The 56775-nt window shown below is 70.0% G+C and carries 51 protein-coding genes and 1 pseudogene (2 of these 52 running past the window's edge); 30 read left to right on the plus strand and 22 right to left on the minus strand.

Annotation, left to right across the window (positions count from 1 at the left end; genetic code table 11):
• Positions 1-554, minus strand: partial view of a class I adenylate-forming enzyme family protein gene (locus ABD340_RS05335; RefSeq protein WP_344587345.1) — the 5' portion only. It extends 967 nt beyond the left edge of the window; 554 of the gene's 1521 nt are visible here — the first part of the coding sequence; its start codon is at positions 552-554; its stop codon lies beyond the left edge, outside the window.
• 278 nt (positions 555-832) lie between these two features.
• On the opposite strand from ABD340_RS05335, the gene ABD340_RS05340 reads away from it, so the two are divergent.
• The 5 genes from ABD340_RS05340 to ABD340_RS05360 all read left to right on the plus strand — a co-directional run bounded on the left by ABD340_RS05340 (position 833) and on the right by ABD340_RS05360 (position 4868).
• Positions 833-1996, plus strand: a complete 1164-nt coding sequence (locus ABD340_RS05340) for a thiolase family protein (RefSeq protein ID WP_344587346.1) — start codon at positions 833-835, stop codon at positions 1994-1996.
• A complete protein-coding gene (locus tag ABD340_RS05345) occupies positions 1993-2412 on the plus strand; it encodes a Zn-ribbon domain-containing OB-fold protein (RefSeq protein ID WP_344587347.1) in 420 nt (139 codons plus the stop codon). The genes ABD340_RS05340 and ABD340_RS05345 overlap by 4 nt, the downstream gene beginning before the upstream one ends.
• A gap of 12 nt (positions 2413-2424) precedes the next feature.
• Positions 2425-3768, plus strand: coding sequence for an amidohydrolase family protein (locus ABD340_RS05350; protein ID WP_344587348.1), 1344 nt, complete (start codon positions 2425-2427; stop codon positions 3766-3768).
• Between the two features lie 5 nt (positions 3769-3773).
• The gene (locus ABD340_RS05355) at positions 3774-4091 is read left to right on the plus strand and encodes a hypothetical protein (RefSeq protein WP_344587350.1); all 318 of its coding nucleotides are present in this window, start codon (positions 3774-3776) and stop codon (positions 4089-4091) included.
• 198 nt (positions 4092-4289) lie between these two features.
• A complete protein-coding gene (locus ABD340_RS05360; protein ID WP_344587351.1) occupies positions 4290-4868 on the plus strand; it encodes a YciI family protein in 579 nt (192 codons plus the stop codon).
• 49 nt (positions 4869-4917) lie between these two features.
• Here the strand turns inward: ABD340_RS05360 and ABD340_RS05365 are convergent, their stop codons facing one another.
• From ABD340_RS05365 to ABD340_RS05380, 4 genes are read right to left on the minus strand one after another with little or no spacing between them, the layout of a single operon-like run.
• The gene (locus ABD340_RS05365; protein WP_344587352.1) at positions 4918-5163 is read right to left on the minus strand and encodes a hypothetical protein; all 246 of its coding nucleotides are present in this window, start codon (positions 5161-5163) and stop codon (positions 4918-4920) included.
• A gap of 16 nt (positions 5164-5179) precedes the next feature.
• On the minus strand, positions 5180-7261 hold the full coding sequence (locus tag ABD340_RS05370; RefSeq protein WP_344587353.1) for a hypothetical protein: 2082 nt from the start codon (positions 7259-7261) through the stop codon (positions 5180-5182).
• The gene (locus ABD340_RS05375; protein WP_344587354.1) at positions 7258-8850 is read right to left on the minus strand and encodes a peroxidase family protein; all 1593 of its coding nucleotides are present in this window, start codon (positions 8848-8850) and stop codon (positions 7258-7260) included. Before ABD340_RS05375 ends, ABD340_RS05370 begins: the two co-directional genes overlap by 4 nt.
• On the minus strand, positions 8847-10142 hold the full coding sequence (locus tag ABD340_RS05380) for a cytochrome P450 (RefSeq protein ID WP_344587355.1): 1296 nt from the start codon (positions 10140-10142) through the stop codon (positions 8847-8849). Before ABD340_RS05380 ends, ABD340_RS05375 begins: the two co-directional genes overlap by 4 nt.
• Before the next feature lie 230 nt (positions 10143-10372).
• Between ABD340_RS05380 and ABD340_RS05385 the strand changes: the two genes are divergently transcribed.
• The gene (locus tag ABD340_RS05385) at positions 10373-11344 is read left to right on the plus strand and encodes an acyl-CoA desaturase (RefSeq protein WP_344587356.1); all 972 of its coding nucleotides are present in this window, start codon (positions 10373-10375) and stop codon (positions 11342-11344) included.
• Positions 11345-11445: 101 nt separating this feature from the next.
• On the opposite strand, the gene ABD340_RS05390 is transcribed toward ABD340_RS05385, so the two are convergent.
• Together ABD340_RS05390 and ABD340_RS05395 are read right to left on the minus strand one after the other, a co-directional pair.
• A complete protein-coding gene (locus tag ABD340_RS05390; RefSeq protein ID WP_344587358.1) occupies positions 11446-11982 on the minus strand; it encodes a substrate-binding domain-containing protein in 537 nt (178 codons plus the stop codon).
• Positions 11983-12209: 227 nt separating this feature from the next.
• Positions 12210-12335: pseudogene (locus ABD340_RS05395) on the minus strand (LysR family transcriptional regulator); the annotation flags it as partial.
• 182 nt (positions 12336-12517) lie between these two features.
• Between ABD340_RS05395 and ABD340_RS05400 the strand changes: the two are divergent.
• The 3 genes from ABD340_RS05400 to ABD340_RS05410 all read left to right on the plus strand — a co-directional run bounded on the left by ABD340_RS05400 (position 12518) and on the right by ABD340_RS05410 (position 16026).
• Positions 12518-12901, plus strand: a complete 384-nt coding sequence (locus ABD340_RS05400) for a VOC family protein (protein ID WP_344587359.1) — start codon at positions 12518-12520, stop codon at positions 12899-12901.
• A gap of 94 nt (positions 12902-12995) precedes the next feature.
• Entirely contained in the window at positions 12996-14528 is a 1533-nt protein-coding gene (locus ABD340_RS05405; RefSeq protein ID WP_344587360.1) for an MFS transporter, read from the plus strand.
• Between the two features lie 40 nt (positions 14529-14568).
• A complete protein-coding gene (locus ABD340_RS05410; RefSeq protein WP_344587361.1) occupies positions 14569-16026 on the plus strand; it encodes a serine hydrolase domain-containing protein in 1458 nt (485 codons plus the stop codon).
• A 183-nt stretch (positions 16027-16209) separates the two neighbouring features.
• Here ABD340_RS05410 and ABD340_RS05415 read toward each other — a convergent pair whose 3' ends face one another.
• The 3 genes from ABD340_RS05415 to ABD340_RS05425 form a co-directional block, all read right to left on the minus strand.
• A complete protein-coding gene (locus ABD340_RS05415; protein WP_344587457.1) occupies positions 16210-16632 on the minus strand; it encodes a VOC family protein in 423 nt (140 codons plus the stop codon).
• A 69-nt stretch (positions 16633-16701) separates the two neighbouring features.
• Complete coding sequence (locus ABD340_RS05420) at positions 16702-17199, minus strand: pyridoxamine 5'-phosphate oxidase family protein (RefSeq protein WP_344587362.1); 498 nt, start codon at positions 17197-17199, stop codon at positions 16702-16704.
• 12 nt (positions 17200-17211) lie between these two features.
• A complete protein-coding gene (locus tag ABD340_RS05425) occupies positions 17212-17712 on the minus strand; it encodes a cysteine dioxygenase family protein (protein ID WP_344587363.1) in 501 nt (166 codons plus the stop codon).
• Between the two features lie 107 nt (positions 17713-17819).
• Here ABD340_RS05425 and ABD340_RS05430 point away from each other — a divergent pair, with 107 nt between their 5' ends.
• Positions 17820-18704, plus strand: a complete 885-nt coding sequence (locus ABD340_RS05430; protein ID WP_344587364.1) for a LysR family transcriptional regulator — start codon at positions 17820-17822, stop codon at positions 18702-18704.
• A gap of 45 nt (positions 18705-18749) precedes the next feature.
• Here the strand turns inward: ABD340_RS05430 and ABD340_RS05435 are convergent, their stop codons facing one another.
• The 3 genes from ABD340_RS05435 to ABD340_RS05445 form a co-directional block, all read right to left on the minus strand.
• Complete coding sequence (locus ABD340_RS05435) at positions 18750-21191, minus strand: PEP/pyruvate-binding domain-containing protein (RefSeq protein WP_344587365.1); 2442 nt, start codon at positions 21189-21191, stop codon at positions 18750-18752.
• Positions 21192-21578: 387 nt separating this feature from the next.
• Positions 21579-22331 carry a class I SAM-dependent methyltransferase gene (locus tag ABD340_RS05440; protein ID WP_344587366.1) on the minus strand — a complete coding sequence of 251 codons (753 nt, stop codon included), beginning with the start codon at positions 22329-22331 and terminating at the stop codon, positions 21579-21581.
• A 188-nt stretch (positions 22332-22519) separates the two neighbouring features.
• The gene (locus tag ABD340_RS05445) at positions 22520-22939 is read right to left on the minus strand and encodes a GtrA family protein (RefSeq protein ID WP_344587367.1); all 420 of its coding nucleotides are present in this window, start codon (positions 22937-22939) and stop codon (positions 22520-22522) included.
• 289 nt (positions 22940-23228) lie between these two features.
• On the opposite strand from ABD340_RS05445, the gene ABD340_RS05450 reads away from it, so the two are divergent.
• From ABD340_RS05450 to ABD340_RS05510, 13 genes are all read left to right on the plus strand, one after another.
• Complete coding sequence (locus ABD340_RS05450; RefSeq protein ID WP_344587369.1) at positions 23229-23375, plus strand: hypothetical protein; 147 nt, start codon at positions 23229-23231, stop codon at positions 23373-23375.
• 197 nt (positions 23376-23572) lie between these two features.
• On the plus strand, positions 23573-23719 hold the full coding sequence (locus tag ABD340_RS05455; RefSeq protein ID WP_344587370.1) for a hypothetical protein: 147 nt from the start codon (positions 23573-23575) through the stop codon (positions 23717-23719).
• Between the two features lie 57 nt (positions 23720-23776).
• On the plus strand, positions 23777-23980 hold the full coding sequence (locus ABD340_RS05460) for a DUF397 domain-containing protein (RefSeq protein ID WP_344587371.1): 204 nt from the start codon (positions 23777-23779) through the stop codon (positions 23978-23980).
• A 73-nt stretch (positions 23981-24053) separates the two neighbouring features.
• On the plus strand, positions 24054-24233 hold the full coding sequence (locus tag ABD340_RS05465) for a hypothetical protein (protein WP_344587373.1): 180 nt from the start codon (positions 24054-24056) through the stop codon (positions 24231-24233).
• A 107-nt stretch (positions 24234-24340) separates the two neighbouring features.
• Positions 24341-25462, plus strand: a complete 1122-nt coding sequence (locus ABD340_RS05470) for a hypothetical protein (protein ID WP_344587375.1) — start codon at positions 24341-24343, stop codon at positions 25460-25462.
• A 16-nt stretch (positions 25463-25478) separates the two neighbouring features.
• The gene (locus ABD340_RS05475; RefSeq protein WP_344587376.1) at positions 25479-26204 is read left to right on the plus strand and encodes a hypothetical protein; all 726 of its coding nucleotides are present in this window, start codon (positions 25479-25481) and stop codon (positions 26202-26204) included.
• Positions 26205-26288: 84 nt separating this feature from the next.
• Complete coding sequence (locus tag ABD340_RS05480) at positions 26289-29726, plus strand: DUF4132 domain-containing protein (protein WP_344587378.1); 3438 nt, start codon at positions 26289-26291, stop codon at positions 29724-29726.
• Positions 29727-30157: 431 nt separating this feature from the next.
• Positions 30158-31186, plus strand: a complete 1029-nt coding sequence (locus ABD340_RS05485; protein ID WP_344587379.1) for an ABC transporter permease — start codon at positions 30158-30160, stop codon at positions 31184-31186.
• A 14-nt stretch (positions 31187-31200) separates the two neighbouring features.
• The gene (locus ABD340_RS05490) at positions 31201-32076 is read left to right on the plus strand and encodes an ABC transporter permease (protein WP_344587380.1); all 876 of its coding nucleotides are present in this window, start codon (positions 31201-31203) and stop codon (positions 32074-32076) included.
• Between the two features lie 22 nt (positions 32077-32098).
• Positions 32099-33682 (plus strand): ABC transporter substrate-binding protein, encoded by a 1584-nt coding sequence (locus ABD340_RS05495; protein ID WP_344587381.1) that lies wholly within the window; start codon positions 32099-32101, stop codon positions 33680-33682.
• Positions 33683-33726: 44 nt separating this feature from the next.
• Positions 33727-35523, plus strand: a complete 1797-nt coding sequence (locus ABD340_RS05500; protein ID WP_344587382.1) for a dipeptide ABC transporter ATP-binding protein — start codon at positions 33727-33729, stop codon at positions 35521-35523.
• The gene (locus ABD340_RS05505) at positions 35520-36932 is read left to right on the plus strand and encodes an amidase (RefSeq protein WP_344587383.1); all 1413 of its coding nucleotides are present in this window, start codon (positions 35520-35522) and stop codon (positions 36930-36932) included. The genes ABD340_RS05500 and ABD340_RS05505 overlap by 4 nt, the downstream gene beginning before the upstream one ends.
• Before the next feature lie 29 nt (positions 36933-36961).
• Complete coding sequence (locus ABD340_RS05510; RefSeq protein ID WP_344587384.1) at positions 36962-38197, plus strand: amidohydrolase family protein; 1236 nt, start codon at positions 36962-36964, stop codon at positions 38195-38197.
• Between the two features lies 1 nt (position 38198).
• Here ABD340_RS05510 and ABD340_RS05515 read toward each other — a convergent pair whose 3' ends face one another.
• Positions 38199-39614 carry an MFS transporter gene (locus tag ABD340_RS05515; protein WP_344587385.1) on the minus strand — a complete coding sequence of 472 codons (1416 nt, stop codon included), beginning with the start codon at positions 39612-39614 and terminating at the stop codon, positions 38199-38201.
• 106 nt (positions 39615-39720) lie between these two features.
• Between ABD340_RS05515 and ABD340_RS05520 the strand changes: the two genes are divergently transcribed.
• Positions 39721-40431 (plus strand): TetR/AcrR family transcriptional regulator, encoded by a 711-nt coding sequence (locus ABD340_RS05520; RefSeq protein ID WP_344587386.1) that lies wholly within the window; start codon positions 39721-39723, stop codon positions 40429-40431.
• Positions 40432-40528: 97 nt separating this feature from the next.
• The gene (locus ABD340_RS05525) at positions 40529-41068 is read left to right on the plus strand and encodes a DUF4232 domain-containing protein (protein ID WP_344587387.1); all 540 of its coding nucleotides are present in this window, start codon (positions 40529-40531) and stop codon (positions 41066-41068) included.
• Between the two features lie 105 nt (positions 41069-41173).
• On the opposite strand, the gene ABD340_RS05530 is transcribed toward ABD340_RS05525, so the two are convergent.
• The 5 genes from ABD340_RS05530 to ABD340_RS05550 form a co-directional block, all read right to left on the minus strand.
• The gene (locus tag ABD340_RS05530; protein WP_344587388.1) at positions 41174-41611 is read right to left on the minus strand and encodes a nuclear transport factor 2 family protein; all 438 of its coding nucleotides are present in this window, start codon (positions 41609-41611) and stop codon (positions 41174-41176) included.
• A gap of 39 nt (positions 41612-41650) precedes the next feature.
• The gene (locus tag ABD340_RS05535) at positions 41651-42838 is read right to left on the minus strand and encodes an LLM class flavin-dependent oxidoreductase (RefSeq protein ID WP_344587389.1); all 1188 of its coding nucleotides are present in this window, start codon (positions 42836-42838) and stop codon (positions 41651-41653) included.
• A 94-nt stretch (positions 42839-42932) separates the two neighbouring features.
• On the minus strand, positions 42933-43433 hold the full coding sequence (locus ABD340_RS05540) for a cupin domain-containing protein (RefSeq protein ID WP_344587390.1): 501 nt from the start codon (positions 43431-43433) through the stop codon (positions 42933-42935).
• A 157-nt stretch (positions 43434-43590) separates the two neighbouring features.
• Positions 43591-44733 carry a FadR/GntR family transcriptional regulator gene (locus ABD340_RS05545; RefSeq protein WP_344587391.1) on the minus strand — a complete coding sequence of 381 codons (1143 nt, stop codon included), beginning with the start codon at positions 44731-44733 and terminating at the stop codon, positions 43591-43593.
• 33 nt (positions 44734-44766) lie between these two features.
• Positions 44767-46917 carry a transglycosylase domain-containing protein gene (locus ABD340_RS05550; RefSeq protein WP_344587392.1) on the minus strand — a complete coding sequence of 717 codons (2151 nt, stop codon included), beginning with the start codon at positions 46915-46917 and terminating at the stop codon, positions 44767-44769.
• 606 nt (positions 46918-47523) lie between these two features.
• Between ABD340_RS05550 and ABD340_RS05555 the strand changes: the two genes are divergently transcribed.
• The gene (locus tag ABD340_RS05555; protein WP_344587394.1) at positions 47524-48342 is read left to right on the plus strand and encodes an SAM-dependent methyltransferase; all 819 of its coding nucleotides are present in this window, start codon (positions 47524-47526) and stop codon (positions 48340-48342) included.
• Between the two features lie 171 nt (positions 48343-48513).
• On the opposite strand, the gene ABD340_RS05560 is transcribed toward ABD340_RS05555, so the two are convergent.
• Positions 48514-49284 carry an AfsR/SARP family transcriptional regulator gene (locus ABD340_RS05560; protein ID WP_344587395.1) on the minus strand — a complete coding sequence of 257 codons (771 nt, stop codon included), beginning with the start codon at positions 49282-49284 and terminating at the stop codon, positions 48514-48516.
• Between the two features lie 964 nt (positions 49285-50248).
• Here ABD340_RS05560 and ABD340_RS05565 point away from each other — a divergent pair.
• From ABD340_RS05565 to ABD340_RS05575, 3 genes are read left to right on the plus strand one after another with little or no spacing between them, the layout of a single operon-like run.
• Positions 50249-51247, plus strand: a complete 999-nt coding sequence (locus ABD340_RS05565) for a bacterial transcriptional activator domain-containing protein (protein WP_344587396.1) — start codon at positions 50249-50251, stop codon at positions 51245-51247.
• A gap of 36 nt (positions 51248-51283) precedes the next feature.
• The gene (locus tag ABD340_RS05570; protein ID WP_344587397.1) at positions 51284-53203 is read left to right on the plus strand and encodes a type IV secretory system conjugative DNA transfer family protein; all 1920 of its coding nucleotides are present in this window, start codon (positions 51284-51286) and stop codon (positions 53201-53203) included.
• A gap of 14 nt (positions 53204-53217) precedes the next feature.
• Positions 53218-53706 (plus strand): hypothetical protein, encoded by a 489-nt coding sequence (locus tag ABD340_RS05575; protein ID WP_344587398.1) that lies wholly within the window; start codon positions 53218-53220, stop codon positions 53704-53706.
• A 9-nt stretch (positions 53707-53715) separates the two neighbouring features.
• Here the strand turns inward: ABD340_RS05575 and ABD340_RS05580 are convergent, their stop codons facing one another.
• Positions 53716-54435: a hypothetical protein gene (locus ABD340_RS05580; protein ID WP_344587399.1), complete on the minus strand. Its 720-nt coding sequence runs from the start codon at positions 54433-54435 to the stop codon at positions 53716-53718.
• 198 nt (positions 54436-54633) lie between these two features.
• Between ABD340_RS05580 and ABD340_RS05585 the strand changes: the two genes are divergently transcribed.
• Entirely contained in the window at positions 54634-55611 is a 978-nt protein-coding gene (locus tag ABD340_RS05585; RefSeq protein WP_344587400.1) for a dimethylarginine dimethylaminohydrolase family protein, read from the plus strand.
• Positions 55612-55673: 62 nt separating this feature from the next.
• Here the strand turns inward: ABD340_RS05585 and ABD340_RS05590 are convergent, their stop codons facing one another.
• Positions 55674-56775, minus strand: partial view of a sulfatase gene (locus tag ABD340_RS05590; RefSeq protein ID WP_344587401.1) — the 3' portion only. It continues 77 nt past the right edge of the window; the window shows 1102 of its 1179 coding nt (coding positions 78-1179); the start codon falls outside the window, past its right edge — the gene reads right to left on this strand; its stop codon occupies positions 55674-55676.

Raw genomic sequence — 56775 nt, forward strand, 5'->3', positions numbered from 1 at the left:
GCGGCCGCGGCGAACTCGACCGTCCCCAGGACGTAGGAGAGCAGGTGCGAGTGGCGCAGGACGGCGCACTTGGGGGCCGCCGTCGTGCCGCTGGTGAACAGCAGGACGGCGGGGTCGTCCTCCGACACCTCCACACCGTCAGCGCCGGAGTCGTCGACGCGGGGAGCGGCCGGCAGATCCGACCACTCGGTGGTGGTCATCGACCTGACCACGTTGCCGGGCGCCTCGATCCGGTAGGCCGGGTCGGTGACCAGCACGGGGTCGTCCAGGCGGGCGATCAGATCGCGCAGTGCGGGGGCCGACAGCCGGTAGTTCAGCGGTGCGAACGGGATCCCCGCCCCGGCCGCGGCGAACAGCAGCGTGGGCACGGCCTCGGAGTTGACGCCGACGAAGGCCAGCGTCCGGCCGTGGCAGCGCCTCAGCGCCGAGCTCCCCGCCTCGGCCAGCCTCGACAGGGCGCCGAAGGTGATCGGCGCCCCGCCGTCGGCCGGCACCAGGGCCACGCGATCGGGACCGGCTTGCGCGGCCATGTCCAGGAGGAGACGGATGGTCATGGGAGACCTCCCTACTCAGTCACCCTTGTATAGAACTAATAGTCATACACGAAGACCGGGCGAAGAAGCCATCGGCGCTGCGCCGAGAACCCCTTCAGATCGCTCACCACAGGCCGATAATCCCACTAAATAGAGTGTTCGAGAGGTGGCGGCCCGCACTCCCGGCGGAGGATCGAGCGCGGCGTGCGGACCCTTGACACTCGACAGCAAGGTAAGTCTAATAGTACATATCTTCTGGTGATCCACGACACAGTGTTCCGCGAGATCGGGAGTGCAGGGTGAGAGCGACGAACCGCCGGGCCGTGATCGCGGGGGTGTACAACACCCGGCAGGCGCGCCGGCTGGAGGGGGAGACCTCGCGAAGCCTCATGGTCGAGGCGGTCCAGGGCGCGCTGGACGACGCCGGGCTGGAGCTGCCCGAGGTGGACGGGATCAGCTCGGGCGCCGACGGCACCTCGCTGATCTACGATCTGCGGGTCGGCCCCGCCTGGCAGGGCAGCGACTTCGGCATCGGCATGTTCGCCGAGGCCGCAGCGGCCGTCGAGCGCGGCATGGCCGAGGTCATCGTGCTGGTGGCCGGGCAGGCCGGGGCGTACACCGACCATGGGGCGACCGCGCCGTGGACCCGTCCGGAGAACGAGTTCGTCGCGCCCTGGGGCATGTTCACCGCGGCGGAGTTCGCGCTCATCGCCCGCAGGCACATGGAGGTCTTCGGGACGACCCGCGAGCAGCTGTCACGGGTGGCGGCCACCATCCGCAACAACGGGGACCGCAACCCCCAGGCCGTCTATTACGGCCGCGGCCCCTTCAAACCCGAGGACATCACCGCCTCCCGCCCGATCGCCGAGCCGTTCCACCTCCTGGACTGCTCGATGACCTCCGAGGGGGGCTGCGCGGCCGTCGTCACCACCGCCGAACGCGCCGCCGCCCTGCGCCGCAAGCCCGTCCACGTGCTCGGCGCGGGGGTCGACTTCTTCGGGCCCTCCTACCAGTTCCCGCCCTCCTGGGACCTGCGCGGCCGGCGCGACTCGACGTCCAACGGCCAGGTCGGCGCGCGCGCCGCCGACCTGGCCTTCCGCCAGGCCGGACTGCACCGCGACGACGTGGACGTCCTCGAGCTGTACGACCCGTTCTCCTTCGAGATCATCCGTCAGCTCGAGGCCCTCGGATTCTGCCCGGAAGGGGAGGGCGGCCCGTTCGTCGAGGACGGCCGCATCGAGCCGACCGGCAGCCATCCGGTCACCACCGACGGCGGCCTGATGTCGTTCAGCCATGCCGGCGCGAACCCGCAGATGATGCAGCGCGTGATCCGCGGCGTCCAGCAGATCCGCGGCGACGCGGGGCCCTCGCAGGTCCCGGACGCGCGGGTGGCGCTGTGCACGGCCGGGGGCGCGGGCGCCCTGTTCAGCGGTGTGATCCTGTTGGGAGACGAGGCCTCATGACATCCGTGCTCCGGCCGCAGGCCGGTGACGTCCCGCACGCCGTCCCGGGCCCGGTGACCCGGCCCTTCTGGGACGGCTGCGCCGAAGGGCGGCTGCTGTTCCAGCGCTGCGGGCGCTGCGGCGCCGTCACCTTCCCGCCCACCGAGCACTGCCGCGAGTGCCTGGCCCGCGAGCAGCGGTGGGAGGCCGGCAGCGGGCGCGGGACGCTCTACAGCTGGAGCATCGTCCACCGGCCCGCCACCCCGGCCTTCACGCCGCCCTACGCCGCCGCCGTGGTGACGCTGGAAGAGGGCTACCAGATGGTGACCAACATCATCGACGCCACCGCCGACCGGTTGCGCGTCGACCTGCCCGTGCGAGTGGCGTTCCGCCGCGTCTCCGACGAGCTGTGCCTGCCGTACTTCGTCCCCGCCTGAGAGAAAGGGCTCATGATGCACAAGGACGATCTGATCCTGATCAGCGTCGACGACCACATCGCCGAGCCGGCCGACATGTTCGAGGCCCACGTCCCGCAGCGGTACAAGGACCGGGCGCCGCGGGTCATCCTGGAGCCCGACGGCGTGCAGCAGTGGTACTACGGCGACCTCCGGGGCCGGAACATGGGCCTGAACGCGGTCGCGGGCAAGCCGCGCGAGATGTACAACATCGACGCCTCCAGCTACGACGAGATGCGCCCCGGCTGCTTCAACGTCGACGACCGGGTGCGGGACATGAACGCCGGCGGCCAGCTGGCGGGCCTGAACTTCCCCAACTGGACGGGCTTCTCCGGGCAGGTGCTCAACCAGGGCCCGGACCGCGACCTCAACCTCATCATGATCAAGGCCTACAACGACTGGCACGTCGACGAGTGGTGCGGCGCCTACCCGGGGCGGTTCATCCCCTGCGGGATCCTGCCGCTGTTCGACGTCGAGGAGGCCGCCAAGGAGATCCGGCGGCTGGCCGGCAAGGGCTGCCACGCGGTGACGTTCTCGGAGAACCCCGAGGCGCTGAACATGCCCAGCATCCACACCGACCACTGGTACCCGCTGTTCAAGGCGGCGTCGGAGAACAACACCGTCCTGTGCACGCACATCGGCTCGTCCTCGCGAGCACCGATGTTCTCCGCCGACGCACCCCCGAGCGTCAACATGACCGGGTCCTCGCTGATGAGCGCCTACACCGTGCTGGAGCTGATGTGGGCGCGGTTCTGGGCGGACTTCCCCGACCTGAGGTTCTCCCTCACCGAAGGCGACATAGGCTGGATCCCCTACTTCCTCTGGCGGGCCGAGCACGTCCAGAACCGCCACTCCGGCTGGACCAAGGCGACCTTCCCCGAGGGCTACAGCGGGCCGTCGGACGTGTTCAACAAGCACGTCTACACCTGCTTCATCAGCGACAAGGTCGGCCCGCACGTGCTCGACTGGCTCAACACCGACATGGTCTGCTGGGAGTCGGACTACCCGCATTCCGACAGCAACTGGCCGTTCGCGCCCGAGGACGTCCTGGAGACCCTCGGCCACCTCGACGACGACCTCATCAACAAGCTCACGCACGAGAACGCCATGCGGGCCTACTCGTTCGACCCGTTCCAGCACATCCCCAGGGAGCAGGCCACGGCCGGGCACCTGCGTGCGCAGGCGACCGACGTCGACGTCGTCACCCACGTGGGACGCGAGGCCAGCCAGCGCGACCTGGACGCCTGGGCCCGGATGACGCAGTTCGCCGCCAACCAGAGCGCCACCGCCGACGCCGACATCTCCGGCCGGGCCGACAAGCTCGGCGAGACGGTCTGAGGGCGATGCTGAGCCTGTGCGTGCCGCCCCGGGCAGGCGAGCTGTGCGCCCCCGTCCGCCTGCGGTTGCCGGGCGACCACTCCACCCAGCAGCTGACCTCCCGTCATCGGGTGACCGGTGTCGAGATCGGCGACGGCGGCGTCATCGTGCACGTGGAGATCACCGACCCGCAGACGTCCCGGCCGATCGACGTGCGCTTCGACGTCGTCCCGCCCGGCCCCCCGCCGACCGCGCGGTCGGTCCTGCTGGGAACGGTGAAACGGGACGGCGAGCCGCTGGAGGTCTACGGCACCTACCTGGGCGTGGTAGCCGACGAGAACTAGGCACTATTTATTGCAGTCCCGGCCCAGGGAGCTCGCCTGGCGGCTCGCACCCTGACCGGGCCTGGGCGAGCGCGACATCGCTTCGCGATCTGGCCGGTGAGGCTCGGTAGCGCGCTCGCGCGGGGCCTGGGCCACTTCGAGGCAGGCCCTGGGGATGCTGCATAGGCCTCGTCGGGCCGTGGTGGTAGAGACTGCGGCATGGAGTTCTTCTGCTACCACCGCGATAGGCCCGGCTCTGTGGCGCTGCGCAACGATCTGGGGGAAGAGCACTGGTCCTACATGGACAGGTACGCGAAGGAGATGATCGCCCGCGGCCCGACCTTCGCCGGTGACACGCCCACCGGCAGCGTGCACATCGTCGACCTGCCGGACCCCGAGGCCGCCCGCGCGTTCGCCTTCGACGAGCCCAACTACCAGGCCGGCGCGTACCGGGACGTGCTGCTGCGCCGCTGGCGCAACACGCTGGGACGCACAATGTGGGATTTCCCTGGTGGCCGGACCGGTGGCAACCGGTATCTGGTGCTCGGCCTCGGCTCAGGGGAACCCGCCGACCTCGTCGTACCATCCGATCGGGACGAGCTGATCGCGTACGGCCCCCTGCTGTCCGACAACGGCGCCACCTGGCTGGGTACAGCGGCACTTGTCCGCGCGCCGGACCCGGACACGGCACGCGCCGTCCTGACCCCGGACCGGTACGCCGACATCGAGGTCCATGACTGGCGGTTCGGCGGACGTCCGTCAGCGGCTCGGCCCGGCGACCTACCACCCGGTCCTTGACCGGCAGCGACCTGCGGGGAAAGGGAAGCACAACGGGCTCGGCAGGTGATCAGGTGGTGGCCTGGTCTACCGCCTCGGCGTATTCGTGCAGGCGCTCGGACGCGTCGGCCAGGTCGGCCGAGGCCACCACGCAGGCGGTGATGTGGTCGTTCAGCGTGCGGTACAGCCAGGGCGGGGCGGCGTCATGCGTTCGCAGCCGGGTCGCGAGCAGGCGCAGCCGTGCGGCGCACTCGGCGAGCGCGTCGGCGTCGGCGCCGAGGATTCGCGCGTGGGCGGTGACGGCGTCGGCGGGCATGGGCTGGCTCCGTGGGTCAGCGGGCGGGCAGGGGGACGGCCGGCGTCCGCAGGCTGCTGCGGGCGGGGGCGACCAGGCACAGCACCGGGCGGGCGCCGTCGAGGCCGAGCGCGTCAAGCCGCCGCGCCAGGGGGTGGCCGGTGGAGGCGACGGTGAGCCGCATGGCCGGAGACGGGTGGGCTCGCCGGCGCCCGCGTTCCCGGATGTGCGAACGCAGCGGGGTGCCGTCCCGCCGGGAGTAGACGACGAGGTCCCGGCTCACGAACGGCAGCCCGCGGCCGAGCGGACCGGCCAGCGTCAGGATCGCGCCGTCGGTGTCGGCGACCGTCACGGACGCGGAACGGTCGTCGCCCGCCACGCGCACCGCGCCCACCGAGGCGGAATGGCCCCAGACCTCGGCCGCGACCGCGTGGGCGACTTCGTTGGTGAGCACCGAGTGCAGGAAGCAGGTGCCCAGGCCGCGGTGTTCGCCGGACGGCAGCAGTTCCCGCCACATCCGGGACGGGCGCGGCCCGTCCGGGTCGGCGACGACGACCCCGAGGTGCGCCTCGCCGTAGTCGCCGAGAGGGGTCCCCCGGTTCTCGAACGCGTGGAGTGCGATGAGCGCGCGGCCGCCCACCCGCACCGCGCGGCCATGCTCACCGAGCAGCTTCGCGGCCGCGGCCGGGGCGGCTGTGAAGTAGGCGGTGAACGCGCGGCCCTCCGGGCTCTGAAGCGGAAGTTGGACGGTGCCGCCGGCGGTGGTGACCGTGGCGGTCCCGGGGTCGCGGTCGTAGAGCCGGTAGAGCTGCGACCGGACGACCGGGCCGTGGAAGGGCTCAAGTTGCTCGTCCAGGCGGGCGCGGACCTCCGGGAGGTCTTCGGTGATGTTGGCCGTGTAGTGCTCGATGCTGTGGCACGCCGGGAACACGTGGGTCGGGTCGGTGTAGTCGACCACGTACCAGTCCGGGTGCAGGTCGAAGCAGGAGCCGGCGCCCTGCCCGTCAAGGCTGGGGATGAGATCGTGCTGGTTGGTGATGCTGGCGACCCAGGTGTGCGGGGAGGCGGGCCGCTTGAAGTCGATCGGCGACCCGACGGCCACCACGTGGGTGACGGTGTGGCGGGCGCAGAACCGCGGGTCCTGCGCCAGGTTCATGACGGCGGCGCCGCCGGCGCTGTGGCCGATCAGGGCGACGTCGTCGCCGGACGGAATCCCGTAGTCCTCGATGGCCCTGGCCAGGGCACGGCTGAAGGGGGCGCTGTCCATCAGGGTGCTGCTGAACGCGCCGAGCAGGTCGGCGGGCGAGTCCAGGTCGGGGTTGCCGATCCGCATGCCCGGCACCTGCACGACGTGCCGCCGCGCGCCGTCCGGGCCGGTCACGGTCTGCACCAGGGCCCGGCCGGTGGGGCCGACGACGCAGATGTTGGTGAGGAAGTCCAGCAGCGATCCGTGCTCCGCGAGCCGGGCGGTCTCGCCGGGGGCGGCGGCGGTGCGGCGGGCGGCGCCCTCGCCCACGTCCAGAACCGCGATCGCCCGGTTGCTCATGCCGGTGATGGGGTCGGCGGTGGCGGCGGCCTCGCCGCCGGCGATGAGCCAGGCGGTGTGATCGTTGAGCGGATTGCGGTCCAGAAGCGCGCGCAGCGCCAGGAACTCGCCGAAGATCGGGGCGATCGCGGTGAGGGCGCGGGCCGTGCCGCGGTCCCTGATCAGGGCGCACAGGGCCCGCACCGCGTCCATCTCGCGGTCGGCCGCCACCGCCTCCTGCAGCCGCGCCAGCACCGGGTCGGTGACCAGCTCGGGGTTGTCCAGGCAGACGGCGGCGATGCGCAGCCGCAGCGAGGCCGTCATCACCCGGACGGCCAGGCTCCGCGTCCCGGCCATGCCGCCGAGTCTGGCGCCAAGGGTGCCGACCGGGCCGCCCGAGAGGGCGGTGACCGCGCGCAGCACCGCACGTTGCGCCCGCGCCCCCGCGGCGGGCGCCCGATGCAACGAGCCGTAGACGGCCCCGTCCGTGGCGGCGGCGGTGGTGTGCCGGGACGCCTCGCGCAGCGTGGCGGCGACCTCGGCCAGCTCCCGCGCGGTCTCGCGCAGCACCCGGGCGCCGTCCTCGCCGGTCACCGGGCACCCCGCCAGGTCATGCTGACGAACCGGGGCTGCGGGTCCTCCGGGACGTTGCGGTGCAGCACGTCCGAGACCGTCCGGGTAGTCCCGATGATCCGCATCCCGACCGGAGAGAACGTCTCGGCGTTGCCCACCCGGGGCGCCAGCAGCGGGTTGGTCAGGGCCTGCGAGAACGCGTCGATCGCGATGATCTTGGTGAGCAGCGGCGGGAGGATGGCCTTGGCCGACCCCGGCTCCTCCGCGAACAGGCCCACGTACAGGTCGACGTCGTCCACACTGGCGTAAAGCTCGCGCAGGGCCCCGTGGACGCGGGGATCGCTGGAGATCTGCTCGAAGTGGCGGACGCGCGGGAAGCGGCAGTGCGCGCGGTAGTCGTTGTAGGGGGCCAGGTTCACCTTCCGCGAGCCGGCGACGCTCGCGACGTCCACCTCGCGCAGGACCGGGTCGGTGTTGAACAGCCCGATGCGCCCGGCCCGCTGCTCCGAGGCGTCCTCGAACAGCCGTCCCAGCCCCGCCTCGGGCAGCAGCGCGCTGCCGAACAGCGTGGCCGCCAGCGGCAGCTCCCTACCGCCGACGACCAGTTCGGACGGGACCAGGCTGTGCCAGCGGTAGACCAGGTTGAACTCGATGGACGCCCAGTTCTGCCGGTGCCAGGGCGCGCCGGCCAGCCGGGTGCTCAGCGCCGGATCGAGCAGGAAGCGGAAGTGGTACGGGGTGATGTGGTTGATGTACTCCTCGACGACCAGCTTGATGACGAGGGCGAGCACGATGTTGCGGGCCGTCTGGAACAGCCGCTCGTCGTCCCACTTCGGGTAGGCGTCCGCCAGCACCCGCGCCACCCGGTTGTGCTCGCGCAGGAAGAGCACGGTGAACATGGTGAAGCCGACCTGCGTGTTGCCCCGGTCGCCACCGGTGGCGAAGAGGGTGTCCCGCCGCGGCTCGTCGAGCCGGTCGAACAGGGCCATGCTCAGCGCCACGAACTCCGGTTTGATCTTCCCGTTCTCGCACAGGTGGGGCGGGAACTCCCCGCCGTTGATCACCTGGCTCTTGAGCAGCCCGCCGTCGAAGGCCCGGACGGCCTCGGTCTGCTCCTCGGTGAGCCCGTACACCGGGTTGACGTCGATCTCGTGGTTGGAACTGGTCCGGCGCGGATCCCGCGGGACATGGGTGTCGCCGCGCAGGAACCCGTCGGTGAACCACTGGGCGAAATAGGCGAAGAGCACCGTCGAGCGCGGGCAGGGGACCGTCTCCCCGCCCCGGGTGAACAGGTCGGCGGCCTGCTCCGCCGACGGTCGCCCCTCGTCGCGGCCGGGCACCGGCGGCAGGTGCCGGGCCATGTAGGTGCGGTCGGTCAGGGACGTCCACGAGGTGTAGTCGGACCTGGTGCTCAGCGGCTCCGGCCGTCCCGGCATCTCCCGGATCGCGCTGTCGATCAGCGCGGCGTTGAGACGCAGCCGCAGCCCCCGGTCGGCCTCCGCCAGCCGCCACAGCGGGCGGCCGTGGGTGAGGGCCAGGTAGCGCAGCCTGTTGGCGGCCCCGTCGGTGGCGATGCCGCGCGCCCTGATCCGCTTGTCGCGCATGCTCATGCCTCGCCGTCCCGGTCCGGTGCGCCGAGCCCCAGCCAGAACCGGTCGGGGAAGACGTCCCGGTCCCGCACCACCGCGCCGTCCGGCGGGTCGAGCAGCCGCAGGCCGGGCCGCAGGACCAGGCGGCGCACCGTCTCGGAGATCACCGCCGCGCCGGGATGCACGCCCACGCACGCGTGCGGGCCGTGGCCGAAATGCAGTTGCGGGTGAGGCGGCCGGTCGGCGCGGAACTGATCGGGATCCGGCACGGCCGACTCGTCCCACATGGCCGAGGCCACCGCGGCCAGGACGAGGGTCCCGGCGGGCACGACGGTCTCGCGCGGGGTTCCCGCCGCCAGGACGTGGTCGCGCGCGCAGACCCGGCTGATCACCTTCAGGAACGGGTCGAACCGCAGCGCCTCCCAGATATGGCCGTCGAAAACCGCGGTGTCCGGCGTGGCCAGCACGGCGGCCCGGTGGACCTCCGGGCGCAGCAGCAACTGCCGCACCAGGTGGGTCATCGAGCCGACGGCGTTCTCCAGGAAGCCGAGCAGCAGCCCCGCCACGTTGATCGCGATGCGGTCGTCGTCCCAGGCCAGTTCGCCGGGCAGGACGGTGCGCAGCAGCCGGCCGAAGACGTCCCGGCCCCCGCCGTCGGCGCGGCGTTCGTCCAGGACGCCGCGCAGGTGGTCCATCATCTCCCGGCCGGCCGCCAGCGACGCGGCGTGGATCGCCGGATCGCCGGCGAGGTTGACGGTGACATCGGTCATGATCGCCCTGGACCAGCGCGCCAGCGTCCCCGGATCCGGGCCGGGGAAGCCGAAGTACTCCGCGCACACCGTCGTGCAGACGGGCCGGAACAGCTCGCCGACCGCGTCGATCCGTCCGCCCGCGGCCGCCGCGTCCAACGCCCGGTCGGCCGTGCCGGCGACCAGCGCGCGCACCCGGGGCACGTCCTCGGGGGGCAGCATGACCTGCATGAGCCCCTTCTCACGCCAGTTCAGCGGGGTGCCGTCACGGGTGAGCATGACCGGCCCGCCGATGGCCGGGTCGAGCCGCGAGGCGTAGCCGCGCACCGTGAAGATGTCGCCGTTCCGGAGCACTTCGCTGACGTCCTGAAACCGGGTCACGAGAGTGAAGGCGGGGGTGTGCAGGATCGGCCGGCGGGCCCGCAGCTCGGCGAAGAGCGGACGCCACTCGGTGCGCAGCCATCCGGACAGCAGCGCCAGCCCTTCCAGCGGGTCGCGCTCGGCGGCCGCCTCGTACCGATCCAGATGACCGCCGGCCGTGAGGTGCTGCTGCACATCGCCCACGCGGTGTCTCCATTCCGTTCGGAGAAGGGCATGCGTCATCGCCCGGCGAACCGGTCCGTGACGCGAGGTATCTGGAAGCTAACCGCCCATAACCGAGTCCACAAGCATCCGACCGCAGAAAGTATTGAGATGACTACATCGAGAGACATTTCCCTGGCTGTCGGGTTACTGGCGAGGCGCGCGGCGAATGGCTTCAATCAGGCAGCGTCCGTCGACCCGAAGGAGACGGCATGTCCACGTCCGCGCGCCGATCCGACCCACCCGCGGCCGGCACCGTCACCGTGTCGACCGGCCGCCGCACCGCCTACCTGATCGTGCTGGTGGTGATCCCCCTGGTCGCGCCGGCCGCGGCGGTGGTCGCGGTGTGGGGCTGGGGCATCGGTCCGCGCGACCTGGTGATCGCGGCCCTCATGTACGCGGTCAGCATCTTCGGCATCAGCGTCGGCTACCACCGGCTGCTGACCCACCGCTCGTTCCGGTGCCGCCGCCCGCTGCGGATCGCGCTCGCCGTCGCCGGCGGCCTGGCCCTGCAGGGCCCCGTCTCCCTGTGGGCGGCCGAGCACCGCAGGCATCACAAGTACGCCGACCGGCCCGGCGACCCGCACTCCCCGTGGGCGTACGGCGACAGCGGACGGGCGCTGCTGCGCGGGCTGCTGCACGCCCACATGGTCTGGTTCTACACGGCCCGCCGCCGTTCCGACCGCCGGCACTGGGTCCCCGACCTGCTGGCGGACCCGGACATCCGCTGGCTGGACGCGCTGTACCCGGTCACCGCGGCCGCGTCGTTCCTGCTGCCCGCCGCCGCGGGCGGGCTCTGGGCGGGGTCCTGGGCCGGGGCGTGGTCGGCACTGTTCTGGGGCGGGCTGGTCCGCTACGCGGTCGTGCACCACGTGACCTGGTCGGTCAACTCCATCGCGCACACGTTCGGCGACCGGGAGTTCGACACCCGGGACTCCTCCTCCAACGTGTGGTGGGTTGCGCTGCTGACGTTCGGCGAGGGCTGGCACAACTGGCACCACGCGGAGCCCACCTGTGCCCGCCACGGGGTCCGCAAGGGACAGCTCGACGCCAGCGCACGGCTGATCCGGATGTTCGAACGCGTGGGCTGGGCCCACGACGTCCGCTGGCCCGACCCCCGGCGAATGGCCGCCCGCCGCGGCCCGGCCGCCGACGACATCGAGCCGAGCGGAGCCGGGCCTTAGTGCCTGTCGGCCGCTGGACGGCACGATCGTCCCGCACGCGATGAAGTACCCCGAGGACAGGTGGGCTCAGTTCGTGCCGGCCCAGGCCACCGGCATGTTGTTCAAAGCTCTGCGGTGCCGAGGTCGCGGGCCACCCGGGCCAGAGCGCGGATCGGCTCGGTCTCGGCGTCGCTCCGCCATACCAGGCCCCATCTCAGGCGGGGCGTGTCACGCAGAGGCAGGTAGAGGACCCCTGGGCGGGCGTAGTAGCGGGCGGCGTGCGCGCCCAGGTGGTGGACGGCCTCGCCGGTGCCGACAATGGTGAGGATGTCGTCCATCTCCCGGACGGCCGGGCCACGTTCGATGGGGCGGCCGCTGGGGGTCTCGAAGGGGACGAAGGCGTCTTCCCAGTAGTCGGGCAGAGCCGTCGAGGGGCGCAGGACGCCGAAATCGCCCAGGGCTTCGAGCGAGACGGACCCGCGGCCGGCAAGCTCGTGGCCGGTCGCCGCGAGCAGCACCCTGGGCTCGGTGAAGAGGGCGGGCCCGACGGTGAGGTCGGGTTCTTCCACCGGGAGCCAGGAGACCAGGACGTCCACCTCGCCGTCGCGCAGGGGGCGAACGGGTCGATGAACGGGTTGTGGCGGATGCGCAGCCCCCACTTGGGGTGGCGGGTGCGAAACTCTTCCCAGTACGGGCGCAGGTCGTGGGCGTTGCCCGGAAGCATGCCGACACGCAGCACCTCGGTCTTGCCCTGGGCGGCCAGCCTGGCCCGTTCCATGCTCTCGCGCAGGCCCCGGTGGACGAGCCGCAGGTCGCCGTAGAGCCGCTCGCCGATCGGGGCGAGCCGGACGCTGCGGCTGGTGCGCTCGAACAGCTTGGCGCCGACCTCGCGCTCCTGCTTCCTGATCGCCTGGCTGATGCGCGCGGTGCTCACGTGCAGGCGTTCGGCGGTCCTGGTGAAGTGCAACTCTTCCGCGAGCGTCAAGAAGATCTCGATGTCACGTAATTCCACCGCGTCCCCCGATCGTGAACTCCAGCATTAACCGACGTTGCGGAAGCGGCCGTTGTTCCCGGCGATGTCCGCCCGGCATGCTCGACTTGTCGCGGCAGACCGCGACGAGACGGCGCGGACGCAGGAAGTGTGGCATGTATCGACCGAAACCATTAAGCGGGAGGCAGGGCGGCGCCGGCGGCATGAGCGTCATGGAGTCGGAACTGTGGTTCACCGTCGAGGACCTGGCCGCCTCCGTGCGGTTCTTCACCTCGCACCTGCGCTTCCACGAGGCGCTCACCGGCGACGGGTTCACGTGCCTGGTGCGCGACGACGCGGCCGTCGACATCGTGCTGCGGCAGCGCGCCGCCGAGCTTCCGCCCCGGCCGGCCGCCGGACGCCCCGGCGTCACCGTCTCCTTCACGGTGACCGGCATCATCGCCGAGCATGAGCGGCTGCGCCGCGAGGACGCCCCGATCACCACGCCGCTGCGCGAAGCGCCGTGGGGCGAGTGGCAACTGCGGCTGACCGACCCCAACGGCATCGTCGTGCAACTCGTCGAGTGGGTCCCGCCCGCAGGATTCTGATCCTCCGCCTTGTCCCGCCTTGCCCGCGCACACCCCAGCGAGTACGCCGTACTCAAAAGGCGAACAGTGTACTCATCCGAAAAAGGGTCCTTCCATGTACATCAGCGGTTCGCGTCGCCGGTTGATCCTGATCGTCCTGTGTCTCAGCACGCTGGTACTGGTCATCGACAACATGGTGCTGACGGTGGCCGTCCCGCCGCTGTCCGCCGACCTGGGCGCCGACGACCGTGACATCCAGTGGATCCTGGACTCCTACATCCTCGCGTTCGCCGGGTTGCTGCTGACCTCCGGCAGCCTGTCGGACCGCTTCGGCCGCCGCCGCGTCATGGTCATCGGGCTCGCGCTGTTCGGCGCCGCCTCGCTCGCGGCCGCCTGCGCCGCCGATCCCGTCCAGCTCATCACCGCCCGCGTGGTGATGGGCGTCGGCGGCGCGCTCATCATGCCGAGCACTTTGTCCATCCTGATCACATTGTTCGACGAGCGGGAGCGCCGCAAGGCGCTGACCGCGTGGAGCGCCGTCGCCATGGCCGGCCTGGTCGGCGGCCCCGTCCTGGGCGGCGCCCTGATCGCGTGGTTCTGGTGGGGCGCGGTCTTCGTGATCAACGTGCCCATCGCCGCGCTGGCCATCGTCGCCGCGCTGAGGCTAATGCCCGAGTCGAAGGGGCCGTGGCGCAAGCCGGACCCGCTGGGCATGATCCTGTCGACGTCCGGCATGACCGCCCTGGTCTGGGCGATCATCGAGCTGCCCGCCTACGGACCGACCCACCCGGTCACGGCCGCCGCCGCGGCGCTGGCCGTGATCGCGCTGACCGCCTTCGTGCTCTGGGAGCTGCGCTGCGCGCACCCGATGGTCCCGCTCGGCCTGTTCCGCGACCGCACGTTCAGCGGCGGCAGCCTCTCGCTCACGCTCGTGCAGATCGGCAACGGCGGGCTGCTGCTCGTGCTCACCCAGTACCTGCAGTATGTGCTCGGCCTCACCCCGACCCAGGCCGGGCTGGTCTTCATACCGATGGCGGTCGCCTCGCTGGCCTGCAACGCCCTTGGGGCCAGGCTGGGCGGCCGGATCGGCGCCCGGCCGCAGATCGTCACCGGCCTGGCCGTCATGGCCGCCGGGTTCGGCCTGCTCGCCGCCACCGCCCCCGAGCGTGGCCTGGTGCTCCCGCTCGCGGGCCTGCTCCTGCTCGGCGCGGGCGGCGGCACCGCCATGCCCGCGGCCATCGCCGCCCTGATGGGCCGGGTGCCCGCCGAACACGCCGGTGTCGGCTCGGCGCTGAACGACACCATCCAGCAGATGGGCGCCGCGCTCGGCGTCGCCGCCCTGGGCAGCGTCCTTGCCGCGGGCTACACCGCCGCCATGCCCGTGACCGCCGCCGATACCGCGCGCCGGTCGATCGGGGACGGGCTCGCCACCGCCCGCCTCACCGGGGACGCGACGTTGGCGCAGGCCGCCCGCGAAGCCTTCACCACGGCCATGTCGTCGGCGTTCGCGATCAGCGCCGCCGGGGTGCTGGCCGCGGCCGTCCTGGCCCTGATCGTCCTGCGCGGCGGCAAGGAGGCGGGCGCGCCCCGCCCCGCGGCCCCCGCCGACGCGCCGGAACGCGAGCTCGCGACGGCCACCCACTCCTGACCCTGACCTTTCCCTATCGACAACCCACTGAGGAGAGATGATGACCACGGAACTGAGCTGGACCGCCGAAGGCGACTGGACCGCCCGGGACGACTGGGGGATGCGCGACTCGGCGGGCCGCCGCTTCGATCACGACCGCTGGCAGGCGCGCCTGGACGAGCTGCGCGCGGCGCGCCACGTCCCGGGCGCCGCGCTGGCCGTGCTGATCGACGGGCAGGTGCACGAGCTGGCCAGCGGCGTGCTGCATCGCGGCACCGGCGTGGACGTGACCACGGACTCGCTGTTCCTGTCCGGGTCGATCGCCAAGGTCTACACGGCCACGCTCGTCATGCGGCTGATCGACGAGGGCCGGCTCAGCCTGGACACGCGGGTGGCCGACGTCCTACCGGAGTTCGCCACCCCCGACCCGCAGGCCACCAGGACGATCACCGTCCGGCAGCTCCTGTCCCACACCGGCGGCGTCACCAACGACTTCAACCACGACAGCGGCCGCGGCGACGACTGCCTCGCCAGATACGTCGAAGCCGCCAGAAGCGTGCCCCTCGACTGCCCGCCCGGCACCGCGATCTCCTACGGCGGACTCGGCTACGTCGTGCTCGGCCGGCTCATCGAGGTGCTCACCGGCCGCACCTGGGACCAGGCGCTCAAGGACCTGCTGTTCACCCCGCTCGGCCTGGAGCATTCCATGACGCTGCCGGAGGAGGCGCTGCGCTTCCGGGTGGCGATGAGTCACCTGGGCGAGGACGGCGCCGACCCCGACCCGGCCCCGGCCTGGGACCTGATGCCGCGCTCGGCGGGACCGTACGGCAGGGTCATCGTCTCGGCCGGGGACATGGCGCGCCTGGCCGGCATGCACCTGAACGGCGGCGCCGCGCCCGACGGCACCCAGGTGCTGTCCGCGCAGGCGGTCGCCGCGATGCAGCGTCGCGAGACCGACGTGCCCGACAAGTGGACGGTCTCCGCCGACGGCTGGGGCCTCGGCTGGACCCTGTACGACTGGGACGGCGTCCCCGGCTTCGGCCACGACGGCGCCGCCATCGGCCAGTACGCCTACCTGCGGGTCGTCCCGCACGCCGGCCTGGCTCTCGTCCTGATGACCAACGGCGGCAGCGCCCGCCTGCTCTACGCCGACCTGTTCCGCGAACTCCTCGCCGAACTCGCCGGTGTCACCATGCCCGCCCCCTTCGGCCCGCCCCCGCAGCCCCCCGCCGTCGACATCACCCCGCTCCTGGGCACCTACCGGCGCGAGGGCGTAGTCATCACCGTCAGCCGCGGCCAGGACTCCGGCGCTCGCATGCGGTACGAGTTCGTCGACGGCATGAAGGACATGTCACCGCCCCTGGACATGGACCTCACACCGGTGACCTCGACCGTGTTCGCCGCCTCCGGCGCGGGCCCCTCCTTCAGCGAGGACCACATGCCCGTCGTCTTCTCCACCCTGTCCAACGGGACCCCCTGCGTGTACGTCGGCATGCGCGCCACCCCCAAGATCACCTGACCCTGACGGAGGGTCTGGTCGGCGAATGGCCGCCGCCCTCAGTGCCGCACCCTGCCCCCGGGCCGCGCGACCAGACGCGGGCCGGGGGCGGGGTGTTCGGTACGGCGAGCTCCCAGCCTGGCGCACGTCGTGCGCTGGGCGTCCCCTGCCGGTCCGGGAGCGGTCGCGCACCTCAGACGCCGGTCAGCCGATCTGCTCGGCCAGCGCGACGATGATGCCGGCGGGGCCACGCAGGTAGGCGAGCCGGTGGATGTCCTCGTACCGCACCACCTCGCCGACGAGTTCGGCGCCGTGCGGCTTGAGGCGGTCGATGACGTCCTCGATGTCGTGGACGGCGAACATGATGCGGTGCATGCCCAGCGCGTTCACCGGGGCGGGCTGGTCGCCACCTGGGCTCGCCGGCGTGTGGTATTTGGTCAGCTCGATCCGTCCGGAGCCGTCCGGGGCGCGCATCATCGCGATGTCCGTTCGAACTCCGTCGAGCCTGATGAGGCGGTCCACCAGGCTGCCCTCCAGCGTCGCCTCACCCTCCAGCTCCATCCCGAGCTCGGTGAAGAACGCCTTGGCTGCGGCGAGGTCGTCGACGACGATGGCGATGTTGTCCATCCGCTGGAGCGTGCCGCGCTGCTCGGTGTGGGTCATGATGATCTCCTGTCGGGGTCCGTCGGGGTGTGGTCAGGCGCGCTGGCGTTCCTGCTGCCGCTGCATCAGCTCCTCGATGGCGGTGGGCAGGGTGGTCTCGAAGTCGATCAGCTTGGCCCACGTCGGCTTCACCACGATCCGGACCATGCCGTCGTAGAGCGACTTCACGCCGTCCTCCCACTCGGCGCGCTGTTCCGGCGTCATCTCGTACGTGCCGTTCCACTGGAAGTACTCGTCCGGGATGCCGTTGACGACGTCCAGCTCCGCCCGGCCGCGGATGAGCAGGACCTTCGGCGGGTGCGACTCGGTGTCGATCGTCAGCGCGACCGCGGGGTTGCGGCGCAGCGCCGGGAGCTTCCGCGCGTTCGTGGCGGTGCACATGACGATCTGCGAGCCGTTCCAGACGATTCCGATCGGGATCGACCGCGGCGTGCCGTCCAGCGCGACGAAGGCCAGCCGGGCCAGGTCGCGGGCCAGCAGTTCCTGGCTGAGCGGGCGGTTCAGCATCTCGTCGATGGCGTTCTGGTCCACGATTCGAGCTCCTCAGTTGTAGAAGCGGCGGGCGCTGGAGCCCACGCGGGAGATGTCGGTGCCGTAGATGTGCAGGCTGATGGCGGTCTCGTCGCCGACGTTGCGGATGCGGTGGATGTCGCCGGGCGGCGCGAAGCCGCTGACCTCGCCGGGCGGATTGTCCCGCACGCCGATCGGGTTGAGCGCGTCGTCGAACAGCTCCTCGTGCTCGACACCGGACAGCACGCCGACGACGCACCAGGTGATGTGGTCGTGGATCCGGGTGGTCTGACCGGGGCGCCAGACCAGGCCGAGGATGGAGAACGCGCCGTCGGGTTCGGCGTGCAGGAGGTGGCCGGCGACCCGGTCGGGCCGGCCGAGACGCTGGTCGGGGGTCAGGATCTCGGGGCCGGGCAGGTGCGCGCGGAGCTGGTCGGCGACCAGGTCCGCGGTGTCCGTCCAGCCGGTCCGCACGTCGACGGCGTGGCGCACGGCCGCGACGAGATCGATGAGCGTCACCAGTGAGCGGGTCATGGCCGCGTCCTCCTTCGCACAGCGGGCTCGTCCTGATCAGCGTCTCGTGCGCCGACTCATTCCGTCTAATGCCAATGCTTGGGCGAACACATGCGTATCCTCGATGCATGCTGGACATCCTGCGGTTACGGGTTCTCGCGGCGGTCGCCTCGCAGGGCTCGGTCACCAAGGCGGCCAAGCACCTGAACTACTCCCAGCCCGCCGTCAGCCACCATCTGGCCAGGTTGGAGGCTGCGACCGGGGCCAGGCTGGTCCAGCGGGTCGGCCGGGGCATCCGGCTCACCCCGGAGGGCGAGCACCTGGCCCGCCGCGCCACCGAGATCGTCGGCCGGGTGGACGCCGCCGCCGCCGAACTGTCCGCGATGGTGGGCCTGCGCACCGGCCGCGTCCGGGTCGCCGGCTTCCAGTCGGCGCTCGCCGGGCTGGTGCCGCACGCCGCGAGCACGCTGCGCCGCGAGCACCCCGGCGTCGAACTGCACCTGGTCGAGGCGCACCCGCGGGTGTCGCTCGACCTGCTGCGAACCGGGCAGGTCGATGCCGCGGTCGTCTTCTTCTACGACGACACGATCCCGGACGACATCCGCGCCACGCACCTGTTCGACGACCCGATGTACCTGCTCAGCCTTGAACCCGACCAGACGCTGCCCGGCAACCGCGACTCCGCGTGGATCGCGGGCTGCGAGAACTGCCGCCGAGAGTTCCTCGACGCCTGCGGCAAGGCGGGTTTCGTCCCGTCCATCGCGTACACCGGCGACGACACCATCGTGCAGCAGGCGCTGGTCGCGGCGGGCATGGCCGTGACCACGATGCCGGGGCTGGCGCTGCGCACCCACCGCGCGCCGGGGATCGAGGCCAGCGTGGTGCAGGAGTTCCGGCGGCACGTCTACCTGGCCGCCTACGGCGACCCGCCGGATCCGCCGGCGACCACGGCCTTCGTCACCGCCCTGCAGCACGCCGTCCAGGAAACCCGACCGGGTGAGCCGGCCCCATAGACAACCGCTCGATCACTGCCCGACCGAGATCCACGGCCTGCACCGTCAGGGGTCTTCGTCCACCCGGACCGTGCCGGCGGCTCCGTCGATCGTTATCAGCTGCCCGGTCTTGATGTCGTGCGTGGCGTTGCGGACGCAGATCACGGCCGGGATGCCGTACTCCCTGGCGACGGTCGGACCGTGCGCCACGGGCGAGCCGGTTTCGGTCACCAGGCCGGTCGTGGTCAGGAACAACGGCGTCCAGCCGGGGTCGGTGGTGGGGGCCACGAGGATCTCGCCCGGCTCGATGCGCGCGTTGGACGGGTCGCGGATCACCCGTGCCCGCCCGGTCGCCCGGCCCGCCGCCGCGGCCATCCCGATCAGCACCCCTTTCTCGGCGGGGCCCGGCGGGGCGAGCGCCTCCACGTCGGTCCCGTCGGACAGCAGCGCGCCCGGGACGGCGGGCCGCCGCAGCTCTCTTGAATGGTCGGCGCGCCGCGTCGCGACCAAGGCCCGATGGTCGGCTCCGTCCTGGACGGCCGTGCGTGCCTCGTCGAGATTCATGAACATGATGTCGTCCGCGTGTTCCAGCAGGCCGCGCGAGACGAGTTCGGCGCCGATCAGGAGGAGCTGGCGGCGCGCCGCCTGGAGCGCGGGCAGCCAGGCGAACTTCCCGATCTCCCGGAGGCCGGTGAGCCGGCGCGACCGGCGCATGAGGAACACCGCGAGCCGGCCGCGGACCGGCCGGCAGCGCCGGGCCCGCCGGGACAGCGTCTCGATCATCGCCTCCGCCCTCCGCGCGGCCTGCTCGAACCGCCGGTCGGGCGCCTGGCCGGGGTCCTCGACCCGGAGGTAGTTGGCGATCGTGGCGAGCAGCGGCGCCGGGTCCTCCGCCCAACGGGGCACGCCGACGTCGATCTCGGCCGCCGCGCGCATGCCGTACCGGTCCAGGAACCCGTCCAGTCCGATGTCGGGGAGTTCCCCGGCGCGGTACTCGGCGGCGAGTTCCTCCGGCGGGGTGCCGAGGAACCGGGCGCGGTGCGGGCGCGCCCGCACGGCCAGGTCCCAGAGCGCGAGATCCATCTCGGTGGTCACGTTGTAGGGCATCCCGCCGAGGACGATGTCCAGCTCCTCGTCCGTGGCGATGCCCTTGAGCAGCCCGGACGGCGCCACGCCGAGGAGGATCCCGGCCACCACCGGCCCCATGAGCCGCGTCATGCCGGAACCCATGACCGCCTTCTGCGCGTCCTCGGCGACCCACCTCAGCCGCGCCGCGGCCGTGGCCGGCTCCGGCGGCGGCGCCGTCCGGCGCCTGATCTCCGCCACGGTGCGGAAGGCCTCCTCGCGGGCCGCGTCCGGGCGGGCCAGGCTCGACGCGAACCCGGCGACCGTCCTCGGCGCGAGCAGCGCGGTCGCCCTGAGCGCGTTGCCCGGCCGGAGCGGCAGGCCGGGCCGCGGGGCGAACCGCGGATCGGCCATCATCCGCTCCACCGGGCCCTGCACTCGCGGCCCGTAGATCGTCAGGCCCGTCCGCAGCCGCTTCCGCATGGTCTTGTTGCGGACGAAGTCGGTCAGGTCGAAGTAGAGCCGCCCGCCGATGGGGACGAGCCGGGGCATCGGGTCACGGGGATCGACGTTGACACCGTGCTCGCGGAGCCACATCGCCGATCCGGCCTTGATCATCGCCACTCCCATCGGCGTGCACGGCCTGAACATCCCCTGGAGGTGGCCGAACTCCAGGTACAGCCGGGTTTCGCCGGTGTCCGGCGGCAGCGGGAACAGGGTGGTGATCGGCCGGGACTGGAGCAGCCACAGCGTGCCGTCCGAATCGATCGCCCACTCGATGTCCTGCGGCGAGCCGAAACGCGTCCGCAGCCGCTCGCCGGCGTCCCGGAGCCGTTGGAGCCGCTGTGCGTCGAGGCATCCGCCGTCCGGTCCCCGGATGGACGGCGAGTGCCGGTCCAGGACGTAGTGGTCGGGGACGACGGTGCCTTCGACGACCGCGGTGCCCAGGCCGGGGGCGGCGTCGACGACCATCTCGGAGCGGGACCCGGTGACAGGGTTCGCGGTGAACAGCACGCCGGCCACGTCGGCGTCGATCATTCGCTGGACCACCACGGCCATGGCGGCGTCGCCGATGCCGGCGGCGGCGCGGTAGGCGACGGCCCGGTCGGTGTCCAGGGAGTCCCAGCATCGCCGGACGGCTTCGATGAGCCGGTCGGCGCCTTCGATGTCGAGGTAGGTGTCATGCTGGCCCGCGAAGGCGGCGTCCGGCAGGTCCTCGGCGGTCGCGCTGGAACGGACCGCGACCCGGCCGGCGCCGAGCCGCGCGTAGGCGTCGATCAGCTCTTTCTCGGGCAGATCCCGCGCCCTGTAGGACTCCGCGGTCAGGCAGAACCCGTCCGGGACCCGCTCGCCCGCCTTGATCATCTCGCCCAGCCCGGCGGCCTTGCCGCCGACCAGTCCGATCATGGAGGAGTCGGTCTCGGACAGCCGGATCGGTCTCATCGCCCATCCTCCTCACGGCCCTCGCGCAGATCGCCAGGCCATGGAGCACGAACCCGTTCCGGAGCGCCCCCGCACCTCGAAACGCCGCAGGCCGCCCCCCGGGTGCCGTCTCGTCCTCACACCGGTTTCCGTCGGTACACCAGGGCTGTGGTCGCCGGAGGTCACGGAACCCGGCTGATGCTTACGGATTGTAATAAAGGGAAACGTCGCCTGGGATCACGCCGCCCTCGCCTTGGTGCAGCAGGTCCGAGTCTTGGCACGTGAACCACCACCGGAGCAGTTGACGCGATCGGGCCCGGCAGGCTGATTCGATTGGGGAAGCAGAGCGCGGGCGGTCATGTCAACCGCCCGCGCTGTTCGACCGGACCCGTGGACGGGCCCGGCGGTTCAGCTTTCCGGCACCTTCGCCACGGCGATGATGTTCTGCCCGAAGGGCAGGTGGAGGTGGTCGAGGAGTCGACTCACCGGCACCACCGTCCGGTCGTAGATCCGGACCATCCGGGGATCGCCCGCGTCCTCCATCCGGCGGACCACGAACCAGTTGAAGATCGCGCCCAGGCTGTTGATCGGGCGGCAGACCTCGACCTCCAGACGGGCGGCCTTAAGGCTCTCGGTCAGGCCCTTCCGCGTGTAGCGCCGCACCCGCTCGGCTTTCTCCTCGTCGAACTTGCTGTAGAGCGCCGGGTGACCGGCCTCCCAGATGACGAGGCGTCCGCCGGGCCGGATGGCCTCGACGAGGGAGCGGAGAGCACGGTCCTCGTCCTCGATGTATCCGAGGAGGTTGACGGCGAGCACCGTGTCGGCCTCGGTGTTCACCTTCCCGGGCAGTTCCAGGGGGAGAACCTCCACTCCCGGAAAACGCCGCTTCAGGCGGGCGAACCAGGCCGAGTCCCGTTCGGTCAGGACCAGTTTGTTGATCTCCGCACGCGGGGACGCACGGAGCATTTCAATCAGCTCACCGGTCTTCGAGCCGACGTCCAGAACGATCCCGGTGAGGTAGGGGGCAAGCCTTGCGACCTGAAGCCCCCGGTATCGCCGGGCGTCCCCAGTGGACTTCCAGTTCGGGATCTCCTCGATCGCGGATTCACCGTCGCAGTCGCCGCTGGTGGGCCAGACGGTCTCCCGGCTCTGAAGGTACATGGCGGAAAACCCGCGTATGCGGGCCCACGTTGTTTTCTTGGCCATTGCTCTTTTTTGTCCTTCCGGGCTTTCTTTGATTGCGGTGACCGGCATTGACGCCGGCCGACCGCACGACACCATCTACAGTCCGAGCCCGGGACCAGGTGCCAACCGGAGGCGAAGAGAGCAACGGCTGCGAACCGACTGGTTCAGGCCTCCTGGAGTCGCTCTTGGAGTTGCTCCACGGGAGCGCTGCGCTTTGTGTTGAACACCCAGCCGTCCAGCAGCACAAAGCGGACGATGGTGGCCAGGCCGTAGGAGCCGAGCATCGCCACGACCTCGACGGCCTGGAACGCACCCGGCGCGAGCGCGTGGACGAGGCCGAGGCCGCCGCTGCTCAGCGCGAGGCCGATCAGGAACACGACACCGCCCTCCAGTTGATGCCGCAGCACCCCGTCCGACCCGACCACGTTGAACGTGAACCGGCGGTTCGCCGCCGTGTTCGCCACCGTGGTGGTCGCCAGCGAGAGGGCATTGGCGGCCAGCGGCGGCATCGCGATCCTGAAGATGAGATACAGCGCGAGCCAGGCGAGAGTGCAAAGCGCGCCGATCACCGCGAACGCAGACAAACGACTCTTCAAAGGTCGGGAGTGGAGGGTAGACACGGGGATGACTGTCCCGACCTTGGGGATCACTGCAAGGCGGAACCGGCTCGAGAATGATCACGTTCGTGCAGGGGATCGGCGCGGTGACCGAAGAGGCCGCCGTGCCGATCGGCTGAGGGCAGGCTGTGGCGTAGGTGAAGCGGCGGCCGACCGATCAGGAGCAGGTCGGTTGGATTTCCGCGATCACTGCCCGTCCGGAACGCCCGCCGCAGCCGATCCCGTAGACGGGCAGGGTCCCGTTCGGACCTCCGCGATGGGTCACACAGCTCGCCTCCGGGGCCGCCCGGCGCCCCTGACCGACCTGCGGGCCGTCCAGGCCCGGCGGATGTACGGCGAACGCGCCTACTCCGTCAGGCAGATCGGCGGCACCTTCGGCGTCAGCCGCGCCCGCTACCTGTAGGACGGTGCCGTCCCGGCGCAAGCACCGCAGACCCCGGCGCCGGTCAGGCCTTCGCCGCGGGCTCCAGGTCGTCGTGGGTGCGGACCACTGATCCTCCTCGGGTCGGCTGCCAGCGGAATCTAGGGCAAAAGCTATTCACGAATAGTATGGTATGCATCTAATCTTCAGATGGCCGAAGGGCTCGGGGCGCTTTCCAGGTGCCGGACGACGAGTTCGGCGGTCTCCTGGAGGTCGACGAGAGGACGCCGGACGCATCGGCCCGGCGCGGCGACATCCTGATGTTGGCGCGTGGTACTTGGTTTGATCTGCTGTCGCAGATCAAGCTAGGAGCGTATGACCTCTAGTCGGAAGCTCTGTGAAGTCAAGTCACGCGGCACATCAGCGATCGCCAGGAGGACGAAGTGTCCGACCTCGATCTTGCTCAGGCCGTCTTCCGCAAGAGCAGTCACAGCGAAGGCGGTAGCGGCTGCGTCGAAGCCGGCATCGTCGGAGCCCAACGTCTCGTCCGCGACTCCAAGGATCCGGATGGCGGATGTCTGGTGTGGGACAGTGCGGCCTGGGGCGCCCTGCTGTCGAAGATCAAGCAGGGGACGTTCGACCTCTAAGAATGGGAGGCTCACGCCACCACCGCGCCTGTGACGGGTTGTTGATCCAGGGAACCCCGACGACTGCCCGGCCATGCGGGTGGACGCCGAGACGGGTGACTTCTACTTCCAGGGTGAGTCGGTCACCGACCCCGATACCCTGGCGTGGATCAGCTCCGACAGCCGACTGAAGGACACGGAGTCGGTCGTACGGCTTCCCGCCGCAATGGCGCAGATCATCATGGAGGCGGAGCGAATGGCAGGTACGGTTTGATGTATACAACGGAGCTAACAGAAGCCTGCATCGAGGATGCGAGCAACATCTTGGTCGCGCCTTCGACGTTGCGAGATAATGAATTGATCAGGTACTTTTTCGGGTCCGTGATCACGCCAGAGGACCTTGCTTCTGGTTCGGCCGACCTCGCACAGAAGACCGTCTACCTGTGTGGCGATATATCCGGGATCAGCGTCCGCCAACTGTACGCGGCGGCCCGGGTATTCGTAATCCGGGAGCTGTCACACGGGTACCACGAGGACGTCGACAAACATTGGACCCTCGTCGACCTCGGCCGAGTTCCCATCCGTGTACACGGCGCCGGAGTGTACTACCGCCGCTTTTTCGACCTCGGCGGCGATCACTTCGGACGGATCAGTGCGGAGCACGCGTTCCAGTCGCTGACGGAGTCCACCAAGCCTGGAACGGCACATCGCACCGGAATCTATCTGACGCCCGTCACACAAAACGGTGACGAACTACATTTCCGCCTGCTCCGGTGCTCCACGAATCTCTCTGGGCCGACCGAGAGCTTTCGTCCGACCGACACGAGCATCGTCGAAGCCCTGAACCGCGAGGCCGCCGCCGTCTTCCGGAACCAGGCACCGCTGAATCACGTCCTCGCTCAGATCTACCACAACACCCTTGCCACGGCCGAGCGCAAGCAGTCCAAGGCCAAGATCTCGTCCCATGCCGACAAGACCAAGGACATGCCCCTCAACGGCATCATGGCCTTTTGTACTTTCTATGACCGGCTCGACAAACTGCAACCCTTGGCCGAGGACGCCTTCGACTATGGTGTGAAGGGTGTCAGCGGGCTGACCAAGCTGCACTTTCGCCTCAAGGAGGCGACCGAAGAACGCGACGGGGTCGCGCTCCCCGCGCAGTTCACCCTGACTCTCTACCCCGGCTCCGTGTTCTTCATGCCGCTGGCCACCAACCGCCTGTATACGCACGAAATCCGGCCCTCAATGTTGGACGCCGAGGTGCTCCCGACCCGCCTGGGATACGTGGTGCGCTGTTCGAGCGCCGAAGCCGTTCACAAGAACGGCCAGACGTTCCTCAAAGTGGACGGAGATTTGGTGGAGCTGGAGCCACCCACACCGGCGGGCGTGAACGAGTTGCGCAGGCTGTACGTCGAGGAGAACAAGACTTCGTCCTTCATTGATTACGGCGACAAGTTTCTCTTCAGTATGAACACGGGAGACTACGTTGCCCCCCGAGTCTGAGATCATCTCGTGCGCTTTGTCGACCGAGGAGAATCTCTTTGCGGAGCTGTCCGCGTCGGCTCGTTTGGAAGATGTAGGAAAAGGTCGGCGTGGCGCCGCGCTTACCAAGGTCGACGAGGCGGGTGATGTGCCCCTCGTGCGTACTACCACTCGATACAGCAGCCCGACGCAGCGTTTCCGGGGGGTGCACGAACGGCTGGCGCAACAGATTCAAGAACGTGCGGCGATTTCAGTCGGCTTCAACAACGCTCTCATCGAGAGCTACACGAACGCCTACAAGACCATGGGGAGCCATTCCGACCAAGCCCTCGATCTGGCCGACGGATCGTTCATCGCCGTTTTCTCCTGCTATCGGCATCCCGAGGCGGGTCCGCCAAGGAAGCTGATCTTCGAATCAAAGGGGTCCGGTGGTGGGAAGTTCGAGATCCCCCTCGCCCACAACAGTATCGTCGCGTTTTCTGTCGACTCGAATCGGCGGCTCAAGCACAAGATCGTACTTGACGCGCCCGTCCAGGCGGCGGACAACCAATGGTTGGGTGTAACCTTTCGAACGTCAAAGACCCTCGTTCGGTTTCGCGACGGACATGTATACCTCCCGCAGGGTGCGCGCCTCATGTCGGCCGACGATGAGCAGCGGCGCGAGTTTTACCAACTACGGCGTCGTGAGAACAATGAAACGGACTTCATCTACCCCCTGCTGACGTACACCATCAGTGAGAGCGATCTGATGCCGCCCGTTTGACCCTGCGTGTTGTCCGTGGTCGGTATAAGGCTCCTTCTGGAGATGGCGGCGGTTTGTCGGGTATCTGCTCTACGGTTTGGCGGCATGAGTGATCAACGCCCGCCGGCGCGGGACGAGGATGTTCTGGTGCTTCCGGCGGAGCTGCAGCGGCAGTTGCATCCGCGGCGCGGCGGCCACCCCGGCCCAGCGATCAAGATCGACAAGGTCGCCGTGGCGCAGCTGCGGGAGCAGCGCGAGAAGAGGTGGCCGGACCCCGGTTCGCTGATCGCCAGGATCGTGCCCGGTCCGGAGTGGGTGGACGGCGCGCGGCGGTACGTCGACGGCCAGCCCGACCCGGCGGGTGCGGCGGCGATCGCCTTGATCCCGTGGAAGATCGACCGGACGCGTCCCGGCGCCGGGGACCCGTGGGAGTGGGCCTGGGAGGGCGACGCCCTAACGGGGAGGTGGGTGAAGAAATGGGCGAAGGGGCGCGGCATCACCGATGAGCGCGCTTTCCCGCCCTGGGACAGCAAGGAGGACGACTGGGTCAGTTTCGAGGGCAGCTACGCCAGGGGAGGCGCCCCGGACTCGCTGCAGAACCTGCAGTGCAGGCTCGTGGACGTCTGGAGTGCCGAGCATGGCTTGGCGTTCGCGGCGTGCGCGCTGGTCGAGCTGAGCACGGTCGCGACGAAGTGGGCCGGCGCCGAGAAGATACGGTTTCAGGGCGGCGAGAAGCTCTGGCTGGGCCAGGAGGCCGCGAGGCGCATGCGCACCTTTCTGGCGGCGGCCGACGATCGCGACTACCGGGAGGCGGTCGAAAGGCTGGCGGAGCACCGCCGGACCCTTAAGCAGAAGCTCGTCGTGTCGTATCTGGTGCCGGAGCGGCAGGACTGGCTGGACGAGTGCCAGGACTGGTCGGGCTCCAGCCGGTACGGGCTGGAGTGGCTGCAAGTCGTGATCGGCAAGCCGGATCAATCTGCGGTGAAGCACGATCTGGCCTGGGAAGACCACCCCATGGGCCTGCTCGTCACGCTGGCCGACACCGCCGGAGTGGACGCCCTCCCGCTGTTCGTCCAGGGCTTGGACGGCGACATCGACGACTTCGAGCGCAAACGGCTGCTCAAGGTGATCGGCCTGATGCCCTTCGACGAGGCGTTCCAGGTGCTGGTCGACCGCGTCGCCGATCAGCACGTCGGGCCCGTACTGACCGAGGCGATGACCAGGTTCCCTGCGCGAGCGCTGCGGCTGCTGGCCGCGTCCGGCGCCACTGAGCTGCTCGCGGGCCACCTGCGGGCGCACCCGGACCTGGTTGCCGCGATGCTGCCCGATCTGCCGGCCGGATCCCGTGCGGCCATCGAGGCGGCCGCCGCGTCCGACCCGCGGGTACCGGAAGCGGATGACCTGCCCGAGCTGCTGGTCCAGCCGCCGTGGACCCGCGCGCGGGAGACGAGGAAGCCGGTCGTCATCGCGGGTCTGACCCCGCCCGACGAGCAGAGGATGACCTGGGCGCCGGGCGAGCGGGAGATGTGGTCCGTCCCCTCCTTCCTCCGGTACCCGCCAGAGTTCGACCAGGCCGGTACCGACTGGGAGGCGGTGGCCAAGGAATTCCGATCCGACGAATTGCCCAGCCACAAGGAAGCCGAACTGCTGCAGCTGGGGCCCGAAGAGGTGGTCCGGCCCTTGCTCGCCGGCTGGGAGGCCAGACTTTACTGGGGGTCCCCCGATGTGCCCTGGATGAAGTGCGTGGTGGCCCGGTTCGGTGAGGACGTCCTGCCGGCCGTGTTGCGCGTCGCCAAGCAGAACCCCGCCGAACACGGAGGGCTTCTCCTCCCCTACCTGAACGCCGAGATCGCGGCGCTGACGGCCGACTGGCTGGCCCGGAAGAAGACGGCACGGCAGACGGCGATCAACTGGTTCGACAGGCACGGCGTCGACGCCGCCTGGATGCTCTTCCCCGCCGCACTCGGCAAGGCCGGACGGGACCGGAGGCAGGCCGAGGGGGCGCTCCGGCTGCTGGCCCGCGGCACGGGTGCCGAGAAGATCGTGGCGGCCGCGCGTGACCTGGGCGCCGAGGCGGCGGACGCGATCGAGGCGCTGGTAGCCGACCCGCTGGAGTTCCTGCCGGATCGGATGCCGGCCGTGGGGGAGTGGGCCAATCCCGGCGCGCTCCCGCAGATCCTGCTGCGGGGCCGCGAGCGGGCGCTGCCGGTCGCGGCAGTTGGTCACGTCATGACGATGCTGGCGATGTCGAAGCCCGGCGAGGTGTACGCGGGTGTCGACGTGGTCCGCGAGCGGTGCGACAGCCGCTCCCTGACCGAGTTCTCCTGGGCGCTGTTCGAGCGCTGGGAGTCGCACGGTGCCCCGTCCAAGGACGGCTGGGCGCGGGACCAGCTCGCCTGGCTCGGCGACGACGAGACGGTGCGCAGGCTGGCCGCGATGATCGTTGAGTTGCCCGGGGAGGGCGGCCACCAGAAGGCGGTGAAAGGGCTCGACGTACTCGCCGGGATCGGCAGCGACCTGGCGCTCATGCACCTGCACGGCATCTCCCGGCGGGCGAAGTTCAAGGGGCTCAAGGCCGGGGCCCAGGACAAGATGGCGGAGATCGCGGCGAGTCGCGGGCTGACGACCGAGCAGCTGGCCGACCGCACGGTGCCGGATTTCGGGCTGGACGACGACGGGAGCATGACGCTCGACTACGGGCCGCGCCGCTTCACCGTGGGCTTCGACGAGGCGCTCGCCCCGTTCGTCCTGGACCAGGACGGGCGGCGGCGCAAGACGCTGCCCCGCCCGGGGACCGACGACGACCCTGACCTGGCCCCGGCCGCCTACCAGCGCTTCTCCTCGATGAAGAAGGTGGCGCGCACCACTTCCGCCGACCAGCTCCGCCGGCTGGAGAAGGCCATGGTCACGCGACGGCGGTGGACCGCGGCGGAGTTCCGGGAGCTGTTCGTCGAGCATCCCCTGGTCTGGCACATCGCGCGCCGCCTGGTCTGGCTGGCCGAGGAGGACGGCGCGACCACGGCGTTCCGGGTCGCCGAGGACCGCACCTTCGCCGACGTGCACGACGAGGCGTTCACGCTGCCCGGCACGGCGACCATCGGCATCGCGCACCCGCTCGATCTGGGCGACGGTCTGGCCGCCTGGCGGGAGGCGATGGAGGACTACGAGATCCTGCAACCGTTCCCCCAAATCGAGAGGGGGACGTACACATTGACCGAGGACGAGCGTCGCGGCGACCACCTCGCCCGTTTCGTGGGCCGCACGGTGCGCACGGTGCGGGTCCTTGCCCTGCGCCACCGCGGCTGGGAACGCGCCGGCTATTCCGGGATCTCCCGCACGTCGCCCGCCGGTCGGCGCGTCCTGCTCGACTTGGATCCGGGGCTGCCCTTCGGCAGCCCGGACGATGAGCCGGAGCAGCGGATCGAGACCGTCCGGCTGACCGATGGGGCCCATTTCGGCGAGCTGGACCCGATCACCGTCTCGGAGATCATCGCCGACCTCGCCTCGCTGGCCGACGCGACCGGCACGCCTTCCGGAAATTGACTTCGTCCCTTCGCCGTCACCACGCCCGGCGGGCCGCAGGCGCAGCCGGCATCGCGCGTGCGGAACGCCGAAAGGGTGGAATAGGCCCAAGCCTGGCGGCCGTTGTTGGACTTGAACCGCGGGTGGCGGGCGCGTTTCGTGAACGCGGTGTGCTGATGTCGCAGCGCCTGCCCGGAGGGAAGCCGGGCGGGACGTGGCCCGGCGGAGCGCTGGGGCAGCTCTCCTGGACAGGTCATCGAAGAGGCGCAGGCCCGTGGCCCCAGCGGGTGCGGGTGGATGAGGAGCGCCGCCTGGTAGCGCCCGGTCCGCTGAGCGGGACGTCGTGCTTTGTCCTCTGGTGGGGCTGACGAAGACTTACCGCCCAATGCAGTTCAGGGGGATGTCACAGTCCATTCCGTACAACGTACGGTATGCCATCAGGAGGTCTGTGGATGCACGCGACCGGGCAAGCCGTGCCCCCGTCCCGGGGCATGGCCGCGGGCTTGGGGCGCCGGCTGGGCGGCCTGCCACCCCTAATACCGTTTCTCGCGCGGCGAGTCCTCCGCGGGATTTTCGTTCTGTTCATTCTGTCGATCGTCGCGTTCGGGCTCGTCCGGATGCTTCCGGGAACGCCCGCCGACATTCTGGCCGGCCCGTATTCCGATGCGGCGACCCGGGCGAGGATCGTTGAAGACCTCGGCCTCGACCTGCCGCTGACCGAGCAATACCTGGTGTGGCTCGGCAACATGTTCCAAGGGGACTTCGGCTTCTCGGTCTTCAACGGCCTGCCGGTGCTCGAGCTCATCATGCAAAGGCTTCCGAACACCCTGGAACTCGCGCTGGCCGCGACGATCGTGTCGATCCTGTGGGGTGTGCCCGCCGGTGCCGGCGCCGCGCTCGGCCAGGGCCGTGCTTTCGACCGCATCGCCCGCGGGGGTGCTTTCCTGGGGCTCGCGACGCCGGTGTTCGTCTTCGGCATCGGCCTGATCCTCCTGGTCTCGACGATCCTCCCGAGCTGGCCGAGCGTCGGGTTCGTTCCGCTCACCGATGACGTGTGGAGGAACCTCCAGGGCCTGCTCCTCCCGGCCCTCGCCCTGGGACTTCCGCTGGGCGCGACCCTGTGCCGGTTCATGCGCACCTCGATGATCGAGGTGTACGAGCAGGACTATCTGCGCACCGCGCTCGCGACGGGAGCGAGCCGCCTGCAGGCGACGCTCCGGCACGGGCTCCGGAACGCGTCCGGTCCGGTGGTGACGGTGGCCGGGCTGCAGATGGCCGGGCTGGTCGGCAACGCCATTCTGATCGAGAACGTCTTCGCGATTCCCGGCATCGGCCAGCTCACCGTGACCTCGCTGCTGCAGAAGGACTATTCGGTGACGCAGGCCTGCATTCTGCTGCTCGGGCTGGTGTACGTCGTGATGAACCTCGTCGTGGACGTCGTCCATTCCCTGATCGATCCGAGGGTGGGTGAATCGCGATGAGCGAGCCGCCGGTCATGTCTCCTGAGAAAGCGAAGCGACCCCCCGAGGCCAAGGAGAAGAAGACAGCCGTTCGCGGCCGCCGGTCGAGGGGCAGGATCAACACCGGGGTCGTGTGCGGTATCGGCATTCTCGTGCTGATGTTCGCGATGGCGTATGTGGTCCCGCTGCTCCGTCCTTTCACTCCCACCGAGGTCGCGGGCGCGCCCTTTGTGAGTCCCAACGGAGCCAATTGGCTCGGTACCGACGATCTGGGCCGGGACTATTTCGTCCGGCTGTGCACCGCGGGCCGGACCTCCCTGTCGATCGCCCTGGCGAGTTCGGTGCTCGCGCTGGTCGCCGGTTCGCTCGTCGGGTTCGCCGCGGGCATCGGGAACCGCCGGCTGGACTCGCTGCTGATGGGCGGCGTGGACCTGCTGCTGTCCTTCCCGTCGCTGCTGCTCGGGTTGGCGGCGGTGACCGTCTTCTCGCCCTCCAACACCACGCTGATCGTCGTGCTGGCGATCGCGACGCTGCCGCATTTCGCGCGCATCGTCCGGGCCCGGTGCCTTGAGCTGCGGGAACTGGAATTCGTTCGGTCCGCGCGGATCTCCGGCGTGGGATCCCCGATGATCGTGTTGAAGCACCTGCTGCCCAACACGCTTCCGCTGATGATGATCCAGCTGGCGAATTCGGCGGCCATCGTCATCCTGCTGGAGTCGGCGCTGAGCTACCTCGGCCTCGGGGTGCAGCCGCCGACCCCCAGCTGGGGCCGGATGATCTCCGAATCCCAGATCTACATGACCGCTTCCCCATGGCTGGTACTCGGCGCCGGCGGGGCGCTCCTGCTGTCCTCGATCGGCTGGGGGCTCATCGGTGAGGGCTTCGCGGTCTCGCGGCGCTCCGTTGTGTGACGCACAGAAAGGAGACGGCGCGATGATCTCAGTTGGCCGGACGAGAAGATCGGTGCTCGCGGTGGGGGCGGCCGTGGCCGTTTCGATCGCGCTCGCGGGATGCTCGGGCGACCGGCGGACGGCGGGCGGCGCCGCGGCGGGCCCGCCGCAACGAGGCGGAAAGCTCGTCATCGCCGAGGAGACGCAGCCGCTGAGCGGGCTCGACCCCGTGTTGGCCCAGGCCGGCGACGCCAAGCGCATGGCCTCGCAGTTCTACGAGGGGCTGCTGGAACTCGCACCCGACGGCATCACGCTGAAGCCCGCACTGGCGACCTCGTGGAAGCGGACCTCACCGACGAGCTACGAGTTCACCCTGCGCGAAGGGACCAGATTCCACGACGGCCGGCCCGTGAAGGCGAGCGACGTCGTGTTCAGCCTCAAGCGGTACGTGGACCCCGCGACGAAATCGCCGTACCGCGCGCTTTTCAAGATCAAAGACGTGACCGCGTCCGGCGACGACAAAGTGGTGGTGACGCTCCAGGAGCCGCAATCGTCCCTGCTGAACCTGCTCGCGCAGCCGTGGAGCGGCGGAATCGTCAGCGAGCAGTGGGTCAAGAGCCGTACCCCCAACCAGCGCAAGATCCAGGAGAACGGGACGGGCCCGTTCCGGCTCGCGGAGTTCCGCGAAGGCGCCTTCATGAAGACCGTGCGGTTCGACGGCTACTGGGATCAGCCGAAGCCGTACATCGACGAGGTCCGCTACCAGGTCATCCCCGAGGAGGTGACCCGGGTGAGGGCCTTGCAGTCCACGACCGTGGACGCCACCCAGATCAACATCCCGAAGGTCACCGAGACGCTCGAGAAGGGCGGCTTCGAGGTGGGCGAGCCGTTCAAGACCGGCGTCTACTGGCTGGGGCTGAACACGCTGCAGGGCCCCCTGGCGAACGAGAAGGTGCGGCAGGCGATCAGCCTGGGCATCGACCGCAAGCAGCTGATCAGCGTCGGGGCCCAGGGGTCCGGCGTCCCGTCCGGGATCATCCCGCCGGGAGACCCGGTCCTGGGCGGCGCGTCCGGCGCGCTGCCCTTCGGCGAGTACGACCCGGGACGGGCGAAGCGGCTGCTCGCCGAGTCGGGTGCGGGCCCGGTGAAACTCAAGATGGTCGTGCGGTCGAACCGGCCGGACAAGCTCGCCACCGCGCAGCTCATCACCGAGCAGCTGTCCAGGATCGGGGTGCGGGTGCAGATCACCCAGCTGCCGTTCGAGCAGCTCGTCAGCAACCTGCTGTCGGGGAACTGGAACGCCGACATGGTCCAGATGACCTCCGTCCTCAACGCCGACGTCTCCCAGTACCTGAGCCTGTGGTTCGAGAAGACCGGCAAGACGACGAAGGTGAACGACCCGGAGCTGTGGCGGCGGATGGACGACGCCGTGCGCAACGCGGAGACCGTCGAGGACAGGCGGCGGGCGTACGGCGACATCAACCGGTATGTGGCCGAGCGGGTCTACATGCTGGTCCCCTACGCGTCGCCGGTGAACTACGACGCGTGGTCGACCAGGCTCGCCGGATTCAAGAGTGACGCCACCGGAACCCGGCGGTTCCTCAAGGACGCCTGGATCGCGGAATGACGGAGACCAGGGCAGCGCGGCACCCGGGAGGACGGGATGGCGACATGAACGGACAGAACGTGCTGAGCTTCCGCGACTTCACCGTCCGGTACGGCGACGCGCCGGCCAGCGTCCGCGGGGTCGACCTCACCGTCCGGGCCGGGGAGATCGTCGGGCTGATCGGCGAGAGCGGCAGCGGGAAGACCTCGGTCGCGATGGCCTGCCTCGGGCTGCTGCCCAAGCAGGCGAAGGTGACCGCCGGGCGTTTCGAGGTGTGCGCCACCGACCTGGCCGGTGCGGACGCCAGGAAGCTCACCCGGATGCGCGGCCGCGAGGTCGCGATGGTGTTCCAGGACGCCATGGGCACGCTGGACCCGACCATGCGCGTCGGCCGGCAGATCGGTGAGGTGATCAAGCGGCATCGCGGGCTGAAGGGCGAGGCGCAGCGGCAGGCGGTCGTCGAGCTGTTGCGACGGGTGCGCGTCCCGGAGCCGGAGAGCCGGGCCCGGCAGTACCCGCATCAGCTCTCCGGCGGGTTGCGGCAGCGCGCGGCGATCGCGCTCGCGCTGGCCGGCGAGCCGAAGCTGCTGCTGGCAGACGAGCCGACGACGGCGCTGGACGTCACCGTGCAGGCGGAGATCCTGCGGCTGCTGCGGACGATCCGCGACGAGTTCGGCGTCGGAATCCTGCTGATCTCGCACGACATCGGAGTGATCGCGCAGGCCGCGGACCGGGTGGCGGTGATGCGGGACGGCGAGATCGTGGAGCAGGGCGGCGTCGAGGAGGTCCTGCTGACGCCTTCCTCCGACTACACCAAGATGCTGCTGCGTTCGGTGCCCAGACTGGGGCGGCGAGGCGAACACGCCGGGCGTCCCGCTCCCGAAGACCGGGGTTCCGATCCTGACCGGCCCGCGCTGTTCACCGCCGAAGCGGTAGGGCGCAGTTTCCGGTCCCGGGGTCGCACCGTGCACGCCGTCCGGGACGTCTCGTTGCGCGTCCACCCCGGCGAGGTGGTGGGCGTCGTCGGCGAGTCGGGTTCGGGCAAGAGCACCCTGGCGAACCTGCTGGTCCGGCTGGACCGGCCCAGCACGGGGCGCTTGCGGATGGACGGGCGGGACTACGCCAGGCTGCGCGGCAAGCGGCTGAAGGCGTTCCGGCGTGCCATCCAGATGGTGTTCCAGCATCCGGCGGGCTCGCTCAATCCGAAGCTGCGGGTGGCGACGTCGGTTCGCGAGCCGCTGGTCACCGGCGGAACCGGCGGAAGCGAGGCACGGCGGCGGGTCGAGGAGGTGCTCGCGGAGGTCGGCCTGCCGGCCGACGCCGGGCAGCGGCTGCCGCACGAGTTCTCCGGCGGGCAGAAGCAGCGCATCGCCATCGCACGCGCCGTCGCCGCCAGGCCGGAGGTGGTGGTCCTGGACGAACCCACCTCGGCGCTGGACGTGTCCGTGCAGGCCCAGGTGCTGGATCTGCTGCTCCGGGTGCAGCGGGCGGAGAAGCTGACCTACGTCTTCATCTCGCACGACCTCGCGGTGGTGCAGGCCATCTCGGACCGGGTGATGGTGATGTACGCGGGCCGGGTGGTGGAGGTCGCCGACGCCGAGGCGCTGTTCTCGGCTCCGGCGCACTGGTACACCAAGGCGCTGCTCGCCGCCGTCCCCTCCCCGGATCCGCGGGAGCGGGGCGGCCCCGCCGACACCGCGGAAGAGGACACCTCGGGCGACCGTGGCCAAGGGTGCGCGTTCGCGGCGCGCTGCCCGAAGGCCGAGTCCCGATGCCGGGTGGACGTTCCGGAGCTGTCGGAGGTACTCGCGGGGCACGCGGTGGCCTGCCACTTCCCCGCTGTCGAGGAGGGGGCCGAATGACGATGGACGCGCTGGAGCAGGCCGACCTCGTGCGGCGCGGGGAGGCGACGCCGCGGGAACTGGTCGAGGCGGCCATCGACCGCATCGAGCGGACCGACCCGCACATCAACGCGATCACGCACCGGCGGTACGAGCAGGCCCTTTCCGAAGCGGACCGGGTACCCGCGGACGCTCCGTTCTCGGGTGTTCCCACGCTCTCGAAGGCGATCAACGAGAGTGCGGGGGACCCGGCGAACTCCGCGTGCGCATGGGTGGCCCGGCACGGCCGCGTCGCCCGCGCCGACGCCGTGATCAACCGGCGGCTCCGCGAGGCCGGGTTCGTCATCGTCGGCCAGGCCTCCGCTCCGGAGTTCGGGCTGGTGTCGGTGAGCGAGAGCCGGGTGCACGGCGTGACCCGGAACCCCTGGCGCACGGATCTCACCTCCGGCGGCTCGTCGGGCGGTGCGTCGGCGGCGGTCGCCGCGGGCATGGTGCCCGTGGCGCAGGGCGGCGACGGCGGCGGCTCGATCCGGATGCCCGCCGCGTTCTGCCACCTGGTGGGCCTGAAGCCGTCCGTGGGACGGATCAGCGCCGGACCGGGCACGCCGAACCGGTGGGGGCACAGCAACCCCGCGGTGGTGACCCGCACCGTCCGGGACACGGCGGCCGTGCTCGACGCCGTCAGCGGCGGCGCACCCGGTGACCTGGGCGGGCCCGCGCCGCTGCCACCGGGCGGCCTGGCCGGGGTCGTCGGCCGGGACCCGGGGCGGCTGCGCATCGGCGTCCTGACGCATGCTCCCGACCATGCGCCGCAGGTGGTGGACGTGGTCCGGGACGCCGTCCTGGACACCGCCCGGATCCTCGAAGGGCTGGGACACAAGGTCGAGGACGCCTATCCCGAGGCGATGCTCGACCCGAAGTGCCTGGAGTCGTTCTTCGACGCGCTGAGCGTCACCGCCGTCCAGGCCGTCGACGCGCTGAGCGCGGAGCTGGGCGAGGAGCCGGGCCCGGACGACCTCGACCCCATCACCTGGTTCTGGGTCCGGCGCGGGCGTGAGATCACCGGACTGGAGCTCGCGAACGCGCTGCTCTGGCAAGGCCGGTTCCGTGCCGCCATGGCGAACTGGTGGCAGGAGTACGACCTGCTGCTGAGCCCGGTGTTCGCGACGCCGCCCAAGCCGGTGAGCTGGCCGTGGAACGAACCCGACGGCCTGCAGAAGTCGGTGGACGTGCTCAACTTCACCGCGCCGTTCAACACGACCGGGCAGCCGGCGATCGCGGTCCCCGCGGCGCTGTCCGCGGCCGGCGAGCCGATCGGGATCCAGCTCGCCGCGGCCTACGGACGGGAGGACCTGCTGGTGGCGGTGGCGGCGCAACTGGAGACCGAACGGCCCTGGGCCTCGGCGCGGCCGCCGGTGTTCGCCCAGTGAGCCAGACCCACAGCAAGGGAGCGGGACCCATGACCGACGCGACCGTGTTCACCAACGCCCGGCTGATCGACGGAACCGGCGCCGCCCTCGTCGAATCGGCCGCCGTCGTGGTGCGGGACGGCAAGATCGCCTACGCCGGTCCGTCGGGGGCCGAGCCGCGGGTCGACGGCGCCGCGACCGTCGATCTCGGCGGCCGGACCCTGCTCCCCGGATTCTTCGACTGCCATGTGCATTTCCTCATGGACCGCAACGCCGACCTCACCGGAAGGCTGCTGACCAACCGGCCGACGGTCACCGTTTTCGAACGGGCGCAGCGGATGCGCGAAACACTGCTCTGCGGCGTCACCACGGCGCGCGACCTCGGCGGCATCGACGCCGGCTACCGGGACGCGGTGGCGCAGGGCCTGATCGAAGGGCCCCGGCTGCACGTCGCGCTGCGGCTGATGAGCCACACCGGCGGGCACGCCGACTTCAGCCTGCCCAGCGGGTTCGATCCGTCCGGGGTCACCGACCGGTTCAGCGAGCTGGCCGACGACTGCGCCGAGGTCAGGTTGGCGACCCGGCGGCTGCTCAAGGACGGCGCTGACGTCATCAAAGTCTGCGCGACCGGCGGTGTGAACAGCCCGAGCGACCAGCCCGAGGACGAGGGCCTTACGGCCGAGGAGATCGCCACCATCGCGGACGAGACGCGCCGGCACCGCGGCCGGCCGATCGCCGCGCACGCGCAGGGCGCGCAGGGGATCAAGAACGCGCTGCGCGGCGGCGTGACCAGCATCGAGCACGGCTATCTGATCGACGACGAGGGCATCGACCTCATGCTGGAGAACGGCGCGTTCCTCGTCCCGACCCTGTCGACCTTCCACGTCGAGCGCGAGCACTTCACGGCCGCGGCCTACGAGAAGAAGGCCCGCATGGTCGAGGCCGCGATGCCGCGGCTCAGCGAAGCGGTGCGGCGCGGGGTGAAGGTGGCGCTCGGCACCGATTCCGGCGTCGGCCCGCACGCGCAGAACCTCCGCGAGCTCGACCACATGGTGAAGCTGGGAATGTCGCCGCTGGACGCGATCCGCGCCGGAACCCTGAACGCCGCCCAGCTGCTCGGGCTGGACGAGACCCTGGGCACCGTCGAACCGGGAAAGACCGCCGATCTGGTGGTGTGCGACGGCGATCCGCTCGCCGACATGAGCGTGCTCGGCGAGCCGTCCAATGTGGTCCTGGTGATGCAGGAGGGCCGCCTGGCCAAATGCACCCTGCCCGAGGCGGCCTGATTCAGCGCAGGACCCGCCCCGCGACGACCGCTCCGGCCACCGCGCATCCGGCAGCGGTGAGCATGGTGATGCTCTGGGCGTAGGTGAATGCGTCCAGAGCGGCCTGCGTCAGATCGGCATCGCCTGTGGCATGAGTCAGGGTGGCGGACAAGGAGCTGCGCGCATTCTCGGGCAGCGCGTCGGGGAGCCTGCTGCGGTAAGCGGTGGACAGCAGGCTTCCCATGCCGGCCACGCCCAGGGCGATGCCGAGTTGCTGGTGGGTGTCATTGAGGGCTGAGCCCATCCCGGCCCGCGTGCTGGGCACGGCCGACAGGACGACGCTGGTGGTCGCGGGCGCGGCGAACCCGGCCCCTGCCCCGCACAGGAGCAGCCCCGCGGCCACCACGAGATAGGTGCTGGACGGGGTCAGGGTGGCGAGCGTGAGGAAGCCGGCGGCGGTCACGCCGAACCCCGTCACGATGCATCGCCGCGGGCCGATACGCGCGGGCGCCCGGCCACCGGCGAGGGAACCGAGCACCGTGCCGACGGCCACCGGCGCCACGGCCAGCCCGGCTTGCCAAGGGGCATGGCCCATGACGAGTTGCAGGTGCTGGGCCAGGATGAACAGGACGCTGCCGGTTCCCAGCGTGAGCGCGGTGGCCGCGACGCTTCCTCCGGTGAAGCGCCGGTCGCGATACAGGGCGAGATCCACGATGGGCGTCGCGGCACGCTTCTGACGCCAGGCGAAAAGCCCCGACGCGATGAGCGCGGCGACGGCCGCGCCGATGACGCCCGGCTCCGCGAGGCCGCGTTCACCAGCGATGATCACGACGGTGGTCAGCGCGACCATGGCCAAGGTGACCAGGACGGCGCCGAGCGGATCGACCCGCGCGTCCCGCGGGGCGCGCGTTCCGGGAACCCAGCGGACGACCGCGACCATGGCGGCGGCGACCACCGGGACGTTGACCAGGAAGACCCCGCCCCAGCCCCACTGCCCCACCAGGAAGCCGCCCAGCACGGGCCCGGCGGCCATGGCGGCGGAGGCGACGGCGCCCCACACCGCGAACGCCTTGGGCCGCTCGTCGGCGGGGAACGCGTGCACGAGCACCGCCAGTGTGGCGGGCATGACCAGCGCGGCTCCCACCCCCATGAGACCCCGCATCGCCACCAGCCACCACACCGACCACGCCGCGGCGGCCAGGGCCGAGGCCGCCCCGAGCACCGCCAGCCCGGCCAGGGCGGCGCGCCGGTGGCCGTAGCGGTCGCCGACCGCGCCGGCGGCGATGAGCAGCCCGGCGAAGACGACCACGTAGGCGTCGACCACCGCCTGCTGCTGCGCGGTCGAGGCATGGAAGGCCATCGCGATCGACGGCAGTGCCACGTTGACGACGGTGTTGTCGACCACGACCACCAGCAGCGCCGCGCTGACAGCGATCAAGATCTTCCGTTGCTGGTCTGAAGAGGTCAACGCCGGCTCCATTCTCCTACACTGTTTGATTAGTCCTACACTGTAGGGGAAGTTGATCGGCGGCTAGGTTTGGGGGATGAGCCCGAAGCGCGCCGAGCAGAGCCCGTCCGGCCCGGGAGCGGTATGGCTGCGTGAACGGCGGCAGGGCACGCGGACGCCCGCGCTCAGCATCGAGCGCATCACCGCAGCCGCCGTGCGGATCCTGGACGAGGACGGGCAGAGCGGCCTCAGCATGCGCAAACTCGCCGACGCGCTCGGCGTGCACGCGACCAGCCTGTACTGGCACGTGGCCAACCGCGACGACCTGCTCGATCTGGCCCTGGACGCGGTTTTCGGCGAGGTCGAGGCCCCGCGGAAGGACCCCGGCCTCTGGCAGGCCGACATCGCCGCGTACATGACGGGCCTGCGCGAGGCGCTGCTACGCCACCCCTGGGCCGGCGCGCTCGCCAGTGCCCGCCCGCTGATGGGCCCGCACGCGCTGGACCACGCCGAATCCGTCCAGGCAGCGCTGGTCAGGGCCGGATTCAGCGGGACGGCCCTGACCGCCGCGGCGGCCGCGATCTCCAACTACGTCATCGGCTCCGTCGCCGCCGAGGCCTCCTGGGGACGGCACGACCAGAGCACGGCCCGCCGCGCCCTCACCGACCACGTCCAAAGCGCCGCCCTCCGCTACCCGACGCTCGCCGCCCACCCCCCGACGCCGTACAGCGATTGGCAGACCCACTTCGAACACGGCATGCGCTTCCTGATCGCCGGGCTCACCGCCTCTGCCGGCACGTCCGGATGATCTCCTCGAAAAGAGGTGCTCGGCGCGGAACTCAGCGTGACCGCGTCGCGTCGTACGACGAAGCAAAATCGGGACTGACGCAAATGAAAGGGGCCAAATGCAGCCATCAGGCAGGATCCGCCGGGGCGTCAGCTGGACGGTCGGAGCCGGTGCGGTGGCGGCCGCCGCGCTGTTCGCCGGGCAGGCGGGCGCGCTGGCCGACCAGCCGGCCGGGACGTCCATTTGCGCCTCGTCCCAGCTGGAGGCCACGGCGGTGTCCACCGAGGCGGGCGCCGGTCACCGGTACGGGCAGGTGAAGCTGAGGAACACCTCCGACAATTCCTGCACGCTGAACGGCTACGTCGGGCTGCAATTGCGCGACTCCAACGGGCGGCCGCTGCCCACGCGGGTCGAGCACAAGCAGGGCACCACGCCGCGGCCCGTCGAGCTGGAGCCGTTCGAGACCGTGGCCGCCGAGCTGGAGTGGGGAGTGGTGCCCACCGGGGATGAGCAGGGCGGCCAGTGCCAGTCCGCACCGGCGTCCGTGGACGTCGGCATCCCGGGGCACAGCCGGCCGCAGACCGTCGGTTCCAAGTGGGACCTTGGCCCGGTCTGCGACCAGGGCACCATCACGGTCTCCCCGCTGGCCGTGAGCTGATCGACCTGCTGGGTCCATGCCCTGCCCAGCCCCTGACCTGGACTCGGGGCTGGGCAGGGCAATGAGCGTCAGAGCGCTGCGAGACCAGAGAAACGGCACCTTGTCTCAGGCGGTCGGCAGGGTGACGCCGCCGCCCAGCGCGACCACCAGCTTGATCGGGTCGTAGTACTCGGCGAAACGAATGATCATGCCGTCCGCCAAGGTGATCCGCACGATGTAGTCGTTGGCGTACGGCAGCCCGGTCGCCTTGACCCGGGTCGCGCTCTTGTATTCGGCGACGAGTTCGTTCGGGTCATCGCCCCAGCCGTGTATCACGACGTCGTGGAGGTTCTCCGGGTCGATGAGATCCGGTACCTGCCGGATGAAGTCGATGACGGCGTCCCGGCCTCGCGTCTCCCGGGGGAATCCGTCGGGAGCGTAGGGCATCACCAGCGCGGCCTCCGGGTGCAGCAGCGTCGCCATTGCGGCGAAGTCCCAGGTATTGATCGCGTTGATGTAGTCGATGGTGACTTTGATGTTGCCGGCGCGCAGTTCGTCGCTCAACGTCGGGCTCCTCGGGCTTGTCGGACGGGGACCGGCCTTTCAGGCGCGCTTGGCGCGCTCGGCTCGTTCGGCGGCGTGCCGCTCGTTCATCTGCGCGAGGGCGAGCTCCTGCCGGCGGAACAGCTCGTCATGCCGCTGGAAGGCGCGCTCCTCGGCGGCGGCGAGGCTGTTCGACGGGCGCCGGAAAACCGGGATGACGCGTTCGGCGATGAGCTCGAGCGACCGCTTGGTGTCGGCCGGGGTGGCCCAGTTGTTCCCCATGACCAGATACGTGCCGAAGCCCTTCGACTGCTCCCGCAGCCGCTCGATCTGCTCGATCGCGTCGTCCACCGTTCCGATGACGCCCGCGCCGCCTTCGACGAAGAAATCGATCATCTCGTCGACGGTGTCGCCGGCGAGGGCGAACTGCGGCACGGCGCTGACGTCCTTCATGAAGTGGAACCAGCCCTCGATGCCGTGCGCGACCTCGCGCCGCGCCTGCTCGCGCGTGGCCGCGATGTGCATCGGGCCCACCAGCCGCCAGCCGGAGCGGTCGACGGTGGACCCGTAGTGCGCGGCCTGCTCCTCCATCACGTCCCAGTGCATCGCCAGCGCGTCGAAGCCGTCCTTCATGGTCGCGCCGATGGACACCAGGGACAGCCCGTGCTTTCCGGCCACCCGCGGGCCGGCCGGGGACGCGACCGCGGCGACGGCGAGTTCGAAGTGCGGGTAGGTGTAGGGCCGGAGCTGGAGTGCCGCGTCCTCCAGGGTGAACCAGTCGGTCTTCATGGTCACCGGTTCGTCCGAGCGGAGCAGCCGCATGACCGCGTCGACGGCCTCCTCCAGCCGCGGGCGGAGATCCCGCGGGTCGAGGCCGATCATCGCGGCGTCGGTGGGCAGGCTGCCCGGGCCGACTCCGAAGATGGCGCGGCCTCGGGAGAGGTGGTCCAGCAGGACCATCCGCTCCAGCGACCACAGGGGGTTGTGGTACGGCAAGGTGACCATGCCCGTCGCCAGCTTGATCCGCGACGTGCGCGCCGCGACGTGCGCGAGGAACAGTTCGGGCGAGCCGATGTACTCCCAGCCGGCCGAGTGGTGTTCGCCCACCCAGACCTCGTCGAAGCCGATCCGTTCGATGTGCTGGATCAGGTCGACGTCCCGCTCGAGCGCGAGGGTCGGATTTTCGCGCGGGTCGTGGTGCGGCGCGATGAAGAGGCCGAAACGCAGGGGTTCTGCGGGTCCGCTCACGGCGGAGCTCCTTCGCGTTGGTACGAAGAGGGGAATGAGGGCGCGCGGGACCGCACCGGCTCTCCGGAGGACGCCCCGCCGCGAGCTGACCGGATCAGGGCTTGACGTACTTCTCCGGCTTGTCCTCTACGAAGACGGTCCGGAAGTTGGAGACCGCCCGGAACTCGAGGATGCGCACCCCGGCGGGCCCGACCTTGAAGGTGTAGGTCGTTCCGGCCTTGGTGTAGTAGCCGGCGCCGGGCTTCAGGACGGTGCGGCCGAGGCTCACCGACCCCTCGACCACCACGACGATCTGGTCGCAGTCGTGCCAGTGCCGCGGGAACTCGATGTTGGGCGGGAAGTAGTAGCAGCCCAGGCTGAGCCCGTTCTCCTCATGGTCGGCGTACAGGGTCTGCACGGCACAGAGCCCGTCGTGGAAGGCGTGCAGGTCGGCGGACTCCGGGACGTTCTCCGGATACTCGCAGTACTGCTCCCCGTTCTCGATCTCCACCTCGGGCATCGCCGTGCGGTCGAAGAACTCCAGCCGCTTACGGCCGGCGGTGCCGGGGATGTTCGCGAACAGTTGCGAGGAAGCTTCCGGGGAGTCGATGGACACGGGTCGACCTCCGATTGAGTTGAGCCGCGTGGTGCCGGGCAAGCGGATGTGCCGGCGAGACCTCACTCGGTGGTTGTGAGGTCGCTCACAGGTGGGAGTCAAACACGGAGACGCAGCCGGGGTCAAGGTTTCTCATGAGGAATAGTCCACCGTCGCGTCACTCCCACTCGATGTAGTCGTGGGCCCGGCCGCCCATGTGGTCACGGCAGTACCGGGCGAGGACGGCGCTGTGCTCCTCCGCGATCGCGGCCGCCCGGTTGCCGTGGCCGGCCGCGATCGCCTTCGCCAGCTTCAGGTGGTCGTCGGCGATCATGTCCCGCAGCTCGCGGGGGTCCTCGGTGACGGCGGCGTGCCGGCTGACGACCTTCCCGGTCGTCTGCAGGATCAGCTCCAGCACCCGGTTGTCGGCGAGCGCGGCGACGGCCGCGTGGAACCGGGTGTGGGTGTGGACGAACTGCTCCAGCTCGGCGGGCGCCTCGTGCGCGCTCTGCGCCAGGTAGGGGGCCATCGCCGCGGCCCGCGCCGCGCTGTCGGGGTTCCGCGCCGCGTGCTCGGCGAGGATCGCCTCGCACAGCACCCAGGCTTTGAACAGCTCGTCGTAGGTGGCGCCGGCGAGATGGAAGTAGAGGGTGCAGATGCGCCCGAGGTTCGCCGGGTCGACGGTGCCGACCACCGGACCGCCGCGGGGCCCGCGCCGGATGGTGATGAGCCCCTGGACCTCGAGCAGCCGCAGCCCTTCACGCAGCGACTCGCGGCTCACCCCGTACAGCGACAGCATCGCGGCCTCACCCGGCAGGCCGTCACCCGGACTCAGGCCCTGCGTGACGATGTGATGCACCACGTCCCGCGCGACGATCTCCGACGCCTTGAGCCTCCGGGTCACCGCGTCGCTCGGCGCGATGGTCAGGCATCCGCGCGGCGCGGCCGCGGCGATGTGGCGGGCCGGCGACCGGTCGACGGGCGCCGCCGGGGCCGGCCCTCGGCCGGCGGGCCGCGGCAGGCCGTGCCGCCCGGGCGCCCGTGCGGCGCTGAACCGGGCGTGCGCGGCCTGCTTCGTGATCCCCGTCAGGCGGCCGATGTCGGCCCAGGACAGGCCCTCCTCGTTCGCGTCGCGCACGGTCTCGCCCAGCACGTCGTCCAGGGCGGCCAGCAGGGACGCGGCCGCGTGCACCCGCGCGGCCGGGTCGTCCCGCTCCAGCCCGCCGGCCCGTAGCGCGTCCTCGACGGCGGCCCGGGCGATCGACGCGGTCTCCCCGCCGGCGACCGGTCCGCCCGGACCCGGAACTTCGTTCATCGTCATGCCGTCAAAAATTCTTGACGGCATACCTCTCCGTCAAGGCCGGACGGCACCGGCCGGCGGGGACTTTTCAGGAATTCCAGCGGCGGGGAGCCGGCCCGGGTCGCTGGTCGGTGGGGGCGTCTTCTGCGGCTTCGCCTGCCCTGGAGGTGAGACGGACGGCGACGGAGACGCGCCGGCGTCTCCTGTGCTGCCGCCTGTACGGGGATCGGTGTCCCAATTGGCCGTGACGCCGGAGAACGCGGGCCGGCGGAACACCTCGGCCGGCATGCCGCGGGTGACCTTCTCCATGAACGAGCGCCACACCGTCGCGGGCACGTTGTCCCCGGCGACGGTGCCGGGGAACCCGGGGAGCCCCTTGAGGGGCTTGCCCTTGGTATCGGCCATCACCACGGCCGCCGACAGCTGGGGGACGTACCCGACGAACCACGCGGCCTGGTTGTTGTCGCTCGTCCCGGTCTTGCCCGCGGTCTCCCTGCCGGGCAGGGCGGCCTTGCGTCCGGTCCCGCCGGTGACGGTGGCGCGCAGTGCGTGGGTCACCTGCGCCGCCTGCTCCTGGGTGAGCACGCGGCGTCCCTGCCCGCGCCAGGGCACCGGGACGTTCCGCCCCTTCGCGTCGACGATCTTGGTGATCAGGTGCGGTGCCACGGCCGTGCCGCCGTTGGCGAACGCCGCGTACCCGGCGGCCTGGGTCGCCGCGGAGACGTTGGCGACGCCGAGCGCGATCCCGGCCTGCCCCTTGAACGGCTGGAGCGCCGTGGCCGGGACCCCGAACTCCTGCGCCGTCCGCAGCACGTTCGCGATCCCGGTCTCGAAGGCGAGCTTCACGTAACCGGTGTTGACCGACAGCGCGGTCGCCTGGACCAGGTCGATCCTGCCGAGCGAGCCGATCTTCTCGTCGTTGTCCACCAGGTAGCCGGGCGCGGTCATCGGGGTGAGGCTGCCGTCCGGGGCGAACTTCACCGGAGAACGCCCGCTCACCTGCGACTTGACGGTGAAGCCGCGGCGCAGCGTCGCCGCCAGCACGTACGGCTTGAACGTGGACGCCGCCTGCGCCACCGGGTTGAACACCGAGTCGTACTGGCTGCGCGCCGGGTCCCCGCCGTAGAAGGCCCGGACCGCGCCGTCCCGGTCCACGGCGATCAGCCCGCCGCGCACCGCCGCCGGCCAGCGCGGCTCCCGCGCCTCCTTCATGGCCTGTTCCGCGTACGCCATCCAGCGCCGGTCGAGCCCGGTGTAGACCTTCAGCTTGCCGTTCATCACGCTCTGGACCGGGATGCCGAGCGTGTAGAGCTCGTCCAGTACCCGCTGCCGGACCGCCACGTCCTGGCCGGACAGGCTCACGCCGCTCCACTCGCGCCGTGTCGCCGGGAAGCGCTGCCGGGCCGCGTCCGCCCGGCTCAGCTTGCCCATCGAGACCATGCCGTCCAGCACGTACTTCCAGCGGGCGCGGAGCGCGCGGGCGGGCGCGTCGTCGCCCTGGGTCTTGAAGTAGGCCGGCCGCTGGATCATCGCGGCGAGCAGGGCGCTCTCCGCGACGTCGAGCTGCCAGACGTCCTTGTCGAAGTAGGCGCGGGCGGCCGCCTGCACCCCGGACGTCTGCCGCCCGAAGTAGATGGTGTTGAGGTAGAGGTCGAGGGTCTCGTCCTTCTCCCGGCTCCGGTCGAGCTTGAGCGAGATGAAGATCTCCTTGATCTTGCGGCCCGCGGTGCGGTCCTTGCTGAGGCCCTTGAAGTAGTTGCGGGCGAGCTGCTGGGTGATGGTGGAGCCGCCCTGGACCTCGCCGCCGGAGCCGGTCTTCCACACTGCGCGGAACGTGCCCACGGGGGAGACGCCGTGGCCGCTGTAGAAGCCGCGCTCCTCGGCGGCGAGGACGGCCCAGCGCAGCCGGTCGGGGATCTGGTCGTGCCGGACGGTCTCGCGGTTGGCGCCGAGCCGGAACAGCGGCGTCCGGCCGTCGGCGTAGTAGACGGTGGAGCCCTCGTCGGTGACGCCCTTCTGGGGCTCGTTCGGCAGCGGGGTGCGGAAGTACGCGATCAGGGTCGCGGTGCCCGCCAGGACGACGGGGATGAGCAGGACCACCAGGAGCCGGCCCAGCAGCTTCCGCCGGCCGCGTGCGGGGAACGGCCGGCGGGAACGGCGGGACAGGGCGAAGCGGAGTCTTCGGGCCTTCGGAATGGAATGCATACGACCTCGTTCGACGTGAGTACGGAGTCGGCCGTCGTGCGCTGGGTGAGGGCATGCCGGATGCGCGGCTGAGCCCTCGGGGAGGGCGGAGCCGCTCGGTACGGTTTCCCTGCAGGCCACCACCGGGGAGGGGCTGCCTAGGCGGACGACGCTGCGGAATTACGCAGCCAATTCGGTACATGCCACGTCTGTGGCCGGTGCTCCCACCGGAAACACGGCACCATCGGTGCCGTTCTGGTGGATCTCTGTCACCGTGATCACAGCTTAATCACGGTGGCCACCGGAACCGCAAGCGGATGTCGCTAAAAGGGAGTCCATGTCCCAAGATGTCGACTTTTGTCCCGTTCGCTAGCGCCATGCCCGACACTGAGAGCATTTCCAGCCACGCGAAAACAGTCAGCGTGTGCGTCTTCGGGCGTGCCATGTGGTCACCCCTCCAGCCTGAAGGAACGCCACTGAAATTCTCGATGCGTCGAGAATTTCAGTGGCGGAGGGTGGAAATGATCACATGTTCCCGGAAGGCGGGGCCGGAGCACTCCCGTCCGGCGCGGGCTACTCTGTGGGCAAGTGATCTTCTCCGTGCATCCGCGTATGAAGGGCTCTCCGATGGCAGACCAGGCCGACGAGGTCGGTTCCGAAGGCAGGCTCAAGGCGGAGGTCCCGCACACGGCGCGGATCTGGAACTACTGGCTGGGCGGCAAGGATCATTTCGAGGCCGACCGCCGGGTCGGCGACCGGGTCCTGGAGATCTTCCCGGTGGTCGCGGAGCTGGCCCGCGCCGACCGGCTGTTCCTGGGACGGGTCGTCCGCTACCTGGCGGGGGAGGAGGGGATTCGGCAGTTCCTGGACATCGGCACCGGCCTGCCCACCCAGGACAACACCCACGAGGTCGCGCAGCGCATCGCGCCCGACTCGCGGATCGTCTACGTCGACAACGACCCGCTGGTACTGGTGCACGCCCGCGCCCTGCTCGCCAGTTCCCCGAGCGGTGCCAGCGACTACCTGGAAGCCGACCTGCGCGACCCGGACAAGATCCTGGCCGCCGCCGAAGCGACCCTGGACTTCACCAAGCCCGTGGCGATCATGCTGCTGGGCATCATGCACTTCATCCAGGACGACGACGAGCTCCAGGAGATCATCGACCGGCTGCTGGCCGCCGTCCCGTCCGGCAGCTACGTCGCGGTCGCCAACACCACCACCGCGGTCAACGGCGAACTGACCGCCGAGGCGGTCCGGACCTGGAACATCGACGCCCAGCCAAAGCTGAAACTGCGCAGCCCGGAACGGATCGCCGAGTTCTTCCGAGGCATGGAGGTCGTCGAGCCCGGATGGGTCTCCTGCTCCCGGTGGCGTCCCACTCCAGGCCCCGGCGGCGGTCTCCCCAACGAGGTCGACCAATGGGCGGGTGTCGTCCGCAAGCCGTAGCCGACCGTCAGGTCTCCGACGCGGCCGGCCGCCGCGCCGGAACCCATGAGCCGAGCGCGGCTCGCGGTGGCCTGCCTCGACCTGGAACCGCGCGGCGTTCGCGTCAGGTAATTGTATGTTCCGCGGAGCGCGGGCTTATCAGGGTCCGCCGGTTCACGGGCGGTCGCTTTTCTACGGCTGCCAGGCCAGTGTGGGGTCGTCGTTGCGAATACGGTCGCGAATGCGGTTCAGCGCCGGTCCGGGGCCCGTTTTGATGAGCTCGTCCAGGACGTGCGATGCCTCCTGAAAGGCCTGCATGGCCTGGCCCTTGCGGCCGGCGCGGTACCAGTTGACCATGAGCAGTTGATACAGGTACTCGTTGTCCGGGTCGAACATGAGCCATGTTCGGATTTGTTCGGCCAGCTCGGGGCCATGCCTGCCCAATTCCAGGTGCACCTCGCCCAACTGTTCGGTGACGGCGCGACGTCTGGCGAGCAGGGATTCGCGATGTTGTCTCATTGCGAGGGCGTCGGGGAAATCGGGTAGTAGCGGGTCGCCTGGTTGGGCGCGCCAGAGGGCGAGGGCGTCCTGGAAGGATTCGATGGCACGTTGGGGTTGGCCCGCTTTGCGTGCTTGGAGGCCGAAGTCGACGGCGTCGTGGAAGCGGTCAACGTCGATCTCGTCGCCGGGCAGGCGGAGGAGGTGGTAATGCTGTCCTCCGGAGGGGACTGCTTCGGTGACGAGGCGGTTTTGGGGGAGGACGGCGCGTGCCTTGTAGACCAAGGTGGTCAGGGCGGAGGTGTAGTCGCGTTCGTCGGGGTCCCAGAGCAGGGTCTTGAGCCGATGGGGTGACAGGGGCCCGCCGTGCAGTGCCAGGACGCATATGAGATTGCGCAGGCGGCGTTGGCGGCGGCTGCCCTCCTTTAAATCGATCCGTTCGCCCTGGTCGTCGGTGATGATCAAGTCTCCGAGCAACGAGATCCGCACTGGCCACCCCTTCCTCGCCGTATGCGCGCCGGGCGACGACACCCCGGCGATCACACCATGCGCATTCCGCTCCGGCCACCGAATTGATCATTATGACCGAGCGTCACGCCCGACGAGGCTCGGCACACCTCGCGCAGGGTCTGAATACCTCCCCGTGCTCGCGCATTCAGCGGCGTCCACGGCCTCATCCGACCGATCACGATGTGTCGGGTGATGACTGCGGTGACCGTTCTGGTGATCGAGATCTTCTAGAGTCCTTCCGTTAAGCGGACCGGCTCCCGGCGCACCAGGAGGAAGCAGGCGCATGGTGGTTCGGACGGATGGGCATTGCGACCACCTCTTCGGCAATGGTTACGAAGGCCGCCCTGGCCTGGCGCTCGACCCGGCCGGTGCCCGATTTCGCGAGCGCGACCGTGACGTTGCGTAAGGGCTGTAGGCCGGAGGGGGTAAACGCCCGCCGGTGGCCGCGCCGAGCGGCACATGCTGAAGAGCGAATTTTCAAATGTTGAAAAACGCGGCGCCGTGTCGCGTCGCGCCCATTTTGCGTGCATATCGGTGAGCGACCGTCAAGGGGACAAGGTGCAGGTCGAGGTTCGGCCGACGCGAGCGACACGGCTGTTCGGAGCGGCAACGGTTGATCAGCCGGCGGGTGGAAACGACGGCAGGGGCGGCGTGCCGACCTGCCCGGGGATCGAGGACGCGGAACAAACCCTGATCTCTTGGAAGCGCAGGGATCGACTCCGCGGCGGAACGGGCGTACATCACCGGTGCCGGTGAGGTCGCCGCGGCGGCGCCGTAAGGCGGGCGAACCGCGTGACTCCCGGAAACCCGGCACCGAGCTCATCGACGCGGCCGCCGAAGTGGCGGTGGCCGCCCCTCCGTCGGCGTGCACACGCTCCAGCGGGCGTTGCGCATCTCCTACGCGCAGGAAGCGAGACTGATGACCGAACCGGCGGCATGTGGTCACCTCCCCCGCGGCGTTCCCGGCCCATCCGCACACGATTCGCTCGACTCCGCCGCCTCTCCGGGCGGCACGACCGCGGCCCCCCACGGTCCCGAACGAGGAACCGATTCAACGGCGCCGCCAAGGGCGGCGGCCGAGGCCGGCGCCGCGGAACAGTTTCACTTCAGAGAGATCGATCAACTGGACCCCGGCGCTCCGGAGATCAGGGTGCTGGGGAGAGTCGAGATCGCGGGACGCGATGTGCACGATCTCGAAGCCGGCAAGCGCAACCTGCTCCCCGAGCTGGCCGCGTTCCTGTACCTCAATCCCGGCTGCGGTGCCGAGGAGGTCAGCCGCGCGCTCGGCGGTCCGCGCGGTGCATGGTCCCAGTCGACCCGCGCCAGCAACATGTCGCGATTGCGAACCTGGTTCGGCCGGGACCGCGAGGGTCGCCTCCACGTTCCCACGCGGGGGCAAGGCCGGCTCTACACCTTGTCCGGAGTGTGCTGTGACTGGGAGCGCTTCCAGAGGCTGGCCAAACGCGGCTCAGCCCGCCTCGCCGGCGCCGACCGGGACCGCGGCATCGGCGACCTGCAGGGCGCGTTGTCCCTGGTCCGGGGCAAACCGTTCGCCGGTTCGGGCCCGTCCTCCTACGTCTGGGCCGAGCACCTCAAGCAACTGATGATCTCCTCGATCGTCGAGGTGGCCCATGCCCTGGCGGTCCAGCTCACACAGGCGGGAAACGCCTCCGCGGCACGCACCGCCATCGCCAGGGCCCTGGACATCGAACCCGGTTCAGAGCTGCTTTTCCGGGACCTGCTGCGTGCCGAACGCCGCGCCGGCAACGTCGCGGGAATGGAGGAGGCGACGGAACGGCTGCTTTTCATTCTGCATGAGCTCGGGCTGGAAATGGAGCCGGAGACGGCTCAGGTGATTGAACGGCTACGGCCTCCCCGCCGCGACGTCGGCGCATTGCCACGTTCGTGGAACTGCTGATTCTTTGACGATTCGATTGTGCTTGAAGGGCACCGCATGGACAGATACGACACCGACTACGATCCAAGACGACCGCACGACCGCGAAGACTGGCTCGGCGACCTGGTCATGTACGCCATTTGGGTCGGCTTCGGGCTCGTCGCCCTGGCCGCCATCCCCGGAATGATGCTGTGGCTGTCGGGTCAGCTCTCCGGGGTGCTGTCCGGGCACGGCTGGCCGGATTCCTCGGCGGGCGACATCTGGTCGATCCTGCTGGGAGTCGTCGAGAAGCCGGGGGACCCGGCCGCGGCCTGGCCGTCCGGAGGGGAGGACGTCGGCCCCGCCTGGCTGCTCTACGGCATCCTGCTCCTGTTCGTCCTCGCGTTGATCTGGAGCCTGCTCGCTTCGGTCAGGCTCGCGATGAACGTACGGCGCCGGCGGGAGTTCCGCCGGTTGCGGCTCGGGTTCGCCTCCGGCCATGAGATCCGCAAGACGCTCAGCGCCCGGACGGTGAAACGCAAGGCGAAGTCGGTGCGGCCTTCGTACGCGGAACGCAGGAAGTTCGATCCCCGGGAGGTCGGTTTCTATCTCGGCCGGGACATCAGATCGCGTCAGCGCCTGTACGCCTCGGCGGAGGACGTTTTCATCATCCTCGCTCCGCCACGGCAGGGCAAGGACGTGCATTTCTGCGCGCCCTACACGATCGACGCCCCCGGCGCGTGCATCGTCACCTCCACCCGGGCGGACGCGTTCACCAACACCTACGCCATGCGCGCCAAGGTCGGGAAGGTGCACGTCTTCGACCCCCAAGGGCTGACCAACTGGCCCGAGAAACTGCGCTGGTCGCCCATCACGGGCTGCGAGGATCCCATGGTGGCCTCCAGCCGTGCCGCGGCGTTCGTCGCGGGGATGGGTTTCGAGGCGTCGGGAGACGCGGCCGCCCAGGTCATCTCGGCGTCCACACTGCTGCGCTGCTACCTGCATGCCGCCGCGCATGGCGAACGCACCATGGTGGACGTGAAGCGCTGGGCCAACCAGCCGGGCAACCTGGAGCCGTTGGCACTGCTCAAAACCGCTGAAGCGGAGGGGAGGGCGGCGATCGGCTGGACCGGCGACCTGGAGTCGCTCATGGCGACCGACGCCAGATACCGCGCCATCATCTGGGCCAATGTGGCGCGAACCCTCAGCTGCTTCTCCGATCCCAGCGTCCTGGACGCGTGCTCGCCCGGCCCCGACGAACAGTTCGACCTGCGCGAGTTCCTGGCCGGCCGCAACACCCTTTACATTCTCGGCAAGGAGCAGAAGAACGCCAGTATCGCCCCGGTCGTGACCACGATGATGGAGGACATGTTCGACAACGCGCGGAAGATCGCCGGGAGCATGCCCAGCAGCCGGCTCGATCCACCGCTCACCGTCGAGCTCAACGAGGCCGCCCATATCGCGCCGCTGCCGAACCTGCCCGGGTACATGGGCGACTCCGGCGGGTTCTCGATCTCGTTGCACGTCTATCTCCAGTCGCTGTCCCAGGCGCGGGCCCGGTGGGGCTCGGACGAGGCGATGATCATGTGGGACAACGCCGCCGTCCGGGTCATCATGGGCGGTGCCGGAAATGTCGACGACCTTGAGGACATCTCCCGGCTCATGGGCGAGATCGAGGAGAAGCGCAGGACTTTCGCCCGCAATTCCGACGGGACACGCAGGGAGGGCGTGCACATCAGGGACCAACGGGTCCTGGAGCCCGAGGAGATCCGGACACTGGAGTTCGGCAGGGCCGTCGTCGTCGCCCGGTCGTCCCGTCCGGTGGAAGTCCAGCTGACGCCGTGGTGGCAGCGCAAGGACGGCAAGCAGATCGCCGCCGGAAAGAAGCGGACGGAGAAGTTGGTCTTCGAATACGGCGAACGCCGGCGCACCGCGACGCCGTCCGGTGGCGGCGGAGCCCAAGGACGGGACGCGCTGGACGCCCCGGGTGCGCATTGAGCGCCGGGGGACCGGTGAACGAGCCGCACCATCTGCTGACCATCATCAAGGCCCAGCAGGAGGCCATCGACCGGCTGATGGCCCTCGTCCAGGAGCGGAAACAGCCGGAGCCGGCGAAACGAAAGGAGCGCCGGGAGCGGCCGATCGACTGGCTCACCATTTCGGAGAAGGAGCGGGCGGCCGCCTGGCGAGGGCTGGCCGCTTTCGTCGAGAGTCTGGTGTTCCGCTACGGTCTGCAAATGGAGATACAGCCGTGCTGGTGGAGGCATGCGGAGGCGGTGGAAGAACTGACGGCGCTGTGGCAGGTCCGGCAGAACGCCTTCGGTGAGAACGCGACGCTGGGCAGCGGCATGCAATGGCAGAACGCCTTCCACTCCAGCCGGAAACGGCTCAGTACGATGTTCGGCTCCTGCCGTTCGGGGCATATCGACTCCACCGTCACCATGTGGATGACCGAAGACGACCGCAAGGCGTTCGATCATGCCGTCGAGAACGGCCTGTGAGCGCGGCGGTCAGATCCAGGCCAGCGTGGTCGACCTGGCGTGCCGGCGGATGGAGCGGAGGACCTGGGCCGGCCCGCCGGTGTCCCGGCCGAATCCGTGTTCCTTCTCGAACGGCAGGGCGCTGATCGAGTCGGCGCGCTCCTCGGTGAAGCGCAGCCCCAATGCGTCGGCGACGACGGCCAGGTCGTCATATCGCTGAAAGCGCAGGCCATGCCGGCGGGTGAAGTCCATGAGCGCGGAATTGTCCCGCGCTATCTGCACCCGCATGTTGTCCAGATTCTGATACCAGGAATAGTCCGGGAAGGAGATGTCGAAGCCGCCGCAGTCGATCCACCAGTCCAGGCACTCCTCCTCGCTCCGGTGGACCAGCAGCATCCGCGCCTTGGGAAACAGTGCGCGCAGATGGTCCAGATGGCGCGAGAAAAGATGACTCTTCATGATCATTGTCCCGCCCGGCCGGGAGAACGGCTTCGCGAGCTCCGTCACAAGATCTTCCTTGTCGAGCCGGCTCAGCCGGTCGAAGTCTTCGCCGTGCTCCATGCCCGGGCCGAAATAGTTGCCGAGGTGGACGACGCCCACCTCGCCGACGTAGGTGCGGTCTTCGCTGATGTCCGATCGATTGACCGGTTCGGCGTAGCTGAGCGCGTGCGCTATCCCGCTCCATTTGGAGCCCGGAGCGCCGGTGATGAATATCACGCCGGAGCCGTCGTCGGCGAAGGTGTGAGACATCGGATCTCCTGCCCGCTTCGTTCGTGATCCACCATTCGGCGGCCCGCAGGCGCCACCCTAGTCAGAATGCCCCTCCCGCGCGGTCGCTCATTTGAGCACTTCCGACTTCGGTACCATGGACCACACACCGTGGCCCGCGCTGTCAATTGCACGTTTCCTGCCCCGCCCTATGCCCGCGTTGAAGAGACGGAATCCGTAATGATCGCGGACCAGCACCCCGCCGCCTACCACGGAGCGGGCTGGCGGCCCCGGACGACCTCGCTGGCGCAGGAGGTGGCGGCGGGCCGCCTGTGGGCGCGGCATGCCGGCGATTCGGAGTACGCACGGCTGAGGGACGTCGTCCTCGCCCCGCCCGACCCCGCGCTCATCTCACCCGAGGACCCCGACCGGGTGCTGCATCTCCGCCCGCTCGACTTCGGCGCCGTCCATCGTGAACTTCTGGACGCGGCCGCCGGCTTCCAGGAACTCGGCATCGCCGTCCACTTCCTGGAAACGGGACGCCGGACCCGCCCGGACGACGGTCCCTGGCACAACCTGATGTTCGTCCGCGACCTGTTCTTCATGACGCCGCAAGGGGCGATCGTCTCCCGCATGGGCAGCAGCGTCCGGGCGGGGGAGGAGCGGTACGCGGCCCGCACCCTCGCGGAACTGGAGGTGCCCGTGCTGCGCACCATCGCTGGCAACGGCACCTTCGAGGGCGCCGACGCCCTCTGGATCGCCGCGGACACCCTGCTCGTGGGCACCGGGAACCGGACCAACGCCGAGGGCCTGCGCCAGGTGGCCGAGAGCCTGACGCCCTCCGGGGTCACGGTCGCCGGCACTGTCCTGCCCAAGCGGATCCAGCATCTGCTCGGCATCCTGCAACCGGTGGACCGCGACCTGGCGGTCGTCCGGCGAGAACTGGTGGGACCACGGCTGCGCGGGATACTGCGCGACCTCGGCGTGTCCCTGATCGAACTGGACGAGGACGCGGAGATCGGCCGAGCACAGGCGATGAACTTCGTCACCATCGCGCCGCGCACGGTGGTGATGGCGGCCGATGCGCCGGAGACCCGACGACGGCTGGAACAGGAGGGAATCACCGTCGCCGGGCAGGTGCGCATCGACGAATTGCGCAAAGCCGCCGGCGGGCTGGCCTGCGCGACCGGAATCCTGTCCCGTGACCTGGTCGGTTGAGCCCGCGTCCGGGGAGCGCCGCCGCCCTTCAAGTGAGGAAAAGCGCCGGTTGAACGGAGCCCCTAGCCGTCGCTGGAGCTGTGGTCCTTCGGCGGCGCGGCGCCGCCGATGAGGCGTTGCCCGTTCAGCTCGTGGGGATCGTTCAGCAGGTCGTACGCCTCGACCATGTCGCCGCCGACGTGCCAGATCACCTTCTGGCGGCTGCCGTCGCCGGCCAGGCGCACGCTGGTGAGCGGGAGGAGGTCGGGGTAGCCGTCGTCCGCCGTCCTGCGCTCCTCCGGATAGTAGGTCTCCGAGTACGCCGGGCGTGAGGGGCCGGAGCCGGTGGGGAAGAACTCCGCGAGCGAGGCACCGTCGGTCTCGAACTCCTCCAGGCCCAGCAGGCCCAGGACGGTCGGCGCGATGTCGACCAGGCGGACCTGAGCGGCGACCTCCAGGTCCCGCGGCACGCCGGGGCCGCCGATGATGAGCGGGACGTGCTGGGTGGTGTCGAACAGCAGGCAGCCGTGGCCCTCTTCGTAGGGGTGGCCGAGCTCCCCGGAATGGTCGTTCGGATACCAGCCGGCCAGGTCTTCGCCGTGGTCGGAGAAGGTCACGATCAGCGTGTCGTCGAGCGGGTGTCCCATCTCCTCCATGCGGGCCAGGAGCCGTCCCAAGTAGTGATCGCTGTAGGCCACCTCGCCCTCGTAGGGGTTGTCGGCCTCCACGCCGACGTCCTCTGGAGGCTCGTAGGGCCAATGAGCGTCAAAGAAATGGGCGAACAGCATGAAATCGCCCTTCTGCTCGGCCAGCCACTCGCAGGCCCGCTCGACCACGAGGGGTGCGCGCTTCAGGGCGAGGCCGCGCATCTTGACGTCCCCGACGGTGAGCGGGTCGGTGCCGTCCGGAAGCCGGGGGATCTCATCATCGTAGAAATCGAATCCGCGGTCGATGCCGTACCACTTGTTGAGGCCGGGGCATGAGACGACGGCGCCGGTGGCGTAGCCGGCCGCACGCAAACGCTCGGCCAGCGTCGGAACGTCCGAGGAGAGTCGCTCGCGCAGCAGGTGCCGGATTCCGTGCCCGTCCGGATGGCGGCCGGTGAACACGCTGGCATGGCTTATCGGGGTCAGCGGCGCCGATGATATGGCTTGACGGAAAGTGGTTCCCCGGCGCCGTAGGGAC

Origin of the sequence: Actinomadura vinacea, from assembly GCF_039532545.1 — a bacterium.
Taxonomy (GTDB): domain Bacteria; phylum Actinomycetota; class Actinomycetes; order Streptosporangiales; family Streptosporangiaceae; genus Spirillospora; species Spirillospora vinacea.

What these genes read in the sequence shown, in the direction of transcription:
- ABD340_RS05565 (WP_344587396.1), top strand. Translation starts at nt 50,249, where the DNA reads ATGACCGAACCGGCGGCATGTGGTCACCTCCCCCGCGGCGTTCCCGGC.
- ABD340_RS05485 (WP_344587379.1), top strand. Translation starts at nt 30,158, where the DNA reads ATGCACGCGACCGGGCAAGCCGTGCCCCCGTCCCGGGGCATGGCCGCG.
- ABD340_RS05510 (WP_344587384.1), top strand. Translation starts at nt 36,962, where the DNA reads ATGACCGACGCGACCGTGTTCACCAACGCCCGGCTGATCGACGGAACC.
- ABD340_RS05375 (WP_344587354.1), bottom strand. Translation starts at nt 8,850, where the DNA reads ATGAGCATGCGCGACAAGCGGATCAGGGCGCGCGGCATCGCCACCGAC.
- ABD340_RS05415 (WP_344587457.1), bottom strand. Translation starts at nt 16,632, where the DNA reads ATGGACAACATCGCCATCGTCGTCGACGACCTCGCCGCAGCCAAGGCG.
- ABD340_RS05495 (WP_344587381.1), top strand. Translation starts at nt 32,099, where the DNA reads ATGATCTCAGTTGGCCGGACGAGAAGATCGGTGCTCGCGGTGGGGGCG.
- ABD340_RS05520 (WP_344587386.1), top strand. Translation starts at nt 39,721, where the DNA reads ATGAGCCCGAAGCGCGCCGAGCAGAGCCCGTCCGGCCCGGGAGCGGTA.
- ABD340_RS05545 (WP_344587391.1), bottom strand. Translation starts at nt 44,733, where the DNA reads ATGACGATGAACGAAGTTCCGGGTCCGGGCGGACCGGTCGCCGGCGGG.
- ABD340_RS05480 (WP_344587378.1), top strand. Translation starts at nt 26,289, where the DNA reads ATGAGTGATCAACGCCCGCCGGCGCGGGACGAGGATGTTCTGGTGCTT.
- ABD340_RS05500 (WP_344587382.1), top strand. Translation starts at nt 33,727, where the DNA reads ATGAACGGACAGAACGTGCTGAGCTTCCGCGACTTCACCGTCCGGTAC.
- ABD340_RS05505 (WP_344587383.1), top strand. Translation starts at nt 35,520, where the DNA reads ATGACGATGGACGCGCTGGAGCAGGCCGACCTCGTGCGGCGCGGGGAG.
- ABD340_RS05385 (WP_344587356.1), top strand. Translation starts at nt 10,373, where the DNA reads ATGTCCACGTCCGCGCGCCGATCCGACCCACCCGCGGCCGGCACCGTC.
- ABD340_RS05550 (WP_344587392.1), bottom strand. Translation starts at nt 46,917, where the DNA reads ATGCATTCCATTCCGAAGGCCCGAAGACTCCGCTTCGCCCTGTCCCGC.
- ABD340_RS05450 (WP_344587369.1), top strand. Translation starts at nt 23,229, where the DNA reads ATGGGTCACACAGCTCGCCTCCGGGGCCGCCCGGCGCCCCTGACCGAC.
- ABD340_RS05570 (WP_344587397.1), top strand. Translation starts at nt 51,284, where the DNA reads ATGGACAGATACGACACCGACTACGATCCAAGACGACCGCACGACCGC.
- ABD340_RS05365 (WP_344587352.1), bottom strand. Translation starts at nt 5,163, where the DNA reads ATGCCCGCCGACGCCGTCACCGCCCACGCGCGAATCCTCGGCGCCGAC.
- ABD340_RS05345 (WP_344587347.1), top strand. Translation starts at nt 1,993, where the DNA reads ATGACATCCGTGCTCCGGCCGCAGGCCGGTGACGTCCCGCACGCCGTC.
- ABD340_RS05585 (WP_344587400.1), top strand. Translation starts at nt 54,634, where the DNA reads ATGATCGCGGACCAGCACCCCGCCGCCTACCACGGAGCGGGCTGGCGG.
- ABD340_RS05405 (WP_344587360.1), top strand. Translation starts at nt 12,996, where the DNA reads ATGTACATCAGCGGTTCGCGTCGCCGGTTGATCCTGATCGTCCTGTGT.
- ABD340_RS05490 (WP_344587380.1), top strand. Translation starts at nt 31,201, where the DNA reads ATGTCTCCTGAGAAAGCGAAGCGACCCCCCGAGGCCAAGGAGAAGAAG.
- ABD340_RS05435 (WP_344587365.1), bottom strand. Translation starts at nt 21,191, where the DNA reads ATGAGACCGATCCGGCTGTCCGAGACCGACTCCTCCATGATCGGACTG.
- ABD340_RS05465 (WP_344587373.1), top strand. Translation starts at nt 24,054, where the DNA reads ATGCGGGTGGACGCCGAGACGGGTGACTTCTACTTCCAGGGTGAGTCG.
- ABD340_RS05400 (WP_344587359.1), top strand. Translation starts at nt 12,518, where the DNA reads ATGAGCGTCATGGAGTCGGAACTGTGGTTCACCGTCGAGGACCTGGCC.
- ABD340_RS05410 (WP_344587361.1), top strand. Translation starts at nt 14,569, where the DNA reads ATGACCACGGAACTGAGCTGGACCGCCGAAGGCGACTGGACCGCCCGG.
- ABD340_RS05430 (WP_344587364.1), top strand. Translation starts at nt 17,820, where the DNA reads ATGCTGGACATCCTGCGGTTACGGGTTCTCGCGGCGGTCGCCTCGCAG.
- ABD340_RS05555 (WP_344587394.1), top strand. Translation starts at nt 47,524, where the DNA reads ATGGCAGACCAGGCCGACGAGGTCGGTTCCGAAGGCAGGCTCAAGGCG.
- ABD340_RS05425 (WP_344587363.1), bottom strand. Translation starts at nt 17,712, where the DNA reads ATGACCCGCTCACTGGTGACGCTCATCGATCTCGTCGCGGCCGTGCGC.
- ABD340_RS05440 (WP_344587366.1), bottom strand. Translation starts at nt 22,331, where the DNA reads ATGTACCTTCAGAGCCGGGAGACCGTCTGGCCCACCAGCGGCGACTGC.
- ABD340_RS05355 (WP_344587350.1), top strand. Translation starts at nt 3,774, where the DNA reads ATGCTGAGCCTGTGCGTGCCGCCCCGGGCAGGCGAGCTGTGCGCCCCC.
- ABD340_RS05580 (WP_344587399.1), bottom strand. Translation starts at nt 54,435, where the DNA reads ATGTCTCACACCTTCGCCGACGACGGCTCCGGCGTGATATTCATCACC.
- ABD340_RS05525 (WP_344587387.1), top strand. Translation starts at nt 40,529, where the DNA reads ATGCAGCCATCAGGCAGGATCCGCCGGGGCGTCAGCTGGACGGTCGGA.
- ABD340_RS05350 (WP_344587348.1), top strand. Translation starts at nt 2,425, where the DNA reads ATGATGCACAAGGACGATCTGATCCTGATCAGCGTCGACGACCACATC.
- ABD340_RS05360 (WP_344587351.1), top strand. Translation starts at nt 4,290, where the DNA reads ATGGAGTTCTTCTGCTACCACCGCGATAGGCCCGGCTCTGTGGCGCTG.